At 64.0% G+C, this 54,677-nt stretch carries 53 protein-coding genes (2 of these 53 cut by a window edge); 26 read left to right on the plus strand and 27 right to left on the minus strand.

Annotated elements, in window-relative coordinates; translation table 11 throughout:
* Positions 1-641 carry the 5' end (the start) of a trifunctional transcriptional regulator/proline dehydrogenase/L-glutamate gamma-semialdehyde dehydrogenase gene (gene putA, locus AC1Q6X_RS10435; RefSeq protein WP_230504350.1) on the minus strand. The gene continues 3,013 nt to the left of window position 1, outside the view, so the window shows 641 of its 3,654 coding nt (coding positions 1-641); its start codon is at positions 639-641; its stop codon lies beyond the left edge, outside the window.
* A gap of 207 nt (positions 642-848) precedes the next feature.
* On the opposite strand from putA, the gene AC1Q6X_RS10440 reads away from it, so the two are divergent.
* Together AC1Q6X_RS10440 and AC1Q6X_RS10445 are read left to right on the plus strand one after the other, a co-directional pair.
* Positions 849-1,304: an Lrp/AsnC ligand binding domain-containing protein gene (locus tag AC1Q6X_RS10440; RefSeq protein WP_010393827.1), complete on the plus strand. Its 456-nt coding sequence runs from the start codon at positions 849-851 to the stop codon at positions 1,302-1,304.
* Between the two features lie 204 nt (positions 1,305-1,508).
* Positions 1,509-3,068, plus strand: a complete 1,560-nt coding sequence (locus AC1Q6X_RS10445) for a methyl-accepting chemotaxis protein (RefSeq protein WP_230504353.1) — start codon at positions 1,509-1,511, stop codon at positions 3,066-3,068.
* 46 nt (positions 3,069-3,114) lie between these two features.
* Here AC1Q6X_RS10445 and AC1Q6X_RS10450 read toward each other — a convergent pair whose 3' ends face one another.
* The gene (locus AC1Q6X_RS10450; RefSeq protein ID WP_034783859.1) at positions 3,115-4,095 is read right to left on the minus strand and encodes a LysR family transcriptional regulator; all 981 of its coding nucleotides are present in this window, start codon (positions 4,093-4,095) and stop codon (positions 3,115-3,117) included.
* 206 nt (positions 4,096-4,301) lie between these two features.
* On the opposite strand from AC1Q6X_RS10450, the gene AC1Q6X_RS10455 reads away from it, so the two are divergent.
* Complete coding sequence (locus AC1Q6X_RS10455) at positions 4,302-4,607, plus strand: hypothetical protein (RefSeq protein WP_070218913.1); 306 nt, start codon at positions 4,302-4,304, stop codon at positions 4,605-4,607.
* A 65-nt stretch (positions 4,608-4,672) separates the two neighbouring features.
* Here AC1Q6X_RS10455 and AC1Q6X_RS10460 read toward each other — a convergent pair whose 3' ends face one another.
* The 5 genes from AC1Q6X_RS10460 to AC1Q6X_RS10480 all read right to left on the minus strand — a co-directional run bounded on the left by AC1Q6X_RS10460 (position 4,673) and on the right by AC1Q6X_RS10480 (position 8,045).
* Entirely contained in the window at positions 4,673-5,269 is a 597-nt protein-coding gene (locus tag AC1Q6X_RS10460) for a chalcone isomerase family protein (protein WP_492496789.1), read from the minus strand.
* Positions 5,270-5,377: 108 nt separating this feature from the next.
* Positions 5,378-5,644: a YfhL family 4Fe-4S dicluster ferredoxin gene (locus AC1Q6X_RS10465; RefSeq protein ID WP_070218911.1), complete on the minus strand. Its 267-nt coding sequence runs from the start codon at positions 5,642-5,644 to the stop codon at positions 5,378-5,380.
* Between the two features lie 14 nt (positions 5,645-5,658).
* Positions 5,659-6,156: a pantetheine-phosphate adenylyltransferase gene (gene coaD, locus AC1Q6X_RS10470; protein ID WP_034752633.1), complete on the minus strand. Its 498-nt coding sequence runs from the start codon at positions 6,154-6,156 to the stop codon at positions 5,659-5,661.
* A gap of 112 nt (positions 6,157-6,268) precedes the next feature.
* On the minus strand, positions 6,269-6,928 hold the full coding sequence (gene rsmD / locus AC1Q6X_RS10475) for a 16S rRNA (guanine(966)-N(2))-methyltransferase RsmD (protein WP_492496792.1): 660 nt from the start codon (positions 6,926-6,928) through the stop codon (positions 6,269-6,271).
* 211 nt (positions 6,929-7,139) lie between these two features.
* The gene (locus tag AC1Q6X_RS10480) at positions 7,140-8,045 is read right to left on the minus strand and encodes a DUF6279 family lipoprotein (RefSeq protein ID WP_492496794.1); all 906 of its coding nucleotides are present in this window, start codon (positions 8,043-8,045) and stop codon (positions 7,140-7,142) included.
* 26 nt (positions 8,046-8,071) lie between these two features.
* Between AC1Q6X_RS10480 and glmU the strand changes: the two genes are divergently transcribed.
* The gene (gene glmU / locus AC1Q6X_RS10485) at positions 8,072-9,448 is read left to right on the plus strand and encodes a bifunctional UDP-N-acetylglucosamine diphosphorylase/glucosamine-1-phosphate N-acetyltransferase GlmU (RefSeq protein ID WP_492496796.1); all 1,377 of its coding nucleotides are present in this window, start codon (positions 8,072-8,074) and stop codon (positions 9,446-9,448) included.
* 652 nt (positions 9,449-10,100) lie between these two features.
* Here the strand turns inward: glmU and AC1Q6X_RS10490 are convergent.
* Positions 10,101-10,574, minus strand: a complete 474-nt coding sequence (locus tag AC1Q6X_RS10490) for an Lrp/AsnC family transcriptional regulator (protein WP_070217697.1) — start codon at positions 10,572-10,574, stop codon at positions 10,101-10,103.
* A 159-nt stretch (positions 10,575-10,733) separates the two neighbouring features.
* On the opposite strand from AC1Q6X_RS10490, the gene glmS reads away from it, so the two are divergent.
* Together glmS and AC1Q6X_RS10500 are read left to right on the plus strand one after the other, a co-directional pair.
* Complete coding sequence (gene glmS, locus AC1Q6X_RS10495) at positions 10,734-12,563, plus strand: glutamine--fructose-6-phosphate transaminase (isomerizing) (protein ID WP_070288915.1); 1,830 nt, start codon at positions 10,734-10,736, stop codon at positions 12,561-12,563.
* A 253-nt stretch (positions 12,564-12,816) separates the two neighbouring features.
* A complete protein-coding gene (locus AC1Q6X_RS10500; RefSeq protein ID WP_492496798.1) occupies positions 12,817-13,860 on the plus strand; it encodes a serine hydrolase domain-containing protein in 1,044 nt (347 codons plus the stop codon).
* 27 nt (positions 13,861-13,887) lie between these two features.
* Here AC1Q6X_RS10500 and AC1Q6X_RS10505 read toward each other — a convergent pair whose 3' ends face one another.
* Entirely contained in the window at positions 13,888-14,793 is a 906-nt protein-coding gene (locus AC1Q6X_RS10505; protein WP_492496800.1) for a LysR family transcriptional regulator, read from the minus strand.
* Positions 14,794-14,920: 127 nt separating this feature from the next.
* Here AC1Q6X_RS10505 and msuE point away from each other — a divergent pair, with 127 nt between their 5' ends.
* The 3 genes from msuE to AC1Q6X_RS10520 all read left to right on the plus strand — a co-directional run bounded on the left by msuE (position 14,921) and on the right by AC1Q6X_RS10520 (position 17,602).
* Entirely contained in the window at positions 14,921-15,502 is a 582-nt protein-coding gene (gene msuE, locus AC1Q6X_RS10510) for an FMN reductase (protein ID WP_492496802.1), read from the plus strand.
* A 70-nt stretch (positions 15,503-15,572) separates the two neighbouring features.
* On the plus strand, positions 15,573-16,553 hold the full coding sequence (locus AC1Q6X_RS10515; RefSeq protein ID WP_409027494.1) for a DUF1852 domain-containing protein: 981 nt from the start codon (positions 15,573-15,575) through the stop codon (positions 16,551-16,553).
* Positions 16,554-16,576: 23 nt separating this feature from the next.
* The gene (locus AC1Q6X_RS10520) at positions 16,577-17,602 is read left to right on the plus strand and encodes a methionine synthase (RefSeq protein ID WP_492496805.1); all 1,026 of its coding nucleotides are present in this window, start codon (positions 16,577-16,579) and stop codon (positions 17,600-17,602) included.
* Positions 17,603-17,864: 262 nt separating this feature from the next.
* Here the strand turns inward: AC1Q6X_RS10520 and AC1Q6X_RS10525 are convergent, their stop codons facing one another.
* The 4 genes from AC1Q6X_RS10525 to AC1Q6X_RS10540 are packed head-to-tail and all read right to left on the minus strand — an operon-like array spanning position 17,865 to position 23,908.
* A complete protein-coding gene (locus AC1Q6X_RS10525; RefSeq protein WP_492496807.1) occupies positions 17,865-20,573 on the minus strand; it encodes a bpX6 domain-containing protein in 2,709 nt (902 codons plus the stop codon).
* Entirely contained in the window at positions 20,563-22,374 is a 1,812-nt protein-coding gene (locus AC1Q6X_RS10530) for a hypothetical protein (protein WP_492496809.1), read from the minus strand. Before AC1Q6X_RS10530 ends, AC1Q6X_RS10525 begins: the two co-directional genes overlap by 11 nt.
* On the minus strand, positions 22,371-22,787 hold the full coding sequence (locus tag AC1Q6X_RS10535; protein ID WP_492496811.1) for a bpX5 domain-containing protein: 417 nt from the start codon (positions 22,785-22,787) through the stop codon (positions 22,371-22,373). The genes AC1Q6X_RS10530 and AC1Q6X_RS10535 overlap by 4 nt, the downstream gene beginning before the upstream one ends.
* Entirely contained in the window at positions 22,787-23,908 is a 1,122-nt protein-coding gene (locus AC1Q6X_RS10540) for an AAA family ATPase (protein WP_070288923.1), read from the minus strand. Before AC1Q6X_RS10540 ends, AC1Q6X_RS10535 begins: the two co-directional genes overlap by 1 nt.
* A 371-nt stretch (positions 23,909-24,279) precedes the next feature.
* Between AC1Q6X_RS10540 and AC1Q6X_RS10545 the strand changes: the two genes are divergently transcribed.
* Entirely contained in the window at positions 24,280-26,745 is a 2,466-nt protein-coding gene (locus AC1Q6X_RS10545; protein ID WP_492496814.1) for a DUF3772 domain-containing protein, read from the plus strand.
* 10 nt (positions 26,746-26,755) lie between these two features.
* Here the strand turns inward: AC1Q6X_RS10545 and AC1Q6X_RS10550 are convergent, their stop codons facing one another.
* Entirely contained in the window at positions 26,756-27,244 is a 489-nt protein-coding gene (locus tag AC1Q6X_RS10550; RefSeq protein WP_070223321.1) for a DUF2938 domain-containing protein, read from the minus strand.
* 63 nt (positions 27,245-27,307) lie between these two features.
* On the opposite strand from AC1Q6X_RS10550, the gene AC1Q6X_RS10555 reads away from it, so the two are divergent.
* From AC1Q6X_RS10555 to AC1Q6X_RS10570, 4 genes are all read left to right on the plus strand, one after another.
* Positions 27,308-27,952, plus strand: a complete 645-nt coding sequence (locus AC1Q6X_RS10555; RefSeq protein ID WP_492496816.1) for an ArsR/SmtB family transcription factor — start codon at positions 27,308-27,310, stop codon at positions 27,950-27,952.
* Positions 27,949-28,464 (plus strand): ClbS/DfsB family four-helix bundle protein, encoded by a 516-nt coding sequence (locus AC1Q6X_RS10560; protein ID WP_275527878.1) that lies wholly within the window; start codon positions 27,949-27,951, stop codon positions 28,462-28,464. The genes AC1Q6X_RS10555 and AC1Q6X_RS10560 overlap by 4 nt, the downstream gene beginning before the upstream one ends.
* 96 nt (positions 28,465-28,560) lie before the next feature.
* Positions 28,561-30,276 (plus strand): NAD+ synthase, encoded by a 1,716-nt coding sequence (locus AC1Q6X_RS10565; RefSeq protein ID WP_492496818.1) that lies wholly within the window; start codon positions 28,561-28,563, stop codon positions 30,274-30,276.
* Positions 30,273-31,328 (plus strand): bifunctional nicotinamide-nucleotide adenylyltransferase/Nudix hydroxylase, encoded by a 1,056-nt coding sequence (locus AC1Q6X_RS10570; RefSeq protein WP_492496820.1) that lies wholly within the window; start codon positions 30,273-30,275, stop codon positions 31,326-31,328. The genes AC1Q6X_RS10565 and AC1Q6X_RS10570 overlap by 4 nt, the downstream gene beginning before the upstream one ends.
* Positions 31,329-31,350: 22 nt before the next feature.
* Here the strand turns inward: AC1Q6X_RS10570 and AC1Q6X_RS10575 are convergent, their stop codons facing one another.
* Positions 31,351-32,184, minus strand: coding sequence for a hypothetical protein (locus AC1Q6X_RS10575; RefSeq protein ID WP_162995800.1), 834 nt, complete (start codon positions 32,182-32,184; stop codon positions 31,351-31,353).
* 115 nt (positions 32,185-32,299) lie between these two features.
* On the minus strand, positions 32,300-33,202 hold the full coding sequence (locus AC1Q6X_RS10580) for a LysR family transcriptional regulator (protein ID WP_070223312.1): 903 nt from the start codon (positions 33,200-33,202) through the stop codon (positions 32,300-32,302).
* A gap of 123 nt (positions 33,203-33,325) precedes the next feature.
* Between AC1Q6X_RS10580 and AC1Q6X_RS10585 the strand changes: the two genes are divergently transcribed.
* From AC1Q6X_RS10585 to AC1Q6X_RS10595, 3 genes are all read left to right on the plus strand, one after another.
* Positions 33,326-34,747 (plus strand): MFS transporter, encoded by a 1,422-nt coding sequence (locus tag AC1Q6X_RS10585; RefSeq protein ID WP_492496823.1) that lies wholly within the window; start codon positions 33,326-33,328, stop codon positions 34,745-34,747.
* Positions 34,744-35,151 (plus strand): DUF4440 domain-containing protein, encoded by a 408-nt coding sequence (locus AC1Q6X_RS10590; protein ID WP_492496825.1) that lies wholly within the window; start codon positions 34,744-34,746, stop codon positions 35,149-35,151. Before AC1Q6X_RS10585 ends, AC1Q6X_RS10590 begins: the two co-directional genes overlap by 4 nt.
* 88 nt (positions 35,152-35,239) lie before the next feature.
* Positions 35,240-35,413: a hypothetical protein gene (locus AC1Q6X_RS10595; RefSeq protein ID WP_230504384.1), complete on the plus strand. Its 174-nt coding sequence runs from the start codon at positions 35,240-35,242 to the stop codon at positions 35,411-35,413.
* A 46-nt stretch (positions 35,414-35,459) separates the two neighbouring features.
* On the opposite strand, the gene AC1Q6X_RS10600 is transcribed toward AC1Q6X_RS10595, so the two are convergent.
* Together AC1Q6X_RS10600 and AC1Q6X_RS10605 are read right to left on the minus strand one after the other, a co-directional pair.
* Positions 35,460-35,924, minus strand: coding sequence for a DUF2269 family protein (locus AC1Q6X_RS10600; protein WP_492496827.1), 465 nt, complete (start codon positions 35,922-35,924; stop codon positions 35,460-35,462).
* Positions 35,912-37,222 carry an SDR family oxidoreductase gene (locus AC1Q6X_RS10605; RefSeq protein ID WP_492496829.1) on the minus strand — a complete coding sequence of 437 codons (1,311 nt, stop codon included), beginning with the start codon at positions 37,220-37,222 and terminating at the stop codon, positions 35,912-35,914. The genes AC1Q6X_RS10600 and AC1Q6X_RS10605 overlap by 13 nt, the downstream gene beginning before the upstream one ends.
* A gap of 79 nt (positions 37,223-37,301) precedes the next feature.
* Between AC1Q6X_RS10605 and AC1Q6X_RS10610 the strand changes: the two genes are divergently transcribed.
* The 5 genes from AC1Q6X_RS10610 (at position 37,302) to AC1Q6X_RS10630 (ending at position 40,585) form a co-directional block, all read left to right on the plus strand.
* A complete protein-coding gene (locus AC1Q6X_RS10610; protein WP_492496831.1) occupies positions 37,302-37,769 on the plus strand; it encodes a hypothetical protein in 468 nt (155 codons plus the stop codon).
* A gap of 102 nt (positions 37,770-37,871) precedes the next feature.
* Positions 37,872-38,228: a hypothetical protein gene (locus AC1Q6X_RS10615; protein ID WP_492496833.1), complete on the plus strand. Its 357-nt coding sequence runs from the start codon at positions 37,872-37,874 to the stop codon at positions 38,226-38,228.
* 28 nt (positions 38,229-38,256) lie between these two features.
* Entirely contained in the window at positions 38,257-39,168 is a 912-nt protein-coding gene (locus AC1Q6X_RS10620; protein WP_230504393.1) for a manganese catalase family protein, read from the plus strand.
* Positions 39,169-39,192: 24 nt separating this feature from the next.
* Positions 39,193-40,095 carry a ZIP family metal transporter gene (locus AC1Q6X_RS10625; RefSeq protein WP_492496836.1) on the plus strand — a complete coding sequence of 301 codons (903 nt, stop codon included), beginning with the start codon at positions 39,193-39,195 and terminating at the stop codon, positions 40,093-40,095.
* A 73-nt stretch (positions 40,096-40,168) separates the two neighbouring features.
* Complete coding sequence (locus AC1Q6X_RS10630) at positions 40,169-40,585, plus strand: Imm44 family immunity protein (RefSeq protein ID WP_492496838.1); 417 nt, start codon at positions 40,169-40,171, stop codon at positions 40,583-40,585.
* A 22-nt stretch (positions 40,586-40,607) separates the two neighbouring features.
* Here AC1Q6X_RS10630 and AC1Q6X_RS10635 read toward each other — a convergent pair whose 3' ends face one another.
* From AC1Q6X_RS10635 to AC1Q6X_RS10655, 5 genes are all read right to left on the minus strand, one after another.
* Positions 40,608-41,183, minus strand: coding sequence for a DUF1349 domain-containing protein (locus AC1Q6X_RS10635; protein WP_492496840.1), 576 nt, complete (start codon positions 41,181-41,183; stop codon positions 40,608-40,610).
* 25 nt (positions 41,184-41,208) lie between these two features.
* Positions 41,209-42,597 (minus strand): efflux transporter outer membrane subunit, encoded by a 1,389-nt coding sequence (locus AC1Q6X_RS10640; RefSeq protein ID WP_492496842.1) that lies wholly within the window; start codon positions 42,595-42,597, stop codon positions 41,209-41,211.
* Complete coding sequence (locus AC1Q6X_RS10645; RefSeq protein ID WP_492418726.1) at positions 42,594-45,686, minus strand: MexW/MexI family multidrug efflux RND transporter permease subunit; 3,093 nt, start codon at positions 45,684-45,686, stop codon at positions 42,594-42,596. Before AC1Q6X_RS10645 ends, AC1Q6X_RS10640 begins: the two co-directional genes overlap by 4 nt.
* Before the next feature lie 12 nt (positions 45,687-45,698).
* Positions 45,699-46,799, minus strand: coding sequence for an efflux RND transporter periplasmic adaptor subunit (locus tag AC1Q6X_RS10650; RefSeq protein WP_492496844.1), 1,101 nt, complete (start codon positions 46,797-46,799; stop codon positions 45,699-45,701).
* Between the two features lie 67 nt (positions 46,800-46,866).
* On the minus strand, positions 46,867-47,349 hold the full coding sequence (locus AC1Q6X_RS10655) for a DUF2165 family protein (RefSeq protein WP_492496846.1): 483 nt from the start codon (positions 47,347-47,349) through the stop codon (positions 46,867-46,869).
* Positions 47,350-47,474: 125 nt separating this feature from the next.
* On the opposite strand from AC1Q6X_RS10655, the gene AC1Q6X_RS10660 reads away from it, so the two are divergent.
* On the plus strand, positions 47,475-48,134 hold the full coding sequence (locus AC1Q6X_RS10660) for a helix-turn-helix transcriptional regulator (RefSeq protein ID WP_492496848.1): 660 nt from the start codon (positions 47,475-47,477) through the stop codon (positions 48,132-48,134).
* Here the strand turns inward: AC1Q6X_RS10660 and AC1Q6X_RS10665 are convergent.
* The gene (locus AC1Q6X_RS10665; protein WP_492496951.1) at positions 48,131-49,396 is read right to left on the minus strand and encodes an MFS transporter; all 1,266 of its coding nucleotides are present in this window, start codon (positions 49,394-49,396) and stop codon (positions 48,131-48,133) included. The two genes, AC1Q6X_RS10660 and AC1Q6X_RS10665, sit on opposite strands and share 4 nt — an antisense overlap.
* A gap of 112 nt (positions 49,397-49,508) precedes the next feature.
* Here AC1Q6X_RS10665 and AC1Q6X_RS10670 point away from each other — a divergent pair, with 112 nt between their 5' ends.
* Positions 49,509-50,408, plus strand: coding sequence for a LysR substrate-binding domain-containing protein (locus tag AC1Q6X_RS10670; protein ID WP_070223293.1), 900 nt, complete (start codon positions 49,509-49,511; stop codon positions 50,406-50,408).
* On the opposite strand, the gene AC1Q6X_RS10675 is transcribed toward AC1Q6X_RS10670, so the two are convergent.
* Both AC1Q6X_RS10675 and AC1Q6X_RS10680 read right to left on the minus strand, forming a co-directional pair.
* Positions 50,405-51,157 (minus strand): SDR family oxidoreductase, encoded by a 753-nt coding sequence (locus AC1Q6X_RS10675; RefSeq protein WP_230504408.1) that lies wholly within the window; start codon positions 51,155-51,157, stop codon positions 50,405-50,407. The genes AC1Q6X_RS10670 and AC1Q6X_RS10675 overlap by 4 nt on opposite strands.
* Before the next feature lie 117 nt (positions 51,158-51,274).
* Positions 51,275-52,306 carry a methyltransferase domain-containing protein gene (locus AC1Q6X_RS10680; RefSeq protein WP_492496851.1) on the minus strand — a complete coding sequence of 344 codons (1,032 nt, stop codon included), beginning with the start codon at positions 52,304-52,306 and terminating at the stop codon, positions 51,275-51,277.
* Between the two features lie 127 nt (positions 52,307-52,433).
* On the opposite strand from AC1Q6X_RS10680, the gene AC1Q6X_RS10685 reads away from it, so the two are divergent.
* Both AC1Q6X_RS10685 and AC1Q6X_RS10690 read left to right on the plus strand, forming a co-directional pair.
* Positions 52,434-53,324, plus strand: coding sequence for a helix-turn-helix domain-containing protein (locus AC1Q6X_RS10685; protein ID WP_492496853.1), 891 nt, complete (start codon positions 52,434-52,436; stop codon positions 53,322-53,324).
* Between the two features lie 57 nt (positions 53,325-53,381).
* Positions 53,382-53,786: a VOC family protein gene (locus AC1Q6X_RS10690; RefSeq protein ID WP_070223284.1), complete on the plus strand. Its 405-nt coding sequence runs from the start codon at positions 53,382-53,384 to the stop codon at positions 53,784-53,786.
* A gap of 123 nt (positions 53,787-53,909) precedes the next feature.
* Here AC1Q6X_RS10690 and AC1Q6X_RS10695 read toward each other — a convergent pair whose 3' ends face one another.
* Positions 53,910-54,677 carry the 3' end of an insulinase family protein gene (locus tag AC1Q6X_RS10695; RefSeq protein ID WP_492496855.1) on the minus strand. The gene runs 2,103 nt beyond the window's last position, so the window shows 768 of its 2,871 coding nt (coding positions 2,104-2,871); the start codon falls outside the window, past its right edge — the gene reads right to left on this strand; the stop codon is at positions 53,910-53,912.

The raw sequence follows: 54,677 nt of genomic DNA on the forward strand, positions 1-54,677 counted from the left end.
CCGCGCGTTTCATTCTCGCGGCTGTTCTTCAACGCTTCCTCGATGGTCTGGCCCGTCACGAACTGGTTGCCCAGCATGCGCATGGCCAGGTCGACGCCCTTGCGGATCAGCGGTTCGCCGCCTTTGGCGATGAGCTTGGTCATGGCCGAACCGAGGCCCGATTCGCTGCTGGTACTGACCAGTTTGCCCGTAATCAGCAAGCCCCAGGTGGCGGCATTGACGAACAGCGACGGCGATTCGCCCAGGTGCTTCTTCCAGTCGCCCTTGCTGATTTTGTCGGCGATCAAACGGTCGGCCGTTTGACTGTCGGGTATACGCAACAGCGCTTCAGCCAGACACATCAATGCAACACCCTCTTCCGACGACAGCGAGAACTCGTGCATCAGTGCATCGACACCGGACGCGCGTGTGCGTTTTTGGCGCACGTTCGAGACCAGGCGATGCGCCAGCGCTTGTCCTTCGGTGATCGTTTCGGTACTGCTGGGGCGCACTTGTTGCAACAGCCACTGCACGGCGGAAACCTCATCGCGCCTATAGGCGGCAGTGATGGCGGCGCGTTGTGGTGTCGCTTCGGGCAGGATTTCTGCCTGGAACGCAGCAAAAGGAATCGGGGTAAAAGCCGAGGGGCCTGCAGGGTGCATAAGTGCTCTTTACAAGGAAAAAGGGGACGAAAACTGACGTAATTCTTGCTCTTTTTTGGTGCAAAAAAATACAGAAAGTCGGACGTTAAGATGATTCGATTGTAAAGGGGATTCTTATGGATTAATTCTGGTAATACAGGGGACTAGCAATAGATAGTTTTTGATGCGACAATTTAACCAAATAATATTAATTTGGGGGTGATAGGAATGCTGGACAAGATCAGTAAGAAAATCTTGATGGAATTGCAGAGCGATGGACGCATCAGCAATGTGGAGCTGGCCGCGCGCGTGAACCTGTCGCCGGCCGCGTGCCTGGAGCGCGTGCGCAAGTTGCACGAATCCGGTTACATCATGGGCTATACGGCCCAGTTGAACCCGCAGTTGCTCGACGTGTCGTTGCTGGTGTTCATCGAAGTGGTGCTCGATCGCACGACACCGGAAGTGTTCGACGCCTTCAAGCATAGCGTACAAATCATTCCAGAGGTACTGGAATGTCATATGGTGGCCGGCGGCTTCGATTACCTGGTCAAGGCGCGCGTCAAGGACATGGCCGCCTACCGCGAATTCCTGGGCAAGACGCTGTTGCAGAAAGGTGTGCGGGAAACCCACACTTATGCCGTCATGGAAGAGGTCAAAAACACCACCAAATTGCCAATTAAGTGACCTTGGTGTAGCCGCCCCACTTTTCTGATTGAGCTATCGGAACAAATGTTGTAGGGTAGAACCACAATTCTGCTATCCGGTAGCCGCCTGAAACGCCGCATAGACGTGACGTTCAGGGTGCAAGGCGGGCAATCGTGCCCACCCGCATACGGTTACAGCACGTCCCTTCAACGGGACGTGACGGGTTCGCGCAGCGGGGGACAAATGAAGCAGTTGCAGCATCAGCTGGTGCGTTTCTTTGTATTCACGATCCTGGCCATGGCCATCGCCTGTTGCCTGGCCTATCTGCTGCTGCTCTCGGGCGGCGACCATCCGTATCTGATCGCTTGCGTGGCCGCCGCCATCGGCGCCGCGCTGCTGGCGTTCGCCAGCCGTGCGCGCGGCGAGCCGGGCTTGCACGAGTTCGCCGGCACCGTGGGCAACGCCATCGACGCCATCATGATCGGCGCAGCGGAAACTTCGTATTTTGTCGATTCCGTCAAACAGAAGGTGGAACTCGACGTGCGCACGGCCAGCGACATTGCCGACAGCTCCGTGCAAAATGCCGCGATGACGGAAAAGATCGCCGCCAATGCGGAACGGGCCGCCAAAGTGGCCGCCGGCGTGCGCGTGGAAAGCGTGGCGGCGCGCGCCGAAGTGGACCAGGGCTTGCGCCGCATCAATCATGCACGCGAGGAAGCGCAAGGCGCCTCCAGCAACATGCTGAGCTTGCAGGAAAAATCCAAACGCATCACCGGCTTTACGGAAGCCATTTCCGATATTTCCGCGCGCACCAACTTGCTGGCGCTGAATGCCGCCATCGAAGCGGCGCGCGCCGGCGAACACGGGCGCGGTTTTGCCGTGGTGGCCGGCGAAGTGCGGCAATTGGCGCAGCGCACCAAGGAAGCCTCCGATGAAATCAGCGTGATGGTGCGCGAAATCAATGAACAGGCGGAAAAAGCCGCACGTGGCATGAGTTCGCTGGCGACCGGTGTCACGGAAGCGGCGCGCAATGTGGAAAGCGTGCATGCCTCGCTCAGCCATATCGAGGAATCGTCGGGCGAGTCCGAGGACGAGATCGGGCAAATCGCCCGCGCCTCGCGCGAGCACGTCGACACGACGCAGCTGATCGCCGACGCCATCCTGCAAATCCGCGACAGCATGTTGTCGACGAATGCCGAATTGCCGCGCGCCACGCAGTCGGCCATGGCCCTGGCCGAGCGGGCCGAAGTGATCGCCGGCGCGCTGGGCGAATCGAGCGTGGCCACACCGCACGACGAGATCCGCGAGGCGGCCCAGCGCGCCGCGCGCGAAGTGGGCAAACTGTTCGAGCAGGCGATCGCCTCGGGGCGCATCACGCGCGAAGCCCTGTTCGACCGCCACTACCGCCCCATCCCGAACACCAATCCGCCCAAGCACAACACCAAGTTCGACGCGTTTACGGACAAGGTGCTGCCCGACCTGCAGGAAGGCGTGCTGGCCGCGTTACCCCATCTGGCCTATGCGGGCGCCGTCGACAACAATGGATATTTTCCAACGCATAACAAGAAGTTTTCCCAGCCGCTGACGGGCGACTACGCGACCGATATCGTGAATAACCGCACCAAGCGCATCTTCAGCGACCGCACGGGCAAGCGCTGCGGCAGCAACACCAAGCCCTTCCTGTTGCAGACCTATAAACGCGACACGGGCGAAGTCATGCACGATTTATCCGTGCCGATTCACGTCGAGGGCAAGCACTGGGGCGGTTTCAGAATCGGTTATCGGTCCAGCAATCACGCATAAAAAAAACGCCTGAGACATCAGGCGTTTTTTTTGTTACGTACAGGTGTTATTCGACGTGCGGCTTCGGCGCCACGCCGCCGCCGGCCGCCGTGGCCGTCCGTAACGTGGGCGTGTTCATGCTTTCCAGGTGGTTGCGCAGCCATTTGTGGGCGGGGCTGCGGGCGTCGCGTTCGTGCCACAGCATGTCCAGGTGGACGGCCGGCAAGGTCAACGGCAAATCCTTGTACAGCAGAGACTCCGTCATGCCCGTCGAGGCGATCAGATGGCGCGGCAAGACCGTGATCAGGTCGGAATTGGCGACGACGCGCCCGGCCGTGAAGAACTGGTTGACCGTCAACAAAATGCGCCGTTCGCGGTGGATCTGCGACAGCGCTTCGTCGATCAAGCCATGCGCGCGGCCGGAAAAGCTCACCAGTAAATGGTTGGCCGCGCAATAGTTATCCAGGGTCAATTCCTTGTCGGCCAGCGGATGGCCGCGCCGCATCACGCATACATATTTGCCGGAATACAGGCGCTCGTGGCGGATGGGCGAACCCGTTTCGCTCGACAATTGCGCCGCCACGCCGGGAAAGAAGCCCACGGCCAGGTCGATATCGCCGCGCAGCAGCATCGGGCGCGGTTCGCGCGTCGTCAGCGGCATCATGCGCACGTTGACACCGGGCGCTTCCCGTTCGATCGAACGCATCAATGAAGGCAGCCAGAACGCGGCCGTCGCGTCGGCCATGGCCATGCGGAAGGTGGCGTGGGTCTTCGACACGTCGAAAGTTTCCGGCGTGACAGCCGCTTCCAGGCTGGCCAGGGCCGAGCGTACGGACGGCCACAGCGCTTCGGCGCGGGGCGTGGGTTTCACGCCATACGCCGTGCGGATCAGCAATTCGTCACCGAGGCTCTCGCGCAGGCGTTTGATGGCGTTCGATACCGCCGGCTGCGTCATCGCCAGGTGGCCCGCTGCGCGCGTCAGGTTTTGTTCCGTCATGACGGCGTCGAAAACACGCAGCAAGTTCAGATCCAGCGTCAGAAAACTCATGGAAAGCCCAAGATAAAAGTTGAATTGATTACTTAAAATTGATTACTTAGGAGTGTAAACCGCGCCGGGCACGAATATTTTCACTCGTTAAAAAATATTACAGTTTTCCATTCACGATTCATATAATTGGTATCAAGAAATGGAATTAGATTTATATGTTGCACTGCACTATAGTACTGGCAAATTCTATAATGCACTGGAACAGTATGTCTACCTTCGCCTCCGCCCTGTACGCAGTATCCGCACCCGTGCTGGAGATTTCCCTGCTGAACGCCCTGCAACTCGTGCTGGTGATCGTTGCCGTGGGCGCCTTCGCCCTGCTGTTCAAGCCATTGCTGGTGGGCATTGCCCGCGCCATGGTGCTGGTGGTGCGTCCCAAGCTGAGCCGTGAAGAGCGCCTGGCGCGCCAGCAGATGCGCGAAGCGCAAGCCTTGCAACGTACCTTGGGCAAGATGGATGGCGTGTCGCCAAGCAACGCCGCCGAATTGCGCGCCCTGTCGACGCGCGCCTGAGCGGTCAACTGTTGTAAATGATAAGCCGGCCTGCGCCGGCTTTTTTTACGCCCGCCGCCATCCGATCACGCCACGTCGCCCAGCAAATGCGCGCGTAACACCGTGTCGGCCGGATGAGCGCCGATCCAGATTTTCAGCAGCGCATTGTAAAAAGCCAGGTCCGGCACCATGTCGCCCACCTGTTTGCCGTTCAGCTTGCACAAGGTCCCCTCTTCCGGCAGCCAGTCCACGGTGAGAATATCGCCCTTTTTCAGGCCGGGCACCATTTCGAACATGGCGCCGAACTGCATCGTCTGGCTCAGCAGGCGCGTGCGGTCGGCCTGGTCGGAACTGCGCTTCAAGCCCTGCATGAACGCTTGTCCCAGCTCGTCGGACGTGATGTCGCGCAGCATGACGATTTCCAGGCGGCGCGGCCCGGGCAGTTCCAGGATGTCGGCCAGCTGGGTTTTCTTTTCCGGCAGGTACAGCGCAATCGTGTAGACCTTGAAGATGACCTTGTAGCGCACGCCGGCGCCGTTGAGTTTCAACTCGCGGCTGGCCAGCTGCACCGTGTCGTCCAGCTTGACGCCGCCCACTTCGACGGCCAGCGCAGGTTGCGCCAGGGCGGCGCACAGGCAGGCGGCGGCCAGGGAGCGGCCCCAACGGGATGTGCGTATTTGCATCTTCTGCCTCCGTAGAGAAACATGTGCTGTGGATAAGTCCGCACAAGCACACAGTGTAGAACAGTTGGCAGAAGCTGGCGCCACGCAGAAGTGGCGAGGAAGAAATGCTTAGGGTTTGGCGGCAGGCAGTTCCGCCTGCAGGCGTTCGTACTTGGCCATCAATTGCTCCGGGCTTTCGCGCCAGGCGGGATTGAAGGGGATGCAGCTGACAGGGCACACTTGCTGGCATTGCGGCTCGTCAAAGTGGCCCACGCATTCGGTGCACTTGTTGGGATCGATTTCGTAGATTTCCGCGCCCATGTAGATCGCGTCATTCGGGCACTCGGGCTCGCAAATGTCGCAATTGATGCATTCGTCGGTGATCAGTAATGCCATGATTTCACTCTTACTTATTGCGATGAGGCAGCGTTGGCGGCAATCTTGTTTTGCAGCCAGCGGTTCACCGAGGGGAAGACAAACTTGGAGACGTCGCCGCCCAGCGCCGCGATTTCGCGCACGATGGTGCCCGAAATGAACTGGTACTGGTCGGATGGCGTCAGGAACATGGTTTCGACATCGGGCAGCAGGTAGCGGTTCATGCCCGCCATCTGGAATTCGTATTCGAAGTCGGAGACGGCGCGCAAGCCGCGCACGATGACCCGCGCTTCATGCTTGCGCACGAAATCCTTGAGCAGGCCGGAAAAGCTTTCCACTTGCACATTCGGATAGTGACCGAGCACTTCGTTGGCGATTTCCAGGCGTTCGTCGAGCGAGAAAAACGGCTGCTTGTTCTTGCTGTCGGCCACACCGACGATCAGCTTGTCAAACAGACCCGATGCGCGGCGCACCAAATCTTCATGACCGCGCGTGAGCGGATCGAATGTTCCTGGATAAACGGCTACAACCATTGCGGCTCCCTGATGATGCACCAATATAGACGCGCATTATGCCTGAAATTGGTGACCACCTTGGTGCTGCGCCTCGGGCCAGGGAGCCTTTTTGCCTCATTTATAGGCAGATTCAGGCAGTTGCCGGCACTTTGTTGTAAGTTAGCAAATGATAATAAACGGTGCCCGCCTTGTCGGCGCGGATGACTTCCCACGGCGCCATCCACTCGGGCTTTTCCAGTGCGCTGGCTTCATCGAAGACCAGCGGCAAGCCCGATTCCGCGTACACGATGCCGCCTTCCTTGAGCAGGTTGGCGCACAGCGGCAACACTTTCGCCAGGAAATCCTGCTGGTAAGGCGGATCGAGGAAGATCAGGTCGTAACGCTGGCCGCGCGCTGCCAGGCCTTGCGCCGTCAGCAGGGCGTCGCCGCGCAGCAGCTGGACATTGTCGGCGCGCAATTTCGTCTTGTTTTCTTCCAGCTGGCGGATCACGGGCGTATGCGTATCGACCATGGTGACGGATGCGGCGCCGCGGCTGGCCGCTTCAAAACCCAGTGCGCCGCTGCCGGCGAACAGGTCCAGCACCTGAGCGTTGGCCCAGTCGCCGTCGCGCAAGTGGTTGATCCAGTTGAACACGGTTTCGCGCACGCGGTCCGGCGTCGGGCGCAAGCCCAGTGCCTGCAAAACAGGTAGCACGGAGCGCTTCCACTGGCCGCCGATGATGCGCACCTGGTTCGGTGGCGGCGCGTGGTGGACGGGGACTTTGGCGGGTTTCTTAATTTTTTTTTGCATGGGCATTTAAAACACCTAACAAAACCTACTGCGCGTCGCGATTTGCGGCCTGCGATGCTCACTGCCTCGGCGGCCCCGTGCATTCGCACAGCTGCGCTTCTTAGCCACAACTCACTGCCGCTCGCTACGGTTTGTTAGGCGTTCCATTTCTTCAATTCGATGGCGGCCACTATAGCATATGGCCCCATCCCCCCCTGCTGGCGCTGGCTGCCTATTTGGCTTGCGTGGCCAGGGAATTGAAATCGTCGATCCAGCCCTGCATGCGCTTGACGGCATGGGCTTTTTGCGCCGGTGTGGCGATCTTGATCACCGTCAAGATCATCTGTGCCGTGCTGCTTTCGTAGGCGTCAAAAAAGGCCTTGCGCTCCGAGTGTTCCAGGCGCTCGAAACTGTCCTTGATCAGGGTCGTGATCAAGGCTGCGGCCGCTTCCTTGCCGAGTTTTTCTTGGTGGACTTTCTTGACCAGGGTCAACACATTCTGCTGGCGCCGCATGCGTTCGTCGAGCCAGATCTCATTGTTCAGCGGACGCGCGTCGGACGCCTTGCGGATGATGGCTTCCTGCTCGCTGCTGAAGCTGCCGAACCACAGTTCGAATTGCTCCATGGCTTTCTTGTAACGCAGTTTTTGGCGCTTGTCCTGGTCGCCGCTCAGGTATTTCTTGCGGTAATCGTCATTGTTCGACTTGAACTTCTTTTCCATCTGCGCGATCTGCTCGGGCTTGAGCGAGCGCGCCAGGTCGGCCAGGTCGGGCGCCGCCTTCAGCAGCAGCGCCTGGGTGCGCTGCTTGATCTCGCCGTAGTCGGCCATCAGGTCTGCCTGCGTGATATTGCCTTGCAGCTGTTTCTGGCCCGTGCGCAAGATTTCCACGTAATCCTTCAATTGCGTATTGCGGTGCCAGTCGAACAGCTTGTCGATGTCTTCGCGCACCCAGCCCTTTTGGTCGCGGTCGAGGTCGACATATGCATTCAGCCACCAGTACAGCACGGTATCGCCGTTGTTGTAGGCCAGGCGCAAGCCGCTGCAGCCGGCCATGACGACGAGCATGATGGCCAGCACGGCATAAGTAAACCGCTGGAAGGACGTGGAAGACGGGGCCTGCGTGTTAAACTTTTTCATATTCTTAACTTATAAAATTACGGTCTATGAACGTTGTCATTCTCGCTGCCGGTATGGGCAAACGCATGCAGTCGGCACTGCCCAAGGTATTGCACCCGTTGGCGGGCAAGCCGCTGTTGTCGCACGTCATCGACACGGCGCGCGTCCTGGCGCCGTCCCGATTATGCGTGATTTACGGCCATGGGGGCGCAGCGGTGCTGAAGTTGCTGGACGGCTACAAGACCAAGCAAGACCTGGCGGTCGACGCGGCGGAACAAACGCAGCAGCTGGGCACCGGTCATGCCGTGCAGCAAGCGGTGACGTTGCTGGATGACAGCGTGCCCACCCTGATCCTGTACGGCGACGTGCCGCTGACCAGCGCCGCTTCCCTGCAGCAACTGGTGCAGGCGGCCGGCAAGGACAAGCTGGCCATTTTGACCGTGGAACAGGACGATCCCTTCGGCCTGGGCCGCATCGTGCGCGAGCACGGCGCCATCGTGCGCATCGTCGAGGAAAAAGATGCCACGCCAGACGAGCGCGCCATCCGCGAGATCAACAGCGGCATCATGGTCGCGCCCACCGTGCAGCTGAAGCAATGGCTGTCGGCCTTATCGAATGACAATGCGCAAGGGGAATACTATCTGACCGATATCGTCGCCCAGGCCGTCGCCGACGGCGTGGCCGTCACCTCGGCCCACCCGGCGGCCGTGTGGGAAGTGGCGGGCGTCAACAGCAAGGTGCAACTGGCCCAGCTGGAACGCATCCACCAGAACAATATCGCGCAAGCCTTGCTCGAGCGCGGCGTGACCTTGCTGGACCCGGCCCGCATCGATGTGCGCGGCGAACTCATTTGCGGCCGCGATGTCACCATCGACGTCGGCTGCGTATTTGAAGGCCGCGTGGAACTGGGCGACGGCGTGCGCGTGGGCGCCAACAACGTCATCATCAATGCCACCGTGGCCGCCGGCGCGCACATCAAGCCCTTCTGTCATCTCGAGGATGCCGTCGTCGGCGCCGCTTCCATCATCGGCCCTTACGCGCGCCTGCGCCCGGGCACGGTTCTGGCGGAAGACGTGCACATCGGCAACTTCGTCGAAGTGAAAAACAGCCAGGTCGCCGCGCACAGCAAGGCCAACCACCTGGCCTACATCGGCGACGCCACCATCGGCTCGAAGGTCAACATCGGCGCCGGCACGATCACCTGCAACTACGATGGCGTGAACAAGTTCCGCACGGTGATTGAAGACGACGCCTTCATTGGCAGCGACAGCCAGCTGATCGCGCCCGTCACCGTCGGCAAGGGCGCCACCCTGGGTGCCGGCACGACCTTGTCGAAAGATGCGCCGGCCGGCAAGCTGACGGTCTCGCGCGCGCGCCAGGTGACCATCGACGGCTGGACGCGTCCCGTGAAAATCCCCAAGTAAGCGATATCGCCCTCACCCGGCATGACGCCGCCAGCCTGTCCGGGTTGGCGGCGTTTTTTTGCGCCTGTGGATAATCCTGTGGAAAGCTGGCTGGTAACCTGGGATAAGTCGCAGCTTTATTTCCATCAAGTATTTCTGCTGTATTTTGGTGTGTGGATAAACATGTGAACAAGCAGGCGGACAAGCGATGGATAAGCCCGGTATAAGCTGCATATAAATGGTGAAAAACCTGTGGAAAAGACGGGATAAGTTATCTGGCGAAGTTTGGCGCCTGAGGAGGCAAGCTAGTCTCGCAGACTATGAAAGTAGCTTCATATTTTTGCTTGTCTGGATTGTGGATAAGCTTGTGCGTAATTGGATAATAAGTCATGAATAACTTATAAGTCATTGTATTGCAAGGATATTTAAGACAAATTTGTAAAGCCTTGCTGTGGGTAAAGCTGTGCAAAAGCCTGTGATTAAAGCGTGGGCAAACGCTGGATAAGCCGGGATAAGTTTTATCCGGGAACTGATGTCTATTTATTGAAAGGCCTCATGCGCGGCTGGATGGCGGCGGCCGTGGAAATCCGTGATTTTCATACTGTGGATAAACTTGTGCATAAGCGGGCGGAAAGGCTGGGATAAGCGGGGATAACTTCTCTTCCAGCCGGATTTATACCGCGATGCGCGTCTCGAACTTGCTGCGAAACGTGGAAAAATAGCTTTTTACGTTGCGCACATTCGCGTGCGCGGCAAACAGGCGGTGCGCCAGCGCGTGGTAGGCGGGCATGTCGGCAACCTGCACCATCAGCACGAAGTCGGGCCCGGGCGAGACGCGGTAGCATTGCAGCACGGCGGGCTCGTCCGCCACGAGTTGCTCGAATTCGGCCATGCGCTCCGCCGCCTGCACGTCGAGCGTGATTTCCACGATGGCCGTCAGGCGCGCGCCCACCAGCTGCGGCGCGACGATGGCCACTTGCCGCTCGATGACGCCGCTTTCCCGTAAATGCTTGACCCTGCGCAAACATGTGGGCGCCGAGACGTGTACGGCTTGCGCCAGCTCGCTGTTGGTTTGCGACGCATCAATTTGCAAGGCATTCAGGATGCGACGATCGATTTCATCGAGGGTAATATTGTGCTCGCTCATAATTTTGATGAATTGGAAAATATCGAGTATAAATGAAATAATATTTCACCGTGAAATAGTCATGAAATATTCGGTCAAAAATATGCGGATTTAGAAAGCATATTTCACGCACTCTGCATTAGCATGCGTGCATTGATTAAATTTTAGACAGAGGTTTCCATGTGCGGCATCGTCGGCGCGGTAGCGCAACGTAATATCACTCCCATCCTGGTCGAAGGCTTGAAGCGCCTGGAATACCGCGGCTACGATTCCTGCGGCATCGCCCTGCATGCGGATGGCCGGCTGCAGCGTTCGCGTTCCACCGCGCGTGTGGCCGAGCTGGAAAAGCAGATCGCCGAAGAAGGCTTGAGCGGTTTTACGGGCATCGCCCACACGCGCTGGGCCACGCATGGCGCCCCTGTTTCGTTCAATGCCCACCCGCACTTTTCCCCGACGGAAGAGAACGCCCGCGTGGCGCTGGTGCATAACGGCATCATCGAAAACCATGACGAACTGCGCGCCGAACTGACGGCCCTCGGTTACGTCTTCCAGAGCCAGACGGACACGGAAGTGATCGCCCACCTGGTCGAGCACATGTATAACGGCGACCTGTTCGAGACCGTGCAGCAGGCCGTGAAACGCCTCGACGGCGCGTATGCGATCGCTGTCTTCTGCCGCGACGAGCCGCACCGCGTGGTCGCCGCGCGCCAGGGCTCGCCCCTGATCGTCGGCCTGGGCAATGGTGAAAACTTTGTCGCGTCGGACGCCATGGCGCTGGCCGGCACGACGGACCAGATCATCTATCTGGAAGAAGGCGACGTGGTCGACCTGCAATTGTCGCGCTGCTGGATCGTCGACGTCGACGGCAAGCCCGTCGAGCGCGAAGTGAAAACCGTGCACGCCCACACGGGCGCGGCCGAGCTGGGCCCGTACCGCCACTACATGCAGAAGGAAATCTTCGAGCAGCCGCGCGCCATCGGCGACACGCTCGAAGGCGTGACGGGCATCATGCCGGAACTGTTCGGCGATGACGCGTATAAAATCTTCAAGCAGATCGACCGCGTGCTGATCCTCGCCTGCGGCACCAGCTCGTATGCGGGCATGACGGCCAAGTACTGGATCGAGTCGATCGCCAAGGTGCCCGTCAGCGTGGAAGTGGCCAGCGAATACCGCTACCGCGACAGCGTGCCGCATCCGAACACCCTGGTCGTCACCATTTCGCAAAGCGGCGAAACGGCCGACACCCTGGCCGCCCTGAAACATGCGCGCAGCCTCGGCATGCAGCACACCCTGACCATCTGCAACGTGGCCACCAGCGCCATGGTGCGCGAATGCGCCTTGGCCTACATCACGCGCGCCGGCGTGGAAGTGGGCGTGGCGTCGACCAAGGCGTTTACGACGCAGCTGGCCGGCCTGTTCCTGCTGACGCTGTGCCTGGCGCAAGTCAACGGTCACCTGTCCGAAGAGCAGGAAGCGGCGCACCTGAAAGCCATGCGCCACCTGCCCGTCGCCATCGCGTCCGTGCTGGCGCTCGAGCCGCAGATCATCGCCTGGTCCGAAGAATTCGCCCGCAAGGAAAACGCCCTCTTCCTGGGCCGCGGCATGCACTACCCGATCGCCCTGGAAGGCGCCTTGAAACTGAAGGAAATCTCGTACATCCACGCCGAAGCGTATCCGGCAGGTGAACTGAAGCACGGCCCGCTGGCCCTGGTGACGAATGAAATGCCCGTCGTTACCATCGCGCCGAACGACGCCCTGATCGAAAAGCTCAAATCGAACATGCAGGAAGTACGCGCCCGCGGCGGCCAGCTGTACGTCTTCGCCGACGTGGACTCGCGCATCAGCTCCGGCGAAGGCCTGCACGTCATCCGCCTGCCCGAGCACTACGGCGATTTGTCGCCTATCCTGCACGTGGTCGCGCTGCAATTGCTCGCGTATCACACGGCATTGGCGCGGGGCACGGATGTGGACAAGCCAAGGAATCTGGCGAAGTCGGTGACGGTGGAGTAAGCCTGGCGGGGGCCGCCCCGGGCCACCAGGAATAGAAAGAAAACGCCACCTCCGGGTGGCGTTTTCTTTTAGTCTGGAAAACCATGCGCGTGACTTTTTTCTGTCACCGCTGAAGCCATTGTGCGAGAATGCCCCTCCCCCTTCGATGGTGCGCATGATGAGTAAACTCGCCGCAATCCTGACTGGAATGACACTCGTGCTGGCAGCTTGCAAGCCCGCAGCCACGGCACCTGCGCATGACATTCCTGCGGCCATGCGCCAGACCGCGACCGCCCTGCTGCAGTCGCCATTGCTGCACGCGACCTCGATTGCTGTCGTGTATCGCGGCAAGCAATTCATGCTGCATCAAGGCGAGCTGGAGACCGGCAAAGCCAATCCGCCGGACGATACGACGCTGTATGAAATCGGTTCGGTCAGCAAGACTTTTGCCGGCCTGCTGCTGGCGAACGCCGTGCTCGATGGGAAGGCGGCGCTCGACGATCCCATACAAAAGTACCTGCCAGCCGCCTACCCGAACCTGCAGTCGCAGGGGCAGCCCATACGCTTGCGCCATTTGATCACGCACACGAGCAATATGCCGGGCATGCTGCCCTTGCAGGTGAACACGGTCCTGAAGGATTTCACGGCACATGCCACGCCGGCAAAGCTCAATGCCGCCTATGCCAACTACGGACAACGGCAATTCTGGCAGGACTTGCACACCGTCAGCATCAAGGGGCCGCTCGGCAAGGACTACGCCTATTCCAGCGCCGGTACCGAACTCGTGGCGCACACGCTCGAAACAATCTATGGCATGCCCTATGACGTCCTGCTCACGCAATGGCTCGCGCGCGAAGCGGGCATGCAGGATACCAGGCTGAGCATCACCGCCGCGGATGCCGGCCGGCTGGCGCCGGGCTACCACAGCGACAATCCCGTCGTCACCACGCCGATGCCGCAACTGCCCTGGGGGGCGGCAGGCAACCTGAAGTCGACCATGCCGGACATGGCGAAATACCTGCGCCTGCAATTGAGCGCCCATCCCGCCGTTGTTGAATCGCACCAGCCGCTGGTCCGTTTTCAGGATGACTTCAGCATTGCTTATTTCTGGAACATCGGCAGCAATCGCCAGCTGGGCACGCATTATGTGCACCATGGCGGCGTGCCCCGTGCGCAAAGCTACGCCTACATCGTTCCCAAGTATCAGCTTGGCGTCTTCATCATCACCAACCAGAGCGGCGACGCTACGGCCGGCGCCATGGAAAGCGCGCTGGCGCGTCTTTTCGACACCGTGGAAGCCATGGAAGGCGCGCGGTAGCCGGCCCCAGTGAACACGCGCGCGTGCTTAGCTTCCTTGCGTAATCGCAATGACAGGCTGGCGCGCCAGTGCGATGAAGGCGCGCACGTAGTCGATGGCGGTGTCCGTCTCGCGTGCGCCCAGGAAGATCTGCTTGGCGATGCCGCGCGCGCCCAGGCGCACCGGCACCACGTCCATCTTGGCCGCGTATTCCTCGACCAGCCAGCGCGGCAGGGCGGCCACGCCGCGGCCGCTGGCCACCATCTGCAGCATGATGTCGGTCGTTTCGATGGCTTTGTGGCGCTTGGGCGTGACACCGGCCGGCAAGAGGAATTGATTGTAAATATCCAGGCGCTCGATGTCGACGGGGTAGCTGATGAGCACTTCCTGCGTCAGTTGCCGGGGCTGCACATACGCCGCCCCAGCTAGCGCATGGCCCTTGGCCACGACGAGCACCTGCTCGTAGTCGAACACGGGTTCGAAGGCCAGCCCCGGCTTGTACAGCGGGTCGGGCGTGACCAGCAGGTCGATCTCGTAGCCGAACAGCGCGCCGATGCCGCCGAACTGGAACTTTTGCTTGACGTCCACATCCACGTCGGGCCATGCGGTCAGATACGGCGACACCACTTTGAGCAGCCATTGGTAGCAGGGGTGGCATTCCATGCCGATGCGCAACGCACCGCGCTCGCCCTGCGCGAACTGGCCCAGGCGCTCTTCGGCCAGGTCCAGTTGCGGCAGCACCCGGTTCGCCACCGCCAGCAGATACTGGCCGGCCTGCGTCAGGCGCAAATTTCTCCCTTCGCGCAGCCAGACGTCGGTGCCCAACTGCTGTTCCAGCTTCTTCATGCTGTGGCTCAGGGCCGACTGGGTCAGGTGCAGCACGCCTGCGGCGGCCGTCAACGAGCCCTGTTTTTCGACCTGCTGGACGATGCTGAGGTGGATGCGTTCAAGCATTGGAATGAGCCATATTCATGGATGTATGAAATATGACCATTATACTTCATCGATTTCCCCCGCTATCATCCACTTCCCTGTTGCCGGCGTTCTTCGCCTTCGCGCATCCATCCCTATGAAAGCAACCATGACACGTCCATTGCGTATAGTCGCCGTTTCCGGCGGGCTGCAACGCCCTTCCAAGGCGGCAGCCCTGGCCGAGCACCTGATGGACCTGATCGCCGACGAAGTGCTGTGCGAACAACGCCTGGTCGAACTGGGCCAACTGGCGCCGCAGCTGGCCGGCGCCGTCTGGCGCTCGCAGCTGCCCGAGACGGTGGAGCGGGAACTTGCTGCCGTCGAGCAAGCCGACATCGTGGTGGTGACCACACCGGTCTATCGCGGCGCCTACACGGGACTGTTCAAGCACTTCTTCGACTTCATTCATCAGGATGCCTTGATCGACAAGCCCGTCCTGCTGGCGGCCACCGGCGGCAGCGAGCGCCATGCCCTGATGATCGATCACCAGCTGCGGCCCCTGTTCAGCTTTTTCCAGGCACGCACCTTGCCGCTGGGCGTCTATGCGACCGACAAGGATTTCCTCGACTACCGTCTGCAGGACGAGGCGCTGCTCCAGCGGGCCGCACTGGCGGTGCAACGGGCCTTGCCCTTGATCGCATTGACGCGCCATGCGAGTTCGGCCACGGCTGACGAGCTGGCCGTAGCCTGAGACGCATCACCGCGGGCACCAAGCAATTAACACATTCACCTTTTCGCAGAATTCAGGACAGCAGAACACCATGAGCAACGACTTTGTATTCAGCATTAAAAGCATTGTTTTCGATGAAAACTATCACCCATCGGACAATACGCGCCTGACGACCAACTTTGCCAATCTGGCCAGGGGAAAGAGCCGCCAGGAGAACTTGCGCAACACCCTGAAAATGATCGACAGCCGCTTCAACAGCCTGGCGCACTGGGACAACCCGAACGCTGACCGTTACTCTGTCGAGCTCGAAATCATTTCCGTCGAGCTGAATATCGATGTCAAAGGCGGCAATATCCCGTTGATCGAGATATTGAAGCCGAATATCCTGGATAAAAAAACCGGACAACGCATCGACGGCATTGCGGGGAATAACTTTTCCTCATACGTGCGCGATTACGACTTCAGCGTGGTGCTGCCAGAGCACAACAATAATCAATCCGCATTCAGTGCACCCGATGATTTCGGCGATTTTCATGGCAAGCTGTTCAAGCACTTTGTCAGATCCGATGCTTATCAAGAGCGTTTCAGCAAGCCGCCGGTCATTTGCCTCAGCGCTTCGAGCAGCAAGACCTATCAGCGCACGGAAAACCAGCACCCCATCCTGGGCGTCGAGTATCAGCAAAACGAGTTCTCCTCGACGGATGCCTATTTCGAAAAAATGGGCATGCAAGTGCGCTATTTCATGCCGCCAAACAGCGCCGCGCCACTGGCTTTCTATTTTATCGGCGACCTGCTGGCCGACTACAGCAATCTTGAACTGATCGCCACCATCAGCACGATGGAAACCTTTCAAAAGATTTACCGGCCCGAAATTTACAACGCCAATGCTGCGGCGGGGAAATGCTATCAGCCCAGCCTGAAGAATCAGGATTATTCGTTGACGCAAATTGTCTATGACCGGGAAGAGCGCAGCCAGCTGGCTGTCAAGCAGGGCAAATATACGGAAGAGCACTTCATCAAGCCATACAAGCATGTTCTTGAACAATGGGCTGCCGCCACGCTCGCTGATTAATCCCAATACACGAAATCACCATCATGAAAAAATTATTGCCTACTTCCACTGCCGGCAGCTTGCCCAAACCTTCCTGGCTGGCGCAGCCTGAAAAGCTGTGGTCGCCCTGGAAATTACAGGACGAGGAATTGATTGAGGGAAAACAGGATGCCTTGCGTTTGTCGCTGCAGGAGCAGCAGCAGGCAGGCATCGATATCGTCAGTGATGGCGAGCAGACCCGCCAGCATTTTGTCACCACGTTTATCGAGCATCTGAGCGGCGTCGATTTCGACAAACGCGAGACCGTCCGCATTCGTGACCGCTACGATGCGAGCGTGCCGACCGTCGTGGGCGCCGTGAGCCGCACCAAGCCGGTGTTTGTCGACGACGCCAGGTTTTTACGTCAGCAAACCAGCCAGCCGATCAAATGGGCGCTGCCAGGTCCGATGACGATGATCGATACGCTGTATGACAGCCACTATAAAAGCCGCGAAAAACTGGCCTGGGAATTCGCCAAGATCCTCAATCAGGAAGCGCGGGAACTGGAGGCGGCCGGCGTCGACATCATCCAGTTTGACGAACCCGCTTTCAATGTGTTCTTCGATGAAGTGAACGATTGGGGCATCGCCACCCTGGAGCGGGCGATCGAAGGGCTCAAATGCGAAACGGCCGTGCATATTTGCTATGGCTACGGCATCAAGGCCAATACGGACTGGAAAAATACGCTGGGCTCCGAATGGCGTCAATACGAGGAATCGTTCCCCAAGCTGCAGCAATCGAATATCGACATCATCTCGCTCGAATGCCACAACTCGCGCGTGCCGATCGACCTGATTGAACTCATACGCGGCAAAAAAGTGATGGTCGGCGCCATCGACGTGGCCAGCAATACCATTGAAACGCCGGAGGAAGTGGCCAACACCCTGCGCAAGGCGCTGCGCTTTGTCGATACCGACAAGCTCTACCCCAGCACCAACTGCGGCATGGCGCCCTTGGCGCGTGGCGTGGCAAGAGGCAAACTCAATGCGCTCAGCGCGGGCGCGGCAATCATCCGCAGAGAACTCGCCTAAGTAACCCCCAATAAATTATTGTGATTTCTGACTTCCATAACCGGCGCTCTGCGGCGTTGCCCGCTGCTAGCAGTGCTCGCACTGCGTCGCAGCGGGCGCCTTGCATAGCATCCGGTTCTGTTCGTCATAAATTCGCAATAATTTCCTGAGGATTACTTAGCAGGAGGTGAAATACGGTCCCGGTGCGTCTTCCGGGGCGACGCACCGATTCCTTTCCCGACATCCCCAATATGTTCGGGTATCCGATTAACCCGGCACGCGTCTACGCCAGCGTCAAGGTGTGCACCTGGCTGTTTTCGCAGTCGATATCGATCAGCCGGCCCGCGTCGTCGCACAGCAGGATGTGGCCGTCATTGACATGCACGCGTGCCGCATCGCATTCGTCCAGCCGCAATTGGGCCAGGACGGTTCCCGTTCCCCCATCGGCCACCAGGCATTCCATGGGGCTGTCGTCGTCGAGGTGGCTGCGCACCATCAGCAAGCCTGCCGCCTGGGTCACCTCGGGAACCGAGGCAATCGCCTGCAACGGTAGCGTCAAGGGCGCAGTGGCGCCGCCGTGATGCACTTGCAGGTAGCGAGGCCCGTCATCCCCCATGATGCAGACCAGGGTGGGCGCATCGCGCGCGCTATGCGGCAGCAGCGCCAGCACTGGATCGCGTGGATGCGGGAAGCTGTCGCGCTGCAGCAGGCGGCGCGCGGGCAATTGATAGCGCCATTGCTGGATGCCTTCTGCCGTCGCCAGCAGCAAGGTCTGTACGCCAGGCTCTTCCTGGAAGGCGACCACCCGCCCTGGCAAGTCGGCCACTTGCCAGCTCACCGCCAACTGATCCTTGCTGCTGTCGATGGCGACGAGGCGGTTGTCGATCACCGCGTTCCAGATCAGGCCGTCATAGTTGTCGGCCCAGAAGCGCAGTGGCTGGATGATCCAGTCCGACACTTTGCGCGCGATCAAGTCGATGCGGCTGACGCGCCACATGCTGTCGCGCTGCACCAGCGCCAGCGCACGCTGGCCGCCGGCCGCCATCACCAGCCGCGTCGCCGGCACTGGGAACTGCGCCAGTTGCCGGCCATGCCGGTCGATGCGCACCACGCCGCCCTCGCCCAGCGCCAGCAGGTAATGGCCGTCCGGCAGGCGCCGGGCATCATGGATCGTCAACAGGCCGCGTTCGGCCAGATGCACCCGCAGCGGCTTGCGGCGCTTGCGCAGCTCCTGGGGCGGCACCATGGCAGGCAGGGTCAATGCCGACAGATCGGCCCGCAGGACGGCGCCGTCGGACAGTGACAGCAGCTTGGTCATTGCCTTCTTGTCGAATGCGATACGTTCGCCCATGCGGTCGGCCAGCAAGGGGTGCATGAGTTCCGCCGCCACGCGTCGGGTGGCGGGCGAATGCAGCGACAGCGCCAGCAATTCCGTGCCCAGGCGCATGCGCTGCTGCGCGCCTTCGTCGCTGTCGTCGTCGAGCAGCTGCAGCACGGCCGCTTCGCTGTCGGCCAGGCTGGCTGGCAGCAAGGCCAGCTTTTTGAGGAGGGCACGCATGCCCAGCACGCCCCCCGTGCGCTCGCCTTCCAGCAGCCATGCCAGCGCCTTGTCCTGCTGCTCCGGCAATGGCCAGATGGCTTCCGCCGCTTCGCTCAGCTGGCCGCGCATGGCCAGATCCTCGGCCCATAGCAAGCGCATCTCCGGTGCCTGCGGACTCTTGCGCCGTTCCAGCAACTGGACCGCCGCGGCAAACGCTTGGCCGAGCCGGGCCAGCTTCACCGCCCGTTCGACGTCGCCTGCCATGCACCACAGGCGCACGGCGACTTCCGGCGCCAGCTCCATGGTTTCCGCCAGCTGCGCGGCTTGCTTGATGCGGCCCTTTTTCTCCAGATAGTCGACTGCCTCGCTACCGCACTTGAGCAGTTCCGCCAGCACGTAGGTGGCTTCGTCGATCTTGCCTTCACGATCGAGCCGCTCAAAGGTGGCGCGGTAGGTCGCGCGCAAGTATTGCTCCAGCTCGCCGCCGAGGCTGATCGAGCTGCTCGCCTGGCCGGGGCCGGAAATTTCCAGGCTGGTGCGCGGGCGCGGCGTGCCGAAGGCGGGACGGCGCGCTGGCGACAGGGTGTCGAGCGGGATCGCATGGCGCAGGGCTTCTTTCATGTCGCCCTGTTCCAGCAGCTGCATCATCTTGCGCAGATAAGCGGCCTGGCGCCAGCCGATCACCGTGGAGGCGCGCGTCATGATCGCCAGCCGGGTCGCCAGCGCGGCCAGGCGCTGCTGCAGCGCCGATGGCGGTCGCTGTTGCCGGCCGCTGTCCGCCTGCGCGGATGCGGCCTGCTTGCCGCCGCCGAACAGCTTGATCAAGCCCAGCGGTATGGCGCCCAGCAGGACGGCCGCCACGCCCGTCACCGCCAGCGCGATGCCGGCGCCGCGCCGCATGGCCTTGGCGCCGTGCTGCGCCTTGTCCATCTGGCGTAGAAACGCTTCGCGTTTGTCGCTGGGCGGTGCCAGCGCGCCTGCGAAGATGTCGCGCACGGGCAGCGTTTCCAGCAAGGCCGCAGTTGCCGCAGCCGCAGCGGCTGGCGGCGGGCGCAATGGCGCATGCAGGGGAATCGCGCGCAGATCGAGCCAGGCGGCCGGGTCGATACGCGGCGCCGCCGCAAGGCTGATCAGCTGCGCCTGCGCCGCGCGCACCAGCCAGATGCCGGACGGAGGCGTGACCGCCCGTTCGTCCGCCGCCAGTGGCGCGCTGCTGAGGATGCCCGCCTGTTCGCACAGCGGCAAGCCGTCCAGCGCGGCGCACTGGCCGTAGCGCGGCGTCGCCAGCAACAACAGGAAACCATCGTGCACCCGGTGCAGTCGCGCGCCCGGCGCCCAGTGCCGCAGCACGCGGCGGCGCACCTCGGCCTCGCCCAGCAGGGCCAGGTCGAACCACAGCGCATGCACCAGCTGCATGCCGTCATGCAGGGGGCGGCGTATCTTATGACTCATCAATGTCTCGATCGCAGGAAATTTGCAACAGCGGCTGCTCGTCATCGATATGGCGCACGACGAGGGTGCTGCTCTTGGCCGTGATCCAGGCGATGCGCGCGCTGGCAGGATCCATGCTGGCTTGCTGTATCGCTTCGGATGACGTGGCCAGCGTGTAGCGCAGATGGCCGACCCGCAATTCGATGCGGTAGCGGCCCGGATGCAGCACCACCAGGCCGGGCTTGGGGTGTTTTTCGCTGATGGCCACGCCCAGCACGGCGGCGTTGTCGTCGATGTCCATCGCTTCGCCCATGGCGTGGCTGCCGACCCACCAGCGGCTCGGGCCGGTTTTGAGCGCCAGCAGGTTGCCGCTGTGCCCGGCGTGCTCGCCTTTCAAGGCGCCATGCAGCAGCCTGCTGCCTTGTTGCGCGATCCGTTGCATCTTGTACGGGGTCGCATTCTGGCGATGCCAGTGATACAGCTGCACGCCGTCGCCATCGGCGCAGCCGATATACAGCGAGTCGCCCAGCTGGTCAGCGCCGATCACATTGTCGAGCACAGCTCGGAAGGAAACCGTGGACGCCACCTTGTGCGATGCCGCCGGAGCCGCCTGCCAGCAAACCAGCCGTCTTTTGGTATCGAGTACAACGACATGTTCGTAACAATTGACGTTGTGGTTGGCCAGCAGATAGAACGTCTGCAACCATCGTCCCATGCCGGGCGGCGCATGGAATTGTTCCAGCGGCGGCCGGTCGCACATGATCGGTTTGCTGGAAAACAGGGGACCGGGAAAGTTGTGAAAACCCAGCGTGCCGCCGGCCGAGGTAATACAGGACAGCGCCGGCTTGAACACGCCGGCTGCCAGGATGGCGCCATGCTTCGGCGCGGAGATGATGCGCGGCTTGCCGGGTTTGACGGACGCCGACTGGGGCACGTGATAGACGATGGCGCCGCCATTGAGTTGCGGCGCGCACACGAGATTGCCGCCGCTGGCGAAGCGCGGCGCCTGTGCGCGTGACGGCTGGTGGCCGTGGTGATGGATCACGCCCGCTGGCGCGCGCGGCGCAAACGGTTTTCGCAGCAGGCGCACGCCTGTCGGCGCGTCGGGCAATTCCAGTTGCACCGTGCGGTAGTCATGCCGCTGCCGCAGGCTGACATTCAGATGGTTGCCGCAGAGGGCGCGGCGAATCGCCACCCGCTCACGCGCCTGCCTGGGCGCCTCGCCGGCAACGCCGATCAGCCAGCAGTCGGCCAGGTCGCCGCCAAGCCTGGTTTGCCACTGCTCGCGCGCGTTGGCGGGCGCTGCGTGCAGGGTGCGCGACTGGATCAGCTTGCGCAAGCCTTCTTTTTCCGTGTCTTCGGACAGGATACCGGGCAGCTGCCAGATGCCCCAGCTGAACCGGGCGCCAGCCTGCTGCGCGCGGCGCGCCAGCAGGATGAACAGCGCCAAATGTGCGAGACGCGGCTCGCCCAGCTGGGATGGCCCCGCGTCGAACAGCACCACGCTGTGCAGCGAGCGCTGGTGTACCGCCGGCTCGGGGCCGTTGAACAGCAGCTCGCCACTGGCGGCGCGGCGCAGGAATTCATCCGGCTCGGCATCGGCATACACCCATTGCGTCATCAGCAGGCGCTCGTACTGGCCGCGCCGCACGATGTTGCCGATACCGGCCGGATCGGCACCGCGCTCCAGGGTGGCGGTACTGAGTTTGCCGACCAGCGGATGCAGGCGCAGCAGCAGTGCGCCGACGGCGGGCGCCAGGTCGGGCGGAAACAGCGTGAGCCATGGTGCCCACGGCTCGAGTGCGGTTGGCAGCGAGGTCATGCCAACTCCTGGGCCAGCCAGTCCAGCAAGGATGGTGTCAGTGTCTGGGCCGCAGCCAGCGGGAGCAGCAGCTCCGGCGCGGGCCACAGCAGTACCGGGCTGCTGCCGGCCCGTTCGATCAGATTGGTTTGCACCAGGTCTGCCGGCAGCGCCGGCTCCAGATGCGTGTGCGTCCACAGATTCGGGGCTTGCGGATGCGGGGCGCAGTAGCGCGCGCCGTCCACCCATGGCAATGCATCGTTCGCGCCCAGCAGCACCATCAGGTCACGCGTCGCCACCACCGACAAGGCCAGCAACTGGCTGGCAGTGCAGGTGCGCAGGCGCGCCAGCAGCACGGGGGCCAGCGTCGCTGGCGCCACCATGCCGGCCGGCGCCAGCGCGGTGACGCGCGTTTGCCATGCCATCACCGGCATCAGACTGTGCTCGCCGCGGCGATCAACTGCTGGCGGCGCTGCGCCAGTTGCTCGGGTAGTTGCGCGGCATCAAAGTTGGCGTCGATTTCGCGCAGCAGCGCTTCGATGCGCGGGCGGGTATCACCAGCGCCGCTGTTCGCCAATAGCAGGTCGGCGCTTTCGGCCAGGCGCGCCAGCCGCGCCATCGGCTGCTGGGCGGCCTGCTCGACCACCGCGTGCAGCAGTGGATGGCTGGCTTCCGCCAGCAGTTCGCGCAGGATTTCGCGCGCGCTGAGCTGGCCTGCCGCCGTCGGTATCACGTACAGCAGCGGCCACAGGTCGGCGCGGGTGGCCGCCTTGCGGCCGGCCAGCACGGCCGCCGCCGCGATCAGCTGCTGGGCCTTGACGATGCGGCGGTCCGACAGTTGTACCTGGGCCTGGCGCAGCAGGCGGATCGCCTGTGCCAGCGCCAGCCGCACGCCCTCCATGTCGACCTGCGGCACGGCCTGGTTCAGCACGTCGAGGCTGGACAGGTCGAGCATGGCCGTCACCTGGTGCTGGCCGGCAGCCCAACCGCCTGCCAGCAGATCCTCCAGACGGTTGTCGGGCACCGGCTCGACAAACACGTGTAGCAGGAAGCGGTCGGCGAACGCTGCCAGGCCCTCATCCTCGGGTAGCGCGTTGGCGGCGCCGACACAGACCCGCAGCGGGCACTCAATGCGCGTATGGCCGCGCCGGAACTGGCGTTCGTTCAGCAGTCCCAGCAAGGTATTGAGGATGGCGGTCGAGCCAAGGAAAACTTCGTCGAGGAAGGCGATTTCCGCTTCAGGCAGCATGCCGGCGATATCGGTTTCCACCTGGCCCACGCGCAGTTTGCTCAGGTTGACGGGGCCGAACAGCTCGGATGGCTCCGTGAAACGGCCCAGCAGATATTCGAAATACTGTCCGCCAAGGCTCTGCGCCACGCGCCGTACCACAGCGCTCTTCGCCGTGCCGGGGGGACCAATCACCAGCAAATGTTCCCTTGCCACGGCCGCCAGGATCATCAGTTCGGCCAGTTGTTCGCGATCGACCAGGCCTGCGGTGGCCTCGCGAATGGCGGCTCGTAAATGCTGCGCGGCTTGATTCAAAGGCAATGTCATGGGTGCTCGCGTTGATATAGAGAATAATTTAATATTTTAACAAGAAGCTGATATGTTGTCTTGTGGAAATTTTTTGTAAACATCAAGACCATTGCGGTCCCCTGGCCGCCGCTTTTGCGGGCCGCCGGACGGGCATGATACGGGATGGAAATGGCGCCCTGCGGCCGCTGGCTGGCACGGGCTTGCTCTTGCCGCACAAAAATATCCGTCAGCGATCGCAGGAGTGCGCTAGTCTGTCGATGTTTGCCGTACAGTTCAGCAACTCCCGTACTACCCGTCGTTTCCGGCCCCCTGCAGAGGCATTTCACAGCCGCGCACGCCGGTGCGATGCCGTCTTGATACCACTTGTCTCACCTGGCCCATAGGAGCGCATGATTTCATTCCGTACCCCCCACTGTTTGTCCGCGCGCCCGCGCCGGCGCGGCTGGCTGCTGCCGCTGCTATTGAGCCTGCTCCTGGCTTGTTCCTTATCCACACCTGCCGCCTGGGCGCAACCAGTCGATGACGCCGCCACGGCCGACCAGCGCCTCGACGGCTTGCGCAAGCAGATTACAACCATCCAGAAGGCGCTCGATGGCGAGGCGGAGCTCGATGACGCGACCCTGTCGCAGATGCGCGCCGATGCGCTGGCGGCCAGCGCCGAGGCCGACAAGGTGGCCGATGCGCTCGTGCCCACGCTGTCGAGCGTGCAGGCGCGGCTGGCCGAGCTGGGCAAGCCGGCGGCGGGCACGAAAGACGCCCCCGACGTGGCGGCCCAGCGCAGCCAGCTGGACCGCACCAGCAGCGCGCTCGATGCGCAGGTGAAATTGGCGCGCTTGCTGGCCGTGGAAGCGACGCAGGCGTCGGAGCAAGTGTCGACGGTGCGCCGCGCGCAGTTGCAGGCGCGCCTGGGTGAACGCACGGCGTCGATACTGGCCGGTTCGTTCTGGAAGCAACTGCATGCGGAATTGCCGCAGAATCTGCAGCGCCTGCGGGCGCTGGAGGGGGAATTGACGAACGCGGCAAGCGCCACGCCGTGGTCGGCCTGGGGTGGCTTGCTGGCCGGCATCGTGGCCGTGTTCGGCGCCAGCGTCTGGGCTTCGCGCTATCTGTTGGTGATCACGGCCACGCGCGTGCCGCATGGCCGTTTGCGCCGTTCGCTGCATGCGCTGGCCGTGCTGGTGCTGGCGGCGGCCACGCCGGGCCTGGTGGCCGAATTGCTGGCCATGGGGCTGCGCTGGGATGGCGGTCTGTCCGAAAAAACCTCGACTTTCCTCAGCAGCTTGATCGGCATCATCTGTTTTGCCGGCTTTACGGCAGGGCTCGGCCACGCGCTGCTGTCGCCGCGCCGTGTATCGTGGCGCTTGCTGCCCCTGCCCGATGCGCTGGCGCACCGCATGCGCAATTTTCCATCGATGTTTTCCTTCATCGTCGTGCTCGTGTGGGCCACGGAACGGGTCACCATCGTCATCAATGCGGGTTTGTCGACGGCCGTGGCCGTCAACTGCATCGTCGCCCTGGTGATGAGCACGACCATCGCCTACGGCCTGATGCGCGCCGAGCGCTGCTGGCGACAGTTGCGCGAGGCCGATCCCGCCACCCTGGTCACGCCGCTGTGGCTGCGCTGCGTCACGGTGCTGCTGTGGCTGGCGCTGGCATCGAGCGTCATCAGCTTGCTGGTCGGCTATGTGGCGTTCGGCAGTTTTATTGCCAAGCAAATCGCCTGGGTCATCGTGGTGCTGTGCAGCACCTATCTGCTGACGGTACTGGTCGACGATATCTGCATGCTGCTGGCCTCGACCCCGCCCCCGCCGGACGCCGCCCATCCTGTGCTGGCCACGCCCAAGGCGCGCGACCAGGCGGCCGTGCTGCTGTCGGGCATCGGCCGCGCCATCGTCGTACTGCTGGCCCTGATGCTGCTGCTGGCGCCGTTTGGCGAAGGTCCGGGCGAGCTGTTCCAGCGCGTGGGCAAGCTGCAGGATGGCCTGGCCATCGGCGAGGTGGCGATCCGCCCGGCCGCCATGATCCAGGCGCTGCTGGTGCTGGTCGTCGGCTTTATCGCGCTGGGCCTGTTCAAGCGCTGGCTGCAAAACAGTTATTTGCCGACCACCAATCTCGATACCGGCATGCAAGTGTCGTTCATCACCCTGTTCGGCTACATCGGCGGCGTGCTGGCCGTGGCGCTGGCCCTGTCGGCGGCCGGCATCGGCCTGGAACGCATCGCCTGGGTGGCGTCGGCCTTGTCGGTGGGTATCGGTTTCGGCTTGCAGGCGGTGGTGCAGAACTTCGTTTCCGGCTTGATCCTGCTGGCCGAGCGCCCTGTGAAAGTGGGCGACTGGGTCTCGCTCGGCGGCGTGGAGGGCGATATCCGCCGCATCAATGTGCGCGCCACGGAAATTCAGCTGAGCGACCGTTCGACAGTGATCGTGCCGAACTCGGAATTCATTACCAAGACGGTGCGCAATGTCACGCTGGCCAATCCGCTGGGCCTGGTGCAAGTCAAGCTGCCGCTGCCGCTGGGCACGGATGCGCAGGAGGCGCGCGCGCTGATCCTGTCCGTCTTTGTCGACAATCCCGACGTGCTCGATACGCCGGCGCCCAGCGTACAGCTCGATGGCATCGACAATGGCCTGTTGTTGTTCAACGCCACCGGCTTTGCCTCGTCGCCGCGCCTGACATCGGGCATCCGCAGCGCGCTGCTGTTCGAACTGCTCAAGCGCCTGGACGATGCGCACATCGCGATCGCCAAGCCCAGCACGATGGTGCTGAGCACCTTGCCGGCGCAGCCCGAGGCGCCGGCCATGTCAGCGGTGGCCGCCGCACCGGCACCGGCGCCCGTGCCGCCGCTGACGAGCTAGTCGGTACAAGTCAGCGCACGGTCGACCACAGCAGGGCCGCCAGGTACAGGCCGATGCCGAACGCCGTGTGCGCCATCAGGCTGCGCAGGCGGGCGGCCGCCGGATGCGGCGTTTTGCTGGCGGCCAGGCCGGCGCCCATGCCCGGCTGCAAGATGCAAAACGGCGCGGCCACGCTCACCAGGCCCGCCAGCAAGGCCGGCGCGAACGTCGGCCCTTGCACCCACTCCCGTCCCACCAGCGCCAGCAGCACGGCCGCAAACAGCACGCCGATGGCGTAATGGGCCGTCCAGCCCAGGATGGCTTCATCGCGCACGGGCGCCGCCTGGGCGATGTTGACGTGGGTGAAGGTACCGCGCGGAAGATGGCCGAGCCAGCGTCCCACCATCGCCAAGTTCAGCGAGGGTATGCACCAGAAACGTTTTAACGCCACCGCCCACACGTCCATCACCGCCGTCGCGCCCACGCCGATCGCCAGGGCATCGAGCCAGAGTATTTGCATCGTGTCTCCCTTATAACATTCAATTGATTGCTTGAATGTTATAAGGGTGCTAGCATCGTGTCAATGAAAAATGCCGATATCGAACTCCTCACCGGTTCCGCCGGGTTTGCCCATATTTTAGGCAGCGCGCCGCGCTTGCGCCTGCTCGAGCAGATCGCGCACGGCGAGTATGCGGTGGAGCAGCTGGTGGAGTTGACGGGCTTGTCCGTGGCGAATACCTCGCAGCATTTGCAACAGTTGCGGCGCGCCGGTTTCGTGCAGGCGCGACGCGACGGCAAGCGCGTGCTGTACCGGCTCGGTAACGGTCCTGTCATGCAGTTGCTCGCTGCGCTGGACGTGTATGCGCAGCACCAGCGCAGCGAATTGCAGGCGCTGGGCCGGGGCGACCACGTGGAAGCGATCACGGGCGACGAACTGCTGGAACGCATGCAGGAAGCCAGCATCACCGTGCTCGACGTGCGGCCCGCGCAGGAATTTGCCGCCGGCCACTTGCCCGGGGCGATCAATATTCCGTTTGACGACTTGCAGCGCCGCCTGGGCGAATTGCCCGCGAACGCGGAGATCGCCGCCTACTGCCGCGGCCCGTACTGCGTGCTGTCCGTGCAAGCCGTGGCGGCCTTGCGCCAGCACGGCTTGCAGGCGCGCCGTCTGGGCAGCGGCTACGACGACTGGCAGGCGGCCGGCTTGCCTGTCGTGAAGGCGGCATGATGGCGATTCCGAACAGCAAGCAGGAACTGGTCGACGCCATCAACAGCACGTACGCCAAGCTGATGCAGGAGCTGGCACGCGTGCCGCCGGCCTTGGCGCGCGATCCCGTGCTGGAGGGGCAAGTGAAAGGCACGCGCATGAGCGTGTGCGATCTGCTTGCCTATCTGGTGGGCTGGAACGAGCTGGTCTTGCACTGGCACGCCCAGCTGCGCGACGGCAAACGCATCGAGGATATCGCCTTTCCCGCCGAAGGTTTCACGTGGAACGCTCTGGGAAAACTGGCGCAGCGCTTTTATGCCGACTATGCTGAACTGGGCATGGACGACTTGCTGCAGCGCCTGGAGCAGGCGAAAAACCAGCTGCTGGCGCTGGTCGACGCGCACGACGACGCGCAATTGTATGGCCAGCCCTGGTACACGCATTACACGATGGGGCGCATGATCCAGTTCAATACGGCGTCGCCGTATGCGAACGCGTGCACGCGCTTGCGGGCCTGGCGCAAGACCTTGTAGCGCAGCGACTGGCAGGCTTGCACGATTGCATCAGTACGCTCAGAAAACTTTTCAGGCAGGATAGTGGTTTCAAGCGGAACCAATTGAAGGATCACCATGCTGACCATCGCCCTCGCCCAGATGAATCCCACCGTGGGCGACTTCGACGCCAATGTCGCCGCCATCACCGCGCGCATGGCCCGCGCCAGCAGCGATGGCGCCGACTTGCTCGTGTGCCCCGAACTGTCGCTGTGCGCGTACTACCCGGGCGACCTGTTCGAAGATGCCGCCTTCCTGCGCGGCCTGCAGCAGGCGCTGAACAAGCTGCTGGAAGCGTCCACGCGCTGGCCGGCGCTGGTCACCGTCATCGGCACGGCGCGGCCCAACCCCGGCGTCGGCAAGCCCCTCTACAACGCCTTGCTGGCCATCCGCGACGGGCATATCGTGGCCGAATACTACAAGCAGCTGCTGCCGACCTACGGCATCTTCGACGAGGGCCGCCATTTCGAGCCGGGCCCGCCCGGCGCCTGCACCCTCGATATCGCCGGCTGCAAGGTCGGTTTCATGATTTGCGAGGATGGCTGGAACGACGACGGCCGCGCCTACGCTGTCAACCCGTTCGAGGCCCTGCATGCGGCGCGGCCCGATCTCATCGTCAGCATCAACGCCAGCCCGTCCGACATCGGCAAGCGCGCGCAGCGCCACGCCGTGTTTGGCGCCGCCTGCCAGCGCGTGAATCTGCCCCTGCTGTTCGTCAACCAGGTGGGCGGCCAGGATCAGCTCGTGTTCGACGGCGCCTCGTTCGCCATCTCGCCGGGCGTCGGCGTGCAATTCGAGGCGGCCCGCTTCGTCGAGGATTTTCAATTGCTGCGTTTTGCCGATGGGCGTTTCGCGCAGAAGGACGGCGCGGCGTTTCCCGTGCCGGACCCGGACGGCATCCCCGCCGTCGAATTTGCGCGCCGCCAGATCGTGCTCGGCTTGCGCGACTACGCGCGCCGCTGCCGTTTTACGCAAGTCGTTGTCGGCTGCTCGGGCGGCATCGATTCGGCACTGACCCTGGCCCTGGCCGTCGAAGCGCTCGGCGCGGACAACGTGGTGGCGATCACCATGCCGTCCGTGTTTTCCAGCGCCGGCTCCGTCACCGATTCCGTCGCCCTGTGCGCCAACCTCGGCATCGCCCTGACCACGCACCCGATCCGCGACATCGTGGCGCAGTATGAAGCCGGCTACGCGGCCGCCTTCGACGGCAAGCTGCAGGGACTGCCGCTGGAAAACCTGCAGGCGCGGGTGCGCGGCACGATATTGATGGAATACTCGAACGCGTTCGGCGCCCTGCTGCTCACCACCGGCAACAAGAGCGAAATCTCGGTCGGCTACTGCACCCTGTACGGCGACACGAACGGGGGCCTGGGCTTGATCGGCGACCTGTATAAAACGGAGGTCTTCGCCCTGTCGCGCCACCTCAACGCCAGCGCCGGGCGCGAACTGATTCCTGTGGCCGTGCTGGAGAAACCGCCGTCGGCGGAGCTGGCGCCGGGCCAGCGCGACACCGACAGCTTGCCGCCATACCCGGTGCTCGATGAAATTCTGAAGTGGCATATCGAGGGACGGCGTTTGCCGGCGGCCGAAAGCGCACAGGCGCTGACCCTGGTCGACCAGCTGCGCGAGACGGACGAGGGGCGCGCGCTCGTGACGCGCATCCTCGGCATGGTCGCCCGCAACGAATACAAACGGCGCCAGGCGGCGCCCATCATCCGCGTGCGTTCGCGCGCCTTTGGCAGCGGCCGTCAATTGCCGATCGCCGCCCACTACCCGACCGGAGACGACGCATGACCTTATCCTATGGCGCCGACGCGGCCATCCTGATCGGCCGTTTCCAGCCTTTTCATAACGGCCATGCCGGCTTGCTGCAGAAGGCACTGACGACGGCCGCGCAAGTGGTGGTGGTGCTCGGTTCCGCCTTCCATGCGCGCAGCCCGAAGAACCCGTTTACGTGGCAAGAGCGGGCCGCCATGATCGCCGCCACCCTGCCCGAGGATCAGCGCGCGCGCGTGCATTACGTGGCCGTGCGCGATTACTACGACGATGGCCTGTGGGCCGACGCCGTGCGGCGCGCCGTGGCGGGCGCCGTGGCCACGGCGCAGCGCATCGCCCTGGTGGCCTGCTTCAAGGACGCCACCAGTTATTACCTGCACCACTTTCCCCACTGGCAGCTGCTCAATCTGGAGATCGATCCTGGCGCACCGATAGGCGCGACGGCCATCCGCAACGTGCTGTTCGAGGCGGAAGACGTCGACGTGTCGCTGAGCGCCGTGGCGCAGCTGCTGCCGGCGGCCATCGGCCAGTATCTGAAAGCGTGGACCTTGCTGCCGTGGTATGCGCCGCTGGTGCAGGAATACCGTGCCATCGAAGCGTACAAGGCGCGCTGGAAAGTGGCGCCGTATGCGCCCATCTTCACGACCGTCGATGCGCTGGTGCAGACGGGCGGCCACGTGCTGCTCGTGCGCCGCGGCGGCTATCCGGGCAAGGGCCTGTGGGCCTTGCCGGGCGGCTTTCTGGAGCCGCGCGAACGGCTGTTGCAGGGGGCACTGCGCGAGCTGGCGGAAGAAACCCAGCTGGGCGTGCTGGCGCCCACCCTCGTCGAGGCGCTGGTGGGCGTGGCCGTGTTCGACCACCCGGACCGCAGCCAGCGCGGGCGTACCATCACGCACGCGCATTATTTCGACCTGAAGACGCGCCAGTTGCCGGCCGTGACGGCGGCCGACGATGCGGCGCTGGCGCAGTGGGTGCCCGTGGCGTCGCTGCCGGCCATGGAAGAGCAATTCTTCGAAGACCACTTCCACATCCTGAACCACTTCCTCAAGCTTACGCAAGAGGGGCGCTGAGGGGCGCAAACCCCTCAGCGCGTCAGGACGTCATGCGTTCCCAGCCATGCTTGATGGCCGCCTTGAAGTTGTCCCACGCCGACTGGGGATACGTGTGCTCCCACGTGGAACGCAGGTCCGCTTCCACCTCGTCCCATGGACGGCCCCGGTAGCTGTCGCTGTTGGCCATGGAATGGCCATAGCGGTAGGCGGGATCGTAGTCCTCGAAGCGCGCGCCGGTGGCGACATAGGTGGCGCTCCAGTGGCTGCGGTAGTACTGCTCGTCGTCGTAGCTGGTGCCGGGCAGGTTATCGGCGCCGGGATAGCGGCGCACGTTGGCGCCCGCGCCGGACGACGGCGGCGGCGACGCCATGTCGCTGGCAAACTGCTGCGACCCTGGCGCCTCGTTCATATTGCCGGCGGACGTGCCTTGCTGCGATGGCGCGCCGGACTGCATGCTGGCGCCCTGGCGCCTCGCGCTGTCGTCTTGCGGCGCGCCTTGCCAGCCGCCGGCGCGCCAGTGCTCGGCGTGCGCATCGATGTCGAGCGGCGCGTAGCGCTCGACGAGGTCGGTGGCGCGCTGGATATCGGCGTCGCTTGCTCCTTCCAGGGTCAGCACGACATGCCCGCGCCGCACGGCTTCCGCATAGATGTGGCGGTCGGCGTGGCTGCCGAACAGGTCCGTGAAGAAATGCTTGATGTTGTCGAGCAGGCTGTCGCTGTCGTCGCGGCGGATATTTTCCGTGGCGGAAAATTCGTCGCTGCCCGCATCGTGCAGGCGGATGTTGGCGCTGGGAAATCCCGCCGTGATCAGGTCGTGCCGGGCGCGCTCGGCCATGTCGCGCACGGCGAAAACTGCTGCCAATGTATGTGCCATGATGGTCTCCATTCGATGAACAACGTCCCTTCAGTGTAGGCCGTACACACCGAAAGGGGCGCCCGTTTGCCCCTTGGAAATCGTTGACCTCATCAAATATTGACGAATTGAAATCTCAGTCGGGCGCGCCCACGAACGCGCGCAAAAAGTCGATAAAGGCGCGCACCTTTTCCGCAATATGCTGGGTGTTCGGATACACGGCATACACGCCCTGTTCCGGGAAGACGACGTCGGGCAGCAGACGGCGCAGGCGTCCCGCGCGCACCTCCCCTTCCACCAGCCACTGCGGCAGCAGGGCCACGCCGCAGCCGCCCAGGGCAAAGCCCAGCAGCGCCGAGGCGGAGTCGGAATGGATGGCGGCGTCGTCCTGCACGGCGAAGGCGGCGGGGCCGTCGGGTGTCTGTACGTCCCAGCGCAGCGGCGAGGCCAGGCGGCTGTGCGCCAGCCAGCGCGCGCGCTGCAAGTCGTCCAAGGTGGCGATCTTCGTGCCGGGCCGGCTGGCCAGGTAGGCGGGCGAGGCGACGGGCCAGATCGCGTACGGCTCGATCAGCGCGGCGCGGTAACTCGAATCGTTGAGGGAACCCATGCGGATGGCCAGGTCATAGCGGCCCGAGATCAGATCTTCGTGCGACGACGACGACGAATGCTGGATCTGCAACTGCGGATGGGCGGCGGCAAAGGCGATCAGCGCGGGGATCACCGTGCGGCTGCCGTATTCAACGGTGGTGGTCAGGCGCAGGGTGCCGCGTAAGCCTTGCTGGCCCTGGCGCGCCGTCTCGATGGCGCCATGCGCTTCGCTCAGCACGCGCTGGCAATCCTCGTAAAAGCGCCGCCCCACGTCCGTCAGCGCCAGGCTGCGCGTGCTGCGCGTGAGCAGCGACACGCCCAGCTCCGCCTCCAGCTGTTTCAAATTAAAACTGACGACGGCCTTGCTCTGGCCCAGCACGGCGGCGGCAGCCGTCAGGGAGCCGGCGTCGACGATGGCAATGAAAATACCCAGGCGGTCAAGACTGATCATAGATAAAAAGAAAGATGCGGCTTGCAGGGCTTTGTCAAAATGGGTTTGACAGTGTAATCGGCGCTGGCCCGTTACGCAAATGACGATGGACGCTTAAGCTGGCCGTTTGCCATTTGGAGCACCATGGACTATCGCAAAAAAGTGGCGGCCATCTATCTGCTGGGGTTTTTCGTCGACCTGATCAACATGTTCATCACCAGCGTCGCCTACCCCGACATCGGCCATGCCTTGCACGCCTCGGTGGCGCAGCTGGCCTGGATCAGCACCGCCTACATCCTCGGCCTGACCATCGTCATTCCCGCCAGTGCCTGGCTGGCTGCCTGTTATGGCAGCAAAACCGTGTTCATGGCATCGTTGCTAACTTTTTTATGCGCGAGCATCGGCGCCGGCCTGGCGCCCTCGATTGAGGCGCTGATCGCCTGGCGCTGCGTGCAGGGCCTCGGTGGCGGCTTGCTCATTCCGCTGGGGCAAAGCATGACTTACCAGCTATATCAACCTGCGGAGCGCCCCGGCCTGTCCTCCGTCATCATGCTGGTGGGCTTGCTGGCGCCCGCCCTGTCGCCCGCATTGGGTGGCGTGATCGTTGACAGCCTGTCGTGGCGGGCGATTTTCTATTTGAACGTGCCGTTCGCGGCGCTGGCGCTGCTGCTGGCCGCCTGCTGGCTGCGTCCCGATCCGCCGCGCGCGGCCGTGCCCCGTCTCGACGTGGGCGGCCTGCTGGCGGGCAGCACGGCGGTGTTGCTGCTGCTGCTGGGCTTGACCATGCTCGGTACGCCGGGCGAGTTGCTGACCGGCGCCGGCGTGCTGGCGCTGGGCGCCGCCTGCGCGTGGGGCTATGTGCGCGGCGCGCTGCGCAAGTCGACGCCGCTGCTCAACCTGCGCCTGGCCGCCGAGCCGCTGCTGCGCATTGCCATGCTGATGTACCTGCTGGTGCCGGGCGTGTTCATGGGCGTGAGCCTGTTGGCCATGCTGTATCTGCAGGGCGTGCTGGGCATGCCGGCATCGACGGCGGGCGCCTTGATGCTGCCATGGGCGCTGGCCTCGTTTGCGGCCATTTCGCTCACCGGTAAAAGCTACCGCCGCGTGGGGCCGCAGCCGCTGTTCATCGCGGGCGCCCTGCTGCAGGCGGCGGGCATGCTGATGCTGTTGTGGGTGGACTCCGCAGATCAATTATTCTGGCTGGCCGGCGCGTATGCCGTCATGGGCTTTGGCGGCGGCTTGTGCAGCAGCACGGCGCAAAGCACGGCGTTTTTGCGCACGCCGGACGCGCAGCTGAGCCAGGCCAGCGCCGTGTGGAATATCAACCGCCAGCTGGGCTTTTGCCTGGGCGTGGCGCTGCTCAGCGTACTGCTCAATGGCTTGCTGGCGGCGCACGGTATCGCATCGCTGGACGACCCTGCCCTGCATGCGCGCGCGGCGCAGGTGTTTCACTGGTGCTTTGCCTTGGCCGCCAGCGCGTGCGTGCTGCCTTTGGCGCTGTGCATGCGCATCGACAACCGCGCCGTTCTCGACCTTTTACATCACCATGGAGCAAGCAAAAAATGAATGCTACAAATCTTTATTTTGACGACGTCTTATCCACGCATGTGCTGATCCGCGCATGGCTTTCCGGCGCAGCCACGGCACCCGAACATTGCGCCGGTTTGCTCGCGCGTTTTTCGCCCGCTTTCACGATGGTGTCACCGGGCGGCAAGCAGCTCGATGGCGCGGGCTTGGCAGCGTTTTTCCGCGCCGCCGGCGCCAGCCGTCCTGGCTTGCAGATGCGCATTTCGGATCTCGTTCTGATACAGGAAAGTGCGGCCGGCGCCACCGTGTCCTACCGCGAATTCCAGTCGCTGCCCGGCGCGGAAAACACCGAGCGCTGGTCCACCGTCGTGTATGAAAAAACGCCCGATGGCGCTTTGCTGTGGCGCCACCTGCATGAAACGTGGGCCGTGCGGGCGGATTGATCCTACAGCGTGGCGGCGGGCGCGCCGATGGACAATGGCGCTGCGGCGGCTAGGCTGACAGCGTCCCCTCGTTCATCAGGAGCGCCTCATGACCAAGCAAAAATCACAAGCTGGCCAGAACCGCCAATCGGCCGGCCCCACGGAAGAAAAAAGCGACACCGGCAACGACAATGCCAGGCGGGGCAAGGAGGCGGCCAGCCATACCAAGGCCGGTACCGGCAAGGGCGCCGGCGGCGGCAAGAAGCAGGGCCGCAAGCACTGACTCCAGGCACCGAATCGGGGCACGGAGTCGTGCTGCGCCACGGCGCTCAGGCCGGCTTGGCCGTCATCAAATAAAACACGATGATGAGGGCGAAGAAGGCGGGCACGCCCAGCGCGGCCCAGATGCGCAGGTAGCGCCAGTACAGCGCGGGCAAGGCCAGGCCGTCGCGCGCGCTGGCCTGCGCCATGTCGCGCATGCGCATCTGCAGCCACACGACGGGCAGCCAGCAAGCGCCAGCCACCAGGTACAAGGCCACTGACCAGACGATCCAGCCGCTGCTCAAGGGAAAACCGGCCAGGTGCACCAGGTAAAAGCCGCTCAGGGGCTGGAATACCACCGTGGTGGCCGTAAACAGCCAGTCGGCCCGCACCACGTGGCGGCTGACGACGGCGATGGCGCGCACGTCGCGGCTCAGGCTCGTGAACAGCAGGTAGAAGGCCGAGCCGATACCTGTGCCGAAAAGCAGGGTCGACGAGACGATGTGCAGCCACTTGATGGTCAGGTATTCCATTCCTTTTCCTCCAGTTGGTACAGCAGCCACAGGGCCGCCAGCATGGGCAGGTTTTTCGTCAGGGGGCCATACGGATGCCACAGGAATTCGGGCAGACGCATGGCGATCCAGACGGTATAGAACAGGATCAGCGCGCCCTGTGCCGGCCATAGCCAGCGCCGCCACGGCGGGCGCAGGACCATGGTGGCCAGGCCGAACAGCAGGTCGAGCAGGCAGGCGCCGGCCAGCAGCAGCGGCGCCCAATCGGGCGGCACGCCGCTGCGCGCGAGCAGGCGGTAGCTGTCTTCCACGGGATAGACGCCGGCCGAGACGATGGCCGTGACGATCCACACGATGGCCAGCGACAGGCGCAGTATCGGCAGCAGCCAGTCCAGCTGGGCGCGCACGGCCGCACCGCGCGCGTCGCTGATGAACTGCGCCACGGGCCGTGGCGCGCGCCCCAGTAAACGCCGCGTGAGCCCCGCATCGGCGGTATTGCCCCGTTCGAGCATGCCCAGGGTGGCGCGGTCCGGCATGGCAAAGCCCAGCAGCCTGGCCAGCAGCAGTACGGGCGGCATCAGCCGCCTGGGCAGCGGCACGACGCGCAGGCGTCCCAGGCCCATGGCCGCGCGCAGGGCCGTCAGGTAGGCAGTAAACGGCAGCGCCTGCGATCCCACGACGGGCACGCGGCGCGTCTTCTGGCCGCCCAGCGCGCCCGCGCCGCGCACCAGCGCCACGATGACATCGGTCAGGTCGTCCACGTGCACGGGCTGCACCAGCTGCGGCGCGCGGCCGAAGCGGGGATAGACGGGCAGGCTGGCCAGCATGCGGAACAGGCGCGCGCTGCCGCCCTCGTCGCCATACACGAGCGAGGGCTGGACGATGACGGCGCGCAGCGGCAGGCTGGCGAGAAACTCGTCGGCCGCCTTCTTGCTCATGTGGTAGGGCGAGACGGCGCCCGCGTCGGCGCCCAGGGCCGACAGCTGGATTACCAGCTGCACCTCGCTTTCGGCGCAGGCGGCGAACAGGGCGCACGGCGTTTGCGTGTGCAAGGCGGCAAACGTCTGCGCGCCATGCTCGGCGATGATGCCCACGCAATTGATGACGACGTCGATGCCGTCCAGGCGGGGCAGCCATGCGGCCTTGGCCGTGTCGCGTGCGAAATCGGCGTCGATCAGGCGCACGCGCGGCTCCGCGCCGATGCGGGCATGGGGACGCGCACGGTGTGTCGTGCACGCGAGCTGGAAACCTTCGGCCAGCAGCGCGGTCGAAACATGCGTTCCGATGAAACCGCTCGCCCCCGTCAGCAGTATGCGCATGCATGCCCCCTTCTGATGGGGATTGGATAGGCCTTTTGCGTTTCAGTTCACTGTGCGCATACACCACTGGAGAAAAACCATGCCTGCCTTGCCACTGGCCCTGCGTTATGGCGCCCTTTCGGGCAGCCTTGCCTCCCTTTTGTCCGCCGTCGCCCTGGCCGTTTGCGGCCGGCGCGAAACGGGCAGCATGTTCTCTGCCGTCAACGCCATCAGCCACTGGCTGTGGGGCGACCGGGCGGCGCGCCGCGATGACGCCACGCTGAAGCACACGGTGCTCGGCTACGCCATCCACCATTGCAGCGCCATGTTCTGGGGCGTGCTGTTCGAGCGCTATGCGGCGCGCATCCTCGACCGGCGCCGCGCGGCGTCGACCGTGGCGGCGGCGGCCGGCGCCACGGCCATCGCCTGTTTCACCGACTACCAGCTCACGCCGCACCGTTTGCAACCGGGCTACGAAATGCGCTTGTCGCGCCCGTCGCTGCTGCTGGTGTATGGCGCTTTCGGCATCGGCCTGGCCGCCGGCGCGCTGTGGCTGCGGCGGCGTTGACGCACGGGATGCTTTCCTACATGGCGCCACGCCGCGCGCCTATCTTGCCGGCGCGTGCGCGCCAGTAGCATGGTGCTTCCCTCATCACGTCAGGAGAATCCCATGCAGGAAAAACACGGTAATACGCCCCAGCATCCCACCGACCAGGGCCGCAATACGCGCATGGACAAGACCGACGCCGGCAAGGCGGCGGGCGACGCCTACGCCAGCCAGGGCGGCGGCAAGCTCGCCAGCGGCAACGTCAACAGCGGGCACTGGGCGAATGACGTCATCACGCCGCAGGGCGGGCCCGATCCCGTGGAGCAGGAAAACATGGCCACCCTGGGACAGCCCGAGCATCGCGACCACGTCAAAGGCGTGAGCCAGCAGCCGCAGAGCGAAGCGGGCAAGCTGGCCGACGACAGGCCGGGCCGCAACGAGTCGAAGGACATCCACAGGTCATTGAACCAGCACGAGTAGGCTGCGTGCCGGGAATGAGGAGAGCACCATGTTTGCACACAACAAGCGACTGCAATATACGGTCAGGGTGGAGCAGCCCAATCCCGGGCTGGCCAACCTGATGCTGGAACAATTCGGCGGCCCGCAGGGCGAGCTGGCAGCGGCCTGCCGCTACTTCACGCAAGCGTTGGCTGAAGACGACCCGGGCCGCAAGGACATGCTGTTCGATATCGCCACCGAAGAGCTGAGCCACCTGGAAGTGATCGGCAATATCGTCGTCATGCTCAACAAGGGCGCCAGGGGGCGCCTGGCCGAGGGCGTCGACCAGGCCGCCGAGCTGTACCGCAATATCACGGGCGCGGGGAACGACAGCCATGTGACGCAAGTGCTGTATGGCGGCGGCGCGCCGCTGGTCAATTCGGCCGGTGTGCCATGGTCGGCCGCCTACATCGACACCATCGGCGAACCGACGGCCGACCTGCGCTCGAACATCGCCGCCGAGGCGCGCGCCAAGATCGTCTATGAGCGCCTGATCAACCTGACGGACGATCCGGGCGTGAAGGAGGCGCTGGGCTTCCTGATGACGCGCGAAGTGGCGCACCAGAAGTCGTTTGAAAAAGCGCTGTATTCGATCGAGCCCAATTTTCCACCGGGCAAACTGCCAGGCGACCCGCAGTATGCGGATGTGTATTTCAATATGTCGCAGGGGCCGGGCGAGGAACGGGGGCCGTGGAACCAGGGCGGCAAGTGGCAGTATGTTTCCGATCCGCGCCAGCAGATGGCGGTGGACGGCGGCACCGGCGAGGCGGAAGTGAAATTGCCGAAGGACGAACTGGCCACCGTGCAGCAGATGGCGGCGCGCACGGCATCGAATCCCGATGCCGATCCGCTGACGGGCGCGGAACTGGGGATGCGGCCCAACGGCCGCAACAATGGCGCTGCGCCGGACATGCCGCTGTAGGCCGTGCGGCGGCAGCGCCCGGCAGTGAGCAGGCAGCGCAACCTGGCGAGCGTAGCCAGGCAGCTGTCCGGCCGGCGCCTGCCGGGCCTTGCCCTGTGCGGCGGCGCCACCCTGCTCCTGCTGGCGGCCGCCTTGGGCGAACTGACATGGCGCCACGCCGGCGTGCCTGCAGCGCTGCTGGGCGGCGGCGTGGCCGCTGGTGCCACGGCACTGGGCACCTTGCCCGTGCTGCTGTCGCACAGGTTTTCACAGCGCGGCTACGATGGTTTTCTCGGCTTCGGCGCCGGGGTGATGCTGGCGGCAACGGCATTCTCGCTGATCTTGCCGGCCCTGGCTGCCGCACGCGCACACGGCGCCACGCCCATGGCGGCCGGCCTGACGGTTGCCATGGCCATGGGCGCTGGCGTGGCGCTGATCATCGCGCTCAATGTCGCCGTGCGCCCGCACGTGCAGGCCGATGCGCTCGATGCCGCCGCTGCCAGCAGCCTGAAACGCGCGTGGATTTTTGTCCTGGCCATCACCTTGCATAACCTGCCCGAAGGGCTGGCCATCGGCGTCGGCTATGCGGGCATCGATCTGGACAAGGCCAATGCGCTGGCGGCCGGCATTGCCATCCAGGACATCCCGGAAGGGCTGGTGGTGGCGCTGGCGCTGCGTGGCGTCGGTTATGGCCGGCGCCTGTCTGTGGCCATGGGCGCCGCCTCCGGCCTGGTCGAACCCGTGGCGGCCATGGCGGGCCAGGCGCTGATCGGCATGTCCTCGACCCTGCTGCCATGGGGCTTGGCCGCCGCCGCCGGCGCCATGCTGTTTGTCATCGTGCACGACGCCATTCCCGAGACGCACCGCAGCGGCCATGGCGGTGTTGCCAGTACCGCACTGGTGTTCGGATTTCTCCTGATGATGGTGCTCGATACTGCCTTGAGTTGATGGCACTGTGCTCGTGCGCTGCCTGAAGGACGATGCACGTATCATGCGATGCCTGCACTCGGAGAAAACAAACATGCGCATAGACACGACATCGGACTCGCCAAGCTGGAGCAAAGTCTTTGACATTGCTGATGAACTGCGGCAGCTTGGTCCCGTGATGGAAGAAAAATATCCTGATCTCGACTGGGAATTGTTTGTCTGCCTGCGCTGCCTGCCGAAAGACTTGCAGAGAAAAACCTTTTGCCGTTACTACGCCGGCGATAAAATGTTTGGCCTCGATATCGCCATGGATGAGGAAGACTTTGTACCGGTGAAAAAAAACACGCCGGCACAACGCCAATTGATCGGCGCCGCCTTTTTCACTTTTTTTGTGGCAAGCATCCAGAAATACGAGAAAAAACTCCCGGGACTTCAGCCTGTTTCAGCGCAACTGATCGCCGATGTGCGGCAATGGTGCGTCGACAATCAGTGGCTCGATGCCGCCGTCTGACGCGCCATGCACACGCCGGCGCTCAAGTGAGGTCGTGCAGGTCCTTGCGCTGCACCGGACCCACCGTAAAATGCGAAAATGCGACCTCGAGTCCACCGCGTTCCGGCGTGCAGCACATGGGTCCGACACGGTAGTGGCTGGCCTCGGGAAACGGCGCCAGGCGCATCAGCGGCCACAGCTTGCCATCGGTCGAATACTGCACCCGGATGACGCCCTTTTCCACCGTCACGCGCAGCCAGAAACCGTCCGGCATGGCGGGCGCGATGCTGACGGCCCAATCCGATTTATCCACCGTCAGCACGGTGCTCAACAGCAGCTGGCCGTCGGAAAATTCGACGCCGCATTTGATCCAGTGTTGCTCGTCGATGCGCACCATCATGCCGGCCTGGTCGTACAGCGCCGCGTACTGCGCGGCCACGTGCAGCTGCGCCGTGAAATCGCCATCGACTTCCGTGCCGAAAAAGTGGCCGCTGTCGCGGATAAAACCATACGAGGTCTTGCGCCAGAAATCCGTGTTCGCATCCGTCGTTACGCGCAATTGCGCGCCGTCGGCGGACCAGTTTTCCGGTGGATTGAGCCAGCTGCCTTGCGTGAACATCGGATTTCCTCCTGATCGAAAAATGCTACATAGTTTGCCCCCATCCCAGCGCCTTGTACAGGGCAATCGCATCGATGTAGGACGCCGTCTCCGCCAGCAGCGCTTCGCGCCGGATATCGTACAAGGCGCGCTGGTTTTCCAGCACCGCCTGATAGCTGCCACCGCCGCCCGCATAGCGCGTGCTGGCGATGCCGAGGGCCGCGTTGCCGTGGCGCGCCGATTCCAGCAGGGAGGCCAATCGCGTCTGGTTTTCCGCCAGCTGCGTGACGGCGTTTTCTACGTCTTCCTGCGCCAATAACATCGTGTGTTCATAGCGTGCCAGCGCGCCCTGTGCCTCGGCCTGCGTGCCGCGCAAGCGCGCCTTCACGCTGCCCAGGCGGAAGGCCGGATAGCTGACGGAGGGCGCCACCTCAAAGGCGCGCGCGCCGCCATCGAACACGCCGCTGCCGCGCAGTGCGAAGAAGCCCAGAAAGCCGCCGAGGCTCAGGCGCGGATACAGGTCGGCCGTGGCGGCACCCACGTCTTCGCTGGAGGCGGCCAGCAGGCGCTCGGCGCGCACCACGTCGGGCCGCTGCTTGATCAGCTGATTCACGTCACCGAGGGGAAGCTGGCCGGCCAGCGGCGCCTGCTGGCGCGGTGTGGTCGCCAGCGCGATGGCGCCAGGCGCTTGCCCGCTCAGCACATCGAGCCGGTACTGCGCCTGGCGCAAGCCCGCCTGCAACGGTGGCAATGCCGCCTCGCTGCGCGCCAGGTTGGCCAGCGCGTTGTGGCGTTCTTCCGGCAAGCCGCTGCCGGCACGGATGCGCGCGTCGATCAATGCCACCGTATCGCGCCAGCTTTGTACCTGCGCCTGCGTCAGCGCCAGGTTTTGCTGGTAGCCCAGCGCCTCGTAGTAATTGCGCGCCACCTCGGCGGCTATCGTCAGCCGCACTTGCCGCAAGTCCGCCTGCGCCGCATCGGCGCGCGCCTGCGCCGAACGGCTCATGTGCGCGAGGCGGCCGAACAGGTCGATCTCCCATTGCGCGTCGAATCCCACGCGCGTGCTGGCGCTGGCGGTGCGGCTGTCGGGCGTGTTTTGCTGCACCGTGCGCTGCCAGCCCGCCTGCCCTGTGACAGCGGGCAGTTCGTCGAGCCGGCGCTCGTCGAAGACGGCGCGCGCGGCCAGCAGGTTGGCTTGCGCCTGCGCGATATCGAGGTTGTGTGCGAGCGCGCTGGCGATCAGCTGCGACAGCCGTGCATCATCGAAAAACGTCCACCACGCGGCCTCGCTGACGGCGCCCGTGCCAGCTGCGAATTGCGCTTGCTGCGGGCTGGCCAGGGTGATGGCGGGCGTGCCCGGCGTGACGTAGGCGGGGCTGACGGCGCAGCCGGCCAGCACGGGGAAAAGGGCGACAAGATAGCGGTAATTTTTCATGGGGATTCCTTCAGCGCCTGCGACAGGTCGCGGGCGCGCGGCGTGGCATGGTCGGCCGTGTGGCGGCGGGCCAGAAAGGTGTACACGGTGGGCAGCACGAACAGGGTAAAGAAGGTGCCGATCAACATGCCCGAGACGATCACGACACCGAGGCCGAAGCGGCTGTTGGCGCCCGCGCCGGAAGCGAACAGCAGCGGCACCAGGCCCACCACCATGGCGGCCGTCGTCATCAAGATCGGGCGCAGGCGGATCTGCGCCGCCTTGCGGATGGCCGTGATGCGGTCGAGCTGTTCATGCACCTGCAATTCGTTGGCAAATTCCACCATCAGGATGCCGTGCTTGCTGATCAAGCCGATCAGGGTCACCAGGCCGATCTGCGTGTAGATGTTGACGGTGGCGTAGCCGAGCGCCAGCGGAATCAGGGCGCCGCAAATCGACAGCGGTACCGTGATCAGGATGATCAGCGGGTCCGTCAGGCTTTCGTACTGGGCCGCCAGCACCAGGTAGATGACGACGACGGCCGCCAGGAAGGCCAGCAGCAGGGCATTGCCTTCCGTGGCGAACTGGCGCGCGTCGGACTGCCAGTCGTAGCTGAAGCCGGGCGGCAGGGTTTTCGCCACGCCGTCGAGGAAGGCGACGGCGTCGCCCAGGGTCACGCCGGGCGCCGGCACGCCCTGGAAGGTGGCCGCGTTTTGCTGGTTGAACTGGGTCAGCATGTTCGGCTCGATCTGTTCCGTCACCGAGACGACGGCGGACAGGGGCAGCAGGCTGCCATCGTCGGCGCGCACGTACTGCTGCGTCAGGGCTTGCGCCGTGAGTCGCTGTTCGCGCGGGCTTTGCGCGATGACGTCATAGGCGCGGCCATCCATGCCGAAGCGGTTCAGATAATTTTCGCCCACCAGCACGGCCAGCGATTCGCCGATGTCCTGCATGCGGATGCCCAGGCTGTTCGCCTTCGAGCGGTCCACGCGCACTTTCACCACGGGGTTGTTGTAATCGAGGTCGCTGTCGACGACGGCAAACAGGCCGCTATCGCGCGCGCGCTGCTTGACGTCTTCCATGGTGCGGAACAGGGTGGCGTAATCCTGCGCGCTGCGCAAGACCATCTGCACGGGCAAGCCGCCGCTCGATCCCGGCAAGGGCGCCAGCTGGAAGGCGAAGATGCTCGTGCCTTCCACGTCGCCCACGGCGTGCTGCAATTCCGCCTGGATGACGGCCGCGTTGCGCGCGCGTTCGGCCCACGGCGTCAGGTTGATGCCGCCGATGCTCGATGCCGGACCTTCGCCGCCGTTGATGATCCAGCGCGAGTGCGTTTCGGGGATATGCTTGTAGATGGCATCGAGCTTGTACGAAAAGCGCTCGACATAATCGAGGTTGGCGTGCTGCGGCGCCTTGATCGCCGTCAGCACGCTGGCCTGGTCTTCCGCCGGCGCCAGTTCGCGCTGCGGCAGCAGGTACAAAAACGGCAGGCTCACCATCACCAGTGCGGCGAAACCGGCACTGAGCCAGCGGTGGTGCAGCGAGCGGTCCAGCAGGCGCGCATAGCGGCTGGTCAAACCCTCGAAGAAATGCTCGGCGGCGCGGGCCATGCGCCCTTCCGATTGTTTCGGCTGCAGCAGCAATGAGCTCATCACGGGCGACAAGGTCAATGCCACCACGCCCGACACCACCACGGCGCCGGCCAAAGTGAGCGCGAATTCCTTGAACAGCGCGCCCGTGAGGCCCCCCATCATGCCGATCGGCGCATACACGGCCGCCAGCGTGATCGTCATGGCGATCACGGGGCCGGCCACTTCGCGCGCACCGACCAGCGCGGCGGCCACGGGTGTCTTGCCCTCCTCGATATGCCGGTGCACGTTTTCCACCACGACGATGGCGTCGTCGACCACCAGGCCCACGGCCAGCACCATCGCCAGCAGGGTGAGCAGATTGATGCTGAAGCCGAAGGCCAGCATCAGCGCCGCCGCGCCCAGCATCGACAGCGGAATCGTCACGACGGGAATCAGCACGGAGCGCAAGGAACCCATGCACAGGTAGATGACGATGACGACGATCAGCAGCGCTTCGAGCAGGGTGTGCGCCACCTCGTCGATGGACGACTGGATGAAGCGCGCCGTCTCGAACGCCAGCTCCACTTTCACGCCGGGCGGCAGGGTTTTCTGGATCTCGGGCAGCAGTTTTTTGATGCCGTCGACGATCACCAGCGGGTTGCCGCCCGGCGTGGGCGACAGGCCCAGGTACACGGCCGGCACGCCATCCATGATGCCGCTCGTTTCCGTCGCGGCCGCGCCCAGTTCCACCGTGCCCACGTCCTTCAGGCGCACGAGCGACGCGCTGTCATCGCCGCCCTTGCGGATGACCATGTCGCGGAACTCGGCCACGCTGGTCAGATCCGTGTTGACGCTGATGTTGGAGACGACGAATTGTCCCTTCACCTTGCCCGGCGCCGCCTGGTAGTTATTGCGCCGCACGGCGTCGGCCACGTCGGCTGCCGTCAAGCCGCGCGCCGCTAATTTTGCCGGGTCGATCCACAAACGCATGGCCAGCTGCTGGCCGCCATACACGTCGACCTTGGCCACGCCGTCGATGGTGGCGAACATCGGCTGCACCACGCGCGCCAGGTAGTCCGTCAGCGCGGGCGCCGAGACGCTCTCGCTGGCAAAGCCCACATAGGCGACGGCCGAGGAATCGCCGGCCGAGCGCTCGATGACGGGGTCAAAAGCGCCTTCGGGCAGCTTGTAGCGCACCTGGTTGACCTTGGCCATCACCTCCGTCAACGCCTGCGTGGAATCGCGGTTCAGTTCCATGCGCACGGTGACGGTGCTGCTGCCCTGCACCGACGACGAGGTCAGGTAATCGATGCCTTCCACCGACGACACGGCTTGCGCGATCGGCTGCGTGACAAAACCCTGCATCAGTTCCGCCGAGGCGCCCGGATACGTGGTTTTCACGGTGATGGTCGATGATTCGAGCATCGGATACTGGCGTATCGGCAGTTGCAGGATGGCGATCACGCCCAGCATTAGAATCAGGGTGCTGATCACCAGCGCCAGCACGGGGCGGCGCACGAATAAATCGGTAAATTTCATCGTGTGCGCTCCTTAGGAACCGGCCTTGGGCGCGGCGCGCTTGGCCTCGTCCAGGGTGTTGGCCACGGCCTGCACGGCCATGCCGTCGGCCAGTTTCAGCTGGCCCGAAGCGACCACGCGCTGCCCTTCGCGCAAGCCATCGATAATGGCGACACGGCCCCCTGCCCGCTCGCCCAGTTTGACGCCCACGCGCTTGACGGTGAGCGGCTGTTTGCCCTCCTGCTGCGCGACAAAGACCGTGTCGCCGTAGGCGCTGTAGGTCACGGCCGTTTCCGGTACCGTCAGCTGCTGGCCCGCCTCGCGCGCCACGCGCACATTCGCGTACATGCCGGCTTTTAAGGCGCCGCGCGGATTGCTGAGCGCCGCCTGTACCTGCACCATGCGCGAGCGGGCGATCAGCGGGTCGATGGCGTTGATCTTCGCCGTAAAGACGTCGCCCGGATACGCGTCCACCAGCACTTGCACGGCCTGGCCCGGCGCCAGCTTGGCGCTGCTCTGTTCATCGAGGGCGAAGTTCACCAGCAGCGACTTCGTGTCGATCAGGCTGGCCACCGTGTCGGCCGCGTTCAGGTACTGGCCCGCGTGCACCTTGCGGATGCCCAGCTGCCCCGCGAACGGCGCGCGGATGGTCTTTTGCGCGATCAGCGCCTCCGTCTGGCGCACGTCGCCCAGGGCCGCATCGCGCGCGGCCAGGGCAGTGTCGAGCTGCTCCTGCGTGGCCGCCTTTTCCTTGACCATCTGCAGCGTGCGCGCATGGCTGCTTTCCGCGTTTTTCAGCTGTGCGCGCTGGCGCAGCAGCATTGCCTGTTCTTGGGCGTCATTGAGCTGTACCAGCACGGCGCCGGCCGCCACGCTCTGGCCCGATTCGAAGCGGATTTGCGTGATCCGGCCGCCCGTTTCGGCCGCCACTTGTACTTGCCGCGCCGCTTCCAGTTCGCCCACGCCCGCAAAAAAGCGTTCCTGCGTGCCCAGCACGACAGGGACCAGCGCCACCTTGGTGGCCGGGTAAGCGGCGGCATCGGCCGCATGCGATTCGGCACGGGGGTACAGCGCGGCACCGGCGACGGCCAGGGCGATGGCCAGCGCGGAGGCGCCGACGATTTTCGTATTCATGATGAAGTCCTTTACAGCAGTACAAAGGGAAAAGTACAAAGGGAAGAAGAGGCGCAGCGGAGGCTGATCAGGTCCGCTGCGCGTTGAAGAGTACAAACAGGGCTATGGTCCACAGCAGCAGCACCAGGTGCGTCGTCTGCAAGCCTTCCTGCGCGATCCAGTAGCCGAACCACAGGCCGCCCAGGTGCATCAGCAGCAAAAAGGCGGCCATCGCGCACAAGGCCAGGTTCAGCCAGGGCAAGCCAGCGGCCAGGCCGCCGCCGAACAACAGCGCCACGCCCGTCCAGGCGGCGATGGCGGCGCCAAGTTGCAGCGCCAGCACCACGCCCAGCGAGAGCCGGTGCAAGGTCAATGAGGTGAGCGCGCGGCGCAGCAGCGGCGTCTGGATGGTCGGGTCCTGGCGCAGCGGGTCCATGCGCATGGTGTTGCCGATGGCCCAGACGGAGCCGTGGAAGGCGTGCAGGTTGTTGATGGCAGCCAGGGTCAGCCAGGAGGCCAGGCCGGTAGCGAGGATGGCGTGAAACAGCCAGATCGAGTGAGACAGTTGCATGGGAAAATCCTGTCAAAAGAGTACCTTGCCGGCATGCAGGCGTGGAAACTCCTCGACAGCGGGGAGCTACCGGCCTATTATGCAAGCAATTAGTTGGTTAACTGGCCCCATGATAGTTGAGCGAAATGAATTACACAAGTAAACGTTTGGATAATAGCGAGGCGCCGCAAACGACGGAGCGCATCCTGTATTTCATCAAGACCAAAGGACCCGTCTCCACGGCGAGCCTGGCCAAGACCCTGGACATGACGGGCGAGGCGGCGCGCCAGCAAGTGCAAAAGCTGGTGGCGGCGGGCCTGATCGAAGGACGCCAGGAAGCGCAGGCGGGCGCGGGACGGCCGCGCCAGAACTGGGTCTTGACGGAAGCGGGCAATGCGCGCTTTCCCGACACGCATGCGCAGCTGACGATCAAGCTGATCGGTTCCGTGCGCCAGCTGTTCGGCGAGGCGGGGCTGGATAAACTGATCACGCAGCGCGAAGAGGAAAGCCGCAGCGCGTACGCCTTGGCGTGTTCGGCGCCGGACTTGCCCACGCGGCTGCAGCAGCTGGCCGCCGTGCGCGATGAAGAGGGGTATATGGCGCGCGTGGAAGCGGACGGCGACGACTGGCTGCTGATCGAAGACCACTGCCCCATCTGCGCCGCGGCGCGCACCTGCCAGGGCTTTTGCCGCTCCGAACTGCAGCTGTTCCAGGAAGTGGTGGGGCCAAGCGCCAGCATCGTGCGCGAGCAGCACGTGCTGGCGAACGCGATGCGCTGCGTTTACAGGATTTCGCCGCTTTCTTAAGGCTTCGGAAACAGCGGCCAGGTCAGCAGCGCCACCAGTCCCGCCAGCCACCATACGACGGGCCAGTTGCTGGCCGCCAGCAGGTGCGGGATGGCCATCGGCGTGAGGAACAGCCCCACGTAGACGGCCGTGTTCGCCATGCCCAGGGCCGTGCCCGCGTTGGCGCCGCCCGCTTCCGTGGCCAGCTCCGTGTAGGCCACGCCATGCCAGGCGGACACGGCGATGCCGGCGAGCACCACGGCGGCCATCAGCAGCCAGCCCGGCGACTCCAGCCAGGCGATGCATCCCAGCAAAATGAATGCAGTCAGCGCCACCAGGGCCGAGCCGCGCAGGTAGGCGGGCCGGTTCGCGTGGCGGTCCGTATGGCGTCCGCTCCAGATGCGCATCACCATGGCGCCCGCCTGCAGGGCCACCATCACGGCCGTGATGGCCGCCAGGCCCAGGCCGCCATGGTCGTGCAGGAAGACGGTGGCGTAGCTGAGCACGGCAAACTGCGGTACGCACAGCAAGCCGATGGCGGCTACCATGCGCCAGACCTTTCGATTGCGTAACGGTGGCAGTGGCTTGACCCCGGACAGGCTTTTGGACGCATTGTGCGGCCCCTTGGCGGCCTCGGCAGAGAAATCGGGCTCATGCATCCAGCGCCACGTAAAAAACGCCGACAGGCCGCATACGAGGGCCAGGGCGCCGAACACGGGCATGAAGCCGTAGCGCGATGCCAGGCTGGGCAGGACGAGGGCGCCGAGGCCGCCGCCCAGCGGCACGGCCGTCTGGCGGATGCTCATGGCGAAACCCCGTTCGCCGGGGCCGAACCAGCGCATCACGGCGCGGCCGCTGGCGCCGTTCACGCTGCCGCCCAGCACGCCGACCAGGGCCAGCCCCGCCGCCAGCGCCCATAAGGGCGGCACGGACCCGTCAGCGGGCGTAATCCACAGCAGCAAGGCCAGCAGCGCCAGCATGGTGCCCAGCAAGCCGGTCAGCAGCACGGGGCGGTCGCCCCAGCGGTCGGTGGCCATGCCCCATGGCAATTCGGTCAGGGCCACGCCCAGGCCCATGGCGCCCAGCGCCACCCCCAGTTCTGTATTGCTCAGGTGATAGCCGCTGCGCAGCCAGATGGCCGTGGTGGGCATGCCGTTGGCGGCGGCGGAAAAGCTGGCATTGGCCGCCACGCCGACGGCGAGCACTTTCCAGCGGTGGGCGTCGCCCAGCACGGGCGCGGTGACGGGGACAGGAACGGGAATGGCTTGGCAACGGGGGCTCATGGCAGGGAGAGAAAAGTGGTTGACCCTGACAGTGTCGCGCGCTACGATCATTCTGAATATCAGATAATTTACGCTGTACCATCCCAAAAAACCGGACGATTGCTTCCGCGCCATGAGCCTGCTTAATTTCGACATCGCCTTTCTGCGCAGCTATGTGGCTGGCATCGAGCTGGGCAGCTTTGCCCGCGCGGCCGACAAGGTGGGCCGCTCCACCTCGGCCGTCAGCGCGCAGCTGAAAAAACTCGAGGAGCAGGCGGGCATGCCCCTGTTCCGCAAGGATGGCCGGGGCCTGGCGCTGACGCCGGCCGGCGACGTGCTGCTCGGCTATGCGCGCCGCCTGCTGGAACTCAACGACGAGGCAGCCGTCGCCTTGCGCGGCGCGGAGCTGGAAGGGTGGATCCGGCTGGGCTTGCAGGAGGATTTTGGCGAAGCCTTGCTGCCCGACGTGCTGGGGCGTTTTGCCCGCGCGCATCCGAAAGTGCGCATCGAGGCGCACGTGGCGCGCAACACGGCCCTGATGGAAGGGCTGGCCATGGGCCAGCTGGACCTGGCCCTGCTGTGGGGCGGCGCCTGTATCGCCGACGTGGCCGAATATCCGCAGCAGCAGCGCCAGCATATTGCCGAACCGTCCATGCGCTGGATCGCCTCCTCCAGTCTGGCCTGGCGCCCCGAGTCGGGCGAGCCTTTGCCGCTCATTACGTTCGACCGCGAATGCCTGTTCCAGCGCTGCGCCACGCAGGCGCTCGATGGGGCCGGCATCGCCTGGCGCACGGCGTTTACCAGTCCCAGCCTGGCGGGACTGTGGGCGGCGGCGGCGGCCGGGCTGGGCGTGACGGTGCGCACGGGCCTGGGCTTGCCCTCGACCGTGCGCGCGCTCGATCACGTGGAAGCGGGCTTGCCCGCCCTGCCTCCGCTGTCGCTGGAATTGCTGCGCGCCTCAAGCGTGTCCAGGCCGCCCGTCGAGCGCCTGGCCGGCTTGATCATCGAATCGCTGCAACAGGATGCCGCTTAAAACGCCTGCGCCGTCGGGCGCAGCACGATCTCATTGATAGCCACGTCGGCCGGCTGCTCGATCGCATACGCGATGGCGCGCGCCACGGCATCGGCGGGAATGGCGATCTGGTAGAACTCCTTGACGGCCTTGGCACTCTCTGCGTGGCTGCTGCCCTGGCTCAATTCCGTGTCGACGGCGCCCGGCGCAATGACGGTGGTGCGGATGGTGCCGCCGCTGGCCGCCAGCTCGTGGCGCAAGCCTTCCGAAATGGCGCTGACGGCAAACTTGGTGCCGCTGTAGACGGTACCGCCCGGGCTGAAGACTTTTAGCCCCGCCACCGACGAGATATTGATGAAGTGGCCGCTGTTTTGCGCCTGGAAGTATGGCAGGACGGCGGCGATGCCGTTCAACACGCCTTTGATGTTGATATCGATCATGTTGTTCCACTCGTCGACTTGCAAGGCGCTCATCGGCGCGATGGCCATCAGCCCCGCATTGTTGATCATCACATCGACTTTGCCGAACACGGCCAGGGCCGTGTCGACCAGGCGTTTCAGGTCGCCCGCCTGAGTGACGTCGGTCTGGGCAATGGCGGCCTGGCCGCCGGCGGCCGTGATTTCCTCGGCGATGGTATTAAGCAAATCCATGCGGCGCGCACCGAGCACGACGCAGGCGCCCAACGCGGCCAGATGGCGCGCGGTGGCTTCGCCCAGGCCGCTGCTGGCACCGGTGATGAGGACGACTTTCCCTGCAATAGCTTGACTCATGATGGGTTCCTTGTGAAGGCAGCACAGTGCTGCGGATGACATCGATCAATGCCGGCACAGCTTAGCGCATTTGCGTCCTTTTTTGCTATAAAAAAGATAATTACCAAATGGTAATTGTTAGGCACGAGCAATCAGCACCTGCACGGGCGCCATGGGAAAATCGCTGGCTCCGTATTGCTCCACTTGCCGCCAGCCCGTGTCGCGTAGCAGCTGCGCCAATTCACCGTGCCGTGTCACCGTGCGGCCCAGCATGCGCATCGGCAAGTAATACGGCAGCACCCGCGCCGCGTCGCCCGGCGCCGCCGCGATTTCCGCCTGCACGCAGACGAGCACGCCACCGGGCTTCAAGGCCGCCTGCATCTTGCTCAAGGCAGCCGCCATGTCTGGCACGAAATGCAGCACGGACGAGCACCAGATGAGGTCGTAGCCGCCGCCGATATCGTCGCTGTCCAGGTCGCCGCCCAGGGTCTCCAGGCGGTCGGATAGTTGCGCATGGGCGATGTTCGCGGCCGCCACGGCCACCGTTTCCGGCCAGTCGAAAACGCAGCCGTGCACGCCCGCATGGGCTTGCGCCAGCGCAATGGCCACCCAGCCGGGACCGCCGCCCGCGTCGAGCAGGCGCAGCGGCGTGTTGCCGTCCGCAAACGGGGCGACGCGCTGCATCACGCACAGGGCGGCGCGCATGGTGACGGCGCGCTGCTCCTGGCCGATCTGCTGCTGCGCGGCGGCGGCCCAGTTGACCCCGCTCGCCGTGCTGTAGGGCGTTACTTTTCCGCCGTCGCGCACCAGGGTGTTGAGCTGCGTGGCGAAATGGCGCAGCGCGTGCAGCCGGTACAGCCAGGCGTCGCCGCAAAAGGCAACAGAGTCGCGGCAGAAATACTGCAAGGTGGTGGCCGTGCAGCGGTAGCGTAGTGCCTCAGTATCGGCGCCGTCGCGCTCCAGCACCTGCATGCTCCAAAGCAATTCCAGCAGCAGGGCCGTGTGCGGCCCATGCAGCGACAGGACGTCCGCCAGTTGCGCCGGCGTGTGCGGCGTGGCCAGCACCTCGAAAATACCCAGTTCCAGGGCGGCGGCCAGTCCATCGGCCTGGACGGGCGCGACGGCCAGGTCCCAGTATGGTTGCAAGGCGTGTTGCGTATCGAATGACATGATCTTCCTTTCGGCGAGGTGGGCATCAGCGTCATTTTATGCAACAATGAGAATAATTATCATTTGCATTTATATGCGGCACGGCGTATTTCGTATGCGCGACGGCGCGCAAGGACAGGGAGGAGCGATGAGGGGACAGGACAGGGAAGCGGCAGGCTGGACGCGGCGCCAGCTGGACCCGGGGTTGAAAGAGTGCCGCGCCGACCAGCGCCAGGTCGACCAGGGCTTGCTGCTCGTGCATTCCGACTACCGGCCACGGCTTGCGCTCGTCGAGCCATCGCAGCATGACGACGGGGGCGGCATGGTGATCACCATCGGCCTGGAAGGCGCGTCCGCCTACGCCACGCGCGATGGCGAACAATTGCGTTTCCAGGGTGGCCATACAACGATGACGGTGTTCCGGCACGTCAGCGGCGAGCGCCGTTTCGAGGCGCATCAACGGGCGGCGCAATTGCGCGTGCTGGTCGATGAAGAGGCGCTGGCGCGCTACTGGCCGGAGGGGTTGGCGTCCCTGCTGCCCCACGGCGGCGCGCGCCAGCTGGCGCATGCGGCCACCACGGCGGCCGCTACCCTGCACGCCCGCTCGCTGCTGCGCGCGACGGACCCGCTGGCCGTGCATATCAGCGTGCTCAGTATCCTGGCGGAACAGCTGCGGGGACTGCGGCCTGCGCCCGTTCTTGTACCGCGCTGGTCCGAGGCCGACATCGTCAAATTGGAACGCGTCTACGCGCTGATGCAGGAGCAGATGGCGCAGGCACTCACGCTCGATTACCTGTGCGCGCAAGTGGGCTTGAGCTTGTTCAAACTCAAGCAGGGATGGCGTTACCGCTACAACGACAGCCCGCAGCGCACCCTGCTGGCGCTGCGCATGCAGCGGGCAAAGTTACTGCTGGAAAATGGTTGCCAGGTGGCGCAGGCGGGCTGGCAAACGGGCTACCGCCACCCGGCCAATTTCAGTGCCGCCTTCAGCCGCTATTTCGGCTATGCGCCGAAGACCGTGGGCCGCGCGGGCGCGTAAAAAGCCGGTGTAGAATCGGCGGGCAGCATCCATAACTACGACCCACAAGGAGACATGATGGCCCGCAAAATCTTTGTCAATCTGCCCGTCCAGTCGCTGGAACGCTCCGTGGCGTTTTTCACGGCGCTGGGCTTCAGTTTCAATGCCCATTTCACGGATGAAACGGCGACGTGCATGATCGTTGCCGACGATATCTTCGTGATGCTGTTGACGCACGACAAATTCAAGCAATTCACGCCCAAGCAGCTGTGCGATACCAAGGTGGCGACGGAAGTGCTCGTGTGTTTGTCGGCCGAGAGCCGGGGCGAAGTCGATGCGCTGGTGGCAAAAGCCGTCCAGGCGGGCGGCAGCATCTACAAGGAGCCGATCGATTTCGGCTTCATGTATGGCCACAGTTTCCAGGATCCCGATGGGCATCAGTGGGAATTGATGTACATGGAAGCAGGCGCCGTACCTGGCTGATCGGTGGTGGTGTCGGATTACGCGGCGTGCCGCCGCTAATCCGACCTACGCTACGGCTCAGGCAGATCGGGTAGGTCGGATTAGCGCGGCAAAGCCGCGCGTAATCCGACGTCTCCGGCCAGCTTAGGAAGCCAGCGCCAGCAAATCGACCACGTCCAGGCCGGCCAGGTCTTGCGTCGTATTGCCCGCAAACGCGGCGCGGCTTTGCTGGCCGTTTTTCAGCCAGGTGCGCGTGACGTCCTTGATCTGCGCCAGGGTGCAATTGAGCACGCCGGTACGGAACTGCTGGCGCACGGCTTCCGTCGTGCCCCGCTGCTGCATGTTCCACGCCGTCAGCGCTTCCGCGTACGGCGAGTGCGGCTTGTCGAGGCCCTTGATGACGCAGATGATCGCTTCTTCCACCTGCTCTTGCGAGAAATCGCCGTCGAGGATCTGGTCGAGCGTCGTGCCGAAGTCGGCAAACGTGCCGGCCAGGCGCGGATCGCGGTAGGAGCTCAGCGTGAACGTGCCGGCGCCGGCCGCGTAGCTGGCGCTGCCGCCATACGCGCCGCCTTTTTCGCGCAGGGCCGTATGCAGCACCTGGTTGGTCATCAGCTCGGCAGCCACGGCCAGGGCCGCAGCGTCCGGATTGTGTACGCCTGGCACGGCCCAGGAAACGAAGCAATGGTTGATCTGGCTCGTCGCATGCAGGGCCGTGTTGGCCAGTGGCAAGGCAGCCGGAGCGGCGGCAACGGCTGGTGCGGCCGCATCTTTGCTGGCCGCTGGCAACTCGAGCAGACGTGCCAGGGTGATGCCATCCTGCTCCAGGCCCGCGCACAGCACGGTCGGCGGCTGGGCGATGATGTGCGCATGCAGGGTGTCGAGTTCGCGCGCGATTTCCTGCAAGCCTGC

The sequence above is a fragment of the Janthinobacterium sp. GW823-FHT06H09 genome (genome assembly GCF_058794735.1).

Excerpts from the sequence above, each read along its gene's own strand:
- AC1Q6X_RS10440 (WP_010393827.1), top strand. The coding sequence starts at position 849 with ATGCTGGACAAGATCAGTAAGAAAATCTTGATGGAATTGCAGAGCGAT.
- AC1Q6X_RS10445 (WP_230504353.1), top strand. The coding sequence starts at position 1,509 with ATGAAGCAGTTGCAGCATCAGCTGGTGCGTTTCTTTGTATTCACGATC.
- AC1Q6X_RS10450 (WP_034783859.1), bottom strand. The coding sequence starts at position 4,095 with ATGAGTTTTCTGACGCTGGATCTGAACTTGCTGCGTGTTTTCGACGCC.
- AC1Q6X_RS10455 (WP_070218913.1), top strand. The coding sequence starts at position 4,302 with ATGTCTACCTTCGCCTCCGCCCTGTACGCAGTATCCGCACCCGTGCTG.
- AC1Q6X_RS10460 (WP_492496789.1), bottom strand. The coding sequence starts at position 5,269 with ATGCAAATACGCACATCCCGTTGGGGCCGCTCCCTGGCCGCCGCCTGC.
- AC1Q6X_RS10465 (WP_070218911.1), bottom strand. The coding sequence starts at position 5,644 with ATGGCATTACTGATCACCGACGAATGCATCAATTGCGACATTTGCGAG.
- coaD (WP_034752633.1), bottom strand. The coding sequence starts at position 6,156 with ATGGTTGTAGCCGTTTATCCAGGAACATTCGATCCGCTCACGCGCGGT.
- rsmD (WP_492496792.1), bottom strand. The coding sequence starts at position 6,928 with ATGCAAAAAAAAATTAAGAAACCCGCCAAAGTCCCCGTCCACCACGCG.
- AC1Q6X_RS10480 (WP_492496794.1), bottom strand. The coding sequence starts at position 8,045 with ATGAAAAAGTTTAACACGCAGGCCCCGTCTTCCACGTCCTTCCAGCGG.
- glmU (WP_492496796.1), top strand. The coding sequence starts at position 8,072 with ATGAACGTTGTCATTCTCGCTGCCGGTATGGGCAAACGCATGCAGTCG.
- AC1Q6X_RS10490 (WP_070217697.1), bottom strand. The coding sequence starts at position 10,574 with ATGAGCGAGCACAATATTACCCTCGATGAAATCGATCGTCGCATCCTG.
- glmS (WP_070288915.1), top strand. The coding sequence starts at position 10,734 with ATGTGCGGCATCGTCGGCGCGGTAGCGCAACGTAATATCACTCCCATC.
- AC1Q6X_RS10500 (WP_492496798.1), top strand. The coding sequence starts at position 12,817 with ATGCGCCAGACCGCGACCGCCCTGCTGCAGTCGCCATTGCTGCACGCG.
- AC1Q6X_RS10505 (WP_492496800.1), bottom strand. The coding sequence starts at position 14,793 with ATGCTTGAACGCATCCACCTCAGCATCGTCCAGCAGGTCGAAAAACAG.
- msuE (WP_492496802.1), top strand. The coding sequence starts at position 14,921 with ATGACACGTCCATTGCGTATAGTCGCCGTTTCCGGCGGGCTGCAACGC.
- AC1Q6X_RS10515 (WP_409027494.1), top strand. The coding sequence starts at position 15,573 with ATGAGCAACGACTTTGTATTCAGCATTAAAAGCATTGTTTTCGATGAA.
- AC1Q6X_RS10520 (WP_492496805.1), top strand. The coding sequence starts at position 16,577 with ATGAAAAAATTATTGCCTACTTCCACTGCCGGCAGCTTGCCCAAACCT.
- AC1Q6X_RS10525 (WP_492496807.1), bottom strand. The coding sequence starts at position 20,573 with ATGAGTCATAAGATACGCCGCCCCCTGCATGACGGCATGCAGCTGGTG.
- AC1Q6X_RS10530 (WP_492496809.1), bottom strand. The coding sequence starts at position 22,374 with ATGACCTCGCTGCCAACCGCACTCGAGCCGTGGGCACCATGGCTCACG.
- AC1Q6X_RS10535 (WP_492496811.1), bottom strand. The coding sequence starts at position 22,787 with ATGCCGGTGATGGCATGGCAAACGCGCGTCACCGCGCTGGCGCCGGCC.
- AC1Q6X_RS10540 (WP_070288923.1), bottom strand. The coding sequence starts at position 23,908 with ATGACATTGCCTTTGAATCAAGCCGCGCAGCATTTACGAGCCGCCATT.
- AC1Q6X_RS10545 (WP_492496814.1), top strand. The coding sequence starts at position 24,280 with ATGATTTCATTCCGTACCCCCCACTGTTTGTCCGCGCGCCCGCGCCGG.
- AC1Q6X_RS10550 (WP_070223321.1), bottom strand. The coding sequence starts at position 27,244 with ATGCAAATACTCTGGCTCGATGCCCTGGCGATCGGCGTGGGCGCGACG.
- AC1Q6X_RS10555 (WP_492496816.1), top strand. The coding sequence starts at position 27,308 with ATGAAAAATGCCGATATCGAACTCCTCACCGGTTCCGCCGGGTTTGCC.
- AC1Q6X_RS10560 (WP_275527878.1), top strand. The coding sequence starts at position 27,949 with ATGATGGCGATTCCGAACAGCAAGCAGGAACTGGTCGACGCCATCAAC.
- AC1Q6X_RS10565 (WP_492496818.1), top strand. The coding sequence starts at position 28,561 with ATGCTGACCATCGCCCTCGCCCAGATGAATCCCACCGTGGGCGACTTC.
- AC1Q6X_RS10570 (WP_492496820.1), top strand. The coding sequence starts at position 30,273 with ATGACCTTATCCTATGGCGCCGACGCGGCCATCCTGATCGGCCGTTTC.
- AC1Q6X_RS10575 (WP_162995800.1), bottom strand. The coding sequence starts at position 32,184 with ATGGCACATACATTGGCAGCAGTTTTCGCCGTGCGCGACATGGCCGAG.
- AC1Q6X_RS10580 (WP_070223312.1), bottom strand. The coding sequence starts at position 33,202 with ATGATCAGTCTTGACCGCCTGGGTATTTTCATTGCCATCGTCGACGCC.
- AC1Q6X_RS10585 (WP_492496823.1), top strand. The coding sequence starts at position 33,326 with ATGGACTATCGCAAAAAAGTGGCGGCCATCTATCTGCTGGGGTTTTTC.
- AC1Q6X_RS10590 (WP_492496825.1), top strand. The coding sequence starts at position 34,744 with ATGAATGCTACAAATCTTTATTTTGACGACGTCTTATCCACGCATGTG.
- AC1Q6X_RS10595 (WP_230504384.1), top strand. The coding sequence starts at position 35,240 with ATGACCAAGCAAAAATCACAAGCTGGCCAGAACCGCCAATCGGCCGGC.
- AC1Q6X_RS10600 (WP_492496827.1), bottom strand. The coding sequence starts at position 35,924 with ATGGAATACCTGACCATCAAGTGGCTGCACATCGTCTCGTCGACCCTG.
- AC1Q6X_RS10605 (WP_492496829.1), bottom strand. The coding sequence starts at position 37,222 with ATGCGCATACTGCTGACGGGGGCGAGCGGTTTCATCGGAACGCATGTT.
- AC1Q6X_RS10610 (WP_492496831.1), top strand. The coding sequence starts at position 37,302 with ATGCCTGCCTTGCCACTGGCCCTGCGTTATGGCGCCCTTTCGGGCAGC.
- AC1Q6X_RS10615 (WP_492496833.1), top strand. The coding sequence starts at position 37,872 with ATGCAGGAAAAACACGGTAATACGCCCCAGCATCCCACCGACCAGGGC.
- AC1Q6X_RS10620 (WP_230504393.1), top strand. The coding sequence starts at position 38,257 with ATGTTTGCACACAACAAGCGACTGCAATATACGGTCAGGGTGGAGCAG.
- AC1Q6X_RS10630 (WP_492496838.1), top strand. The coding sequence starts at position 40,169 with ATGCGCATAGACACGACATCGGACTCGCCAAGCTGGAGCAAAGTCTTT.
- AC1Q6X_RS10635 (WP_492496840.1), bottom strand. The coding sequence starts at position 41,183 with ATGTTCACGCAAGGCAGCTGGCTCAATCCACCGGAAAACTGGTCCGCC.
- AC1Q6X_RS10640 (WP_492496842.1), bottom strand. The coding sequence starts at position 42,597 with ATGAAAAATTACCGCTATCTTGTCGCCCTTTTCCCCGTGCTGGCCGGC.
- AC1Q6X_RS10645 (WP_492418726.1), bottom strand. The coding sequence starts at position 45,686 with ATGAAATTTACCGATTTATTCGTGCGCCGCCCCGTGCTGGCGCTGGTG.
- AC1Q6X_RS10650 (WP_492496844.1), bottom strand. The coding sequence starts at position 46,799 with ATGAATACGAAAATCGTCGGCGCCTCCGCGCTGGCCATCGCCCTGGCC.
- AC1Q6X_RS10655 (WP_492496846.1), bottom strand. The coding sequence starts at position 47,349 with ATGCAACTGTCTCACTCGATCTGGCTGTTTCACGCCATCCTCGCTACC.
- AC1Q6X_RS10660 (WP_492496848.1), top strand. The coding sequence starts at position 47,475 with ATGAATTACACAAGTAAACGTTTGGATAATAGCGAGGCGCCGCAAACG.
- AC1Q6X_RS10665 (WP_492496951.1), bottom strand. The coding sequence starts at position 49,396 with ATGAGCCCCCGTTGCCAAGCCATTCCCGTTCCTGTCCCCGTCACCGCG.
- AC1Q6X_RS10670 (WP_070223293.1), top strand. The coding sequence starts at position 49,509 with ATGAGCCTGCTTAATTTCGACATCGCCTTTCTGCGCAGCTATGTGGCT.
- AC1Q6X_RS10675 (WP_230504408.1), bottom strand. The coding sequence starts at position 51,157 with ATGAGTCAAGCTATTGCAGGGAAAGTCGTCCTCATCACCGGTGCCAGC.
- AC1Q6X_RS10680 (WP_492496851.1), bottom strand. The coding sequence starts at position 52,306 with ATGTCATTCGATACGCAACACGCCTTGCAACCATACTGGGACCTGGCC.
- AC1Q6X_RS10685 (WP_492496853.1), top strand. The coding sequence starts at position 52,434 with ATGAGGGGACAGGACAGGGAAGCGGCAGGCTGGACGCGGCGCCAGCTG.
- AC1Q6X_RS10690 (WP_070223284.1), top strand. The coding sequence starts at position 53,382 with ATGGCCCGCAAAATCTTTGTCAATCTGCCCGTCCAGTCGCTGGAACGC.